General features: G+C 37.4%; 41 protein-coding genes. 6 read left to right on the top strand and 35 right to left on the bottom strand.

What is annotated here, in order from left to right:
• Positions 1-74: 74 nt before the first annotated feature.
• Positions 75-1,388, top strand: a complete 1,314-nt coding sequence (locus ACGLXV_RS19600) for a phytoene desaturase family protein (RefSeq protein WP_391559996.1) — start codon at positions 75-77, stop codon at positions 1,386-1,388.
• Positions 1,355-2,215, top strand: coding sequence for an RNA polymerase sigma-70 factor (locus ACGLXV_RS19595; RefSeq protein WP_391559995.1), 861 nt, complete (start codon positions 1,355-1,357; stop codon positions 2,213-2,215). The genes ACGLXV_RS19600 and ACGLXV_RS19595 overlap by 34 nt, the downstream gene beginning before the upstream one ends.
• Positions 2,216-2,271: 56 nt before the next feature.
• Here the strand turns inward: ACGLXV_RS19595 and xylF are convergent, their stop codons facing one another.
• From xylF to ACGLXV_RS19480, 23 genes are all read right to left on the bottom strand, one after another.
• Positions 2,272-3,363 (bottom strand): D-xylose ABC transporter substrate-binding protein, encoded by a 1,092-nt coding sequence (xylF, locus tag ACGLXV_RS19590; protein ID WP_391559994.1) that lies wholly within the window; start codon positions 3,361-3,363, stop codon positions 2,272-2,274.
• Positions 3,364-3,388: 25 nt separating this feature from the next.
• Positions 3,389-4,924 (bottom strand): response regulator, encoded by a 1,536-nt coding sequence (locus tag ACGLXV_RS19585; protein WP_391559993.1) that lies wholly within the window; start codon positions 4,922-4,924, stop codon positions 3,389-3,391.
• Positions 4,921-6,363, bottom strand: a complete 1,443-nt coding sequence (locus ACGLXV_RS19580; RefSeq protein ID WP_391559992.1) for a sensor histidine kinase — start codon at positions 6,361-6,363, stop codon at positions 4,921-4,923. Before ACGLXV_RS19580 ends, ACGLXV_RS19585 begins: the two co-directional genes overlap by 4 nt.
• Complete coding sequence (locus ACGLXV_RS19575; protein WP_391559991.1) at positions 6,360-7,337, bottom strand: sugar ABC transporter substrate-binding protein; 978 nt, start codon at positions 7,335-7,337, stop codon at positions 6,360-6,362. The genes ACGLXV_RS19580 and ACGLXV_RS19575 overlap by 4 nt, the downstream gene beginning before the upstream one ends.
• A gap of 179 nt (positions 7,338-7,516) precedes the next feature.
• Positions 7,517-8,689: a sugar ABC transporter permease gene (locus tag ACGLXV_RS19570; protein WP_119706855.1), complete on the bottom strand. Its 1,173-nt coding sequence runs from the start codon at positions 8,687-8,689 to the stop codon at positions 7,517-7,519.
• A gap of 12 nt (positions 8,690-8,701) precedes the next feature.
• Positions 8,702-10,222: a sugar ABC transporter ATP-binding protein gene (locus ACGLXV_RS19565; protein WP_119706854.1), complete on the bottom strand. Its 1,521-nt coding sequence runs from the start codon at positions 10,220-10,222 to the stop codon at positions 8,702-8,704.
• Positions 10,223-10,312: 90 nt separating this feature from the next.
• Positions 10,313-11,434 (bottom strand): sugar ABC transporter substrate-binding protein, encoded by a 1,122-nt coding sequence (locus tag ACGLXV_RS19560; RefSeq protein WP_391559990.1) that lies wholly within the window; start codon positions 11,432-11,434, stop codon positions 10,313-10,315.
• Positions 11,435-11,611: 177 nt separating this feature from the next.
• On the bottom strand, positions 11,612-12,061 hold the full coding sequence (locus ACGLXV_RS19555; RefSeq protein WP_391559989.1) for a flavodoxin: 450 nt from the start codon (positions 12,059-12,061) through the stop codon (positions 11,612-11,614).
• Between the two features lie 11 nt (positions 12,062-12,072).
• Entirely contained in the window at positions 12,073-12,960 is an 888-nt protein-coding gene (locus tag ACGLXV_RS19550; protein ID WP_391559988.1) for a hypothetical protein, read from the bottom strand.
• Positions 12,953-13,420 (bottom strand): flavodoxin, encoded by a 468-nt coding sequence (locus ACGLXV_RS19545; RefSeq protein WP_391559987.1) that lies wholly within the window; start codon positions 13,418-13,420, stop codon positions 12,953-12,955. The genes ACGLXV_RS19550 and ACGLXV_RS19545 overlap by 8 nt, the downstream gene beginning before the upstream one ends.
• Positions 13,421-13,563: 143 nt before the next feature.
• Complete coding sequence (locus tag ACGLXV_RS19540; protein ID WP_119706849.1) at positions 13,564-14,877, bottom strand: S8 family peptidase; 1,314 nt, start codon at positions 14,875-14,877, stop codon at positions 13,564-13,566.
• A gap of 831 nt (positions 14,878-15,708) precedes the next feature.
• Positions 15,709-16,239: a PTS sugar transporter subunit IIA gene (locus ACGLXV_RS19535; protein WP_391559986.1), complete on the bottom strand. Its 531-nt coding sequence runs from the start codon at positions 16,237-16,239 to the stop codon at positions 15,709-15,711.
• A 2-nt stretch (positions 16,240-16,241) separates the two neighbouring features.
• The gene (locus ACGLXV_RS19530) at positions 16,242-17,180 is read right to left on the bottom strand and encodes a DMT family transporter (RefSeq protein ID WP_391559985.1); all 939 of its coding nucleotides are present in this window, start codon (positions 17,178-17,180) and stop codon (positions 16,242-16,244) included.
• A gap of 23 nt (positions 17,181-17,203) precedes the next feature.
• On the bottom strand, positions 17,204-18,319 hold the full coding sequence (locus ACGLXV_RS19525; protein WP_391559984.1) for an oxidoreductase: 1,116 nt from the start codon (positions 18,317-18,319) through the stop codon (positions 17,204-17,206).
• The gene (locus ACGLXV_RS19520; protein ID WP_391559983.1) at positions 18,303-19,703 is read right to left on the bottom strand and encodes a PTS transporter subunit EIIC; all 1,401 of its coding nucleotides are present in this window, start codon (positions 19,701-19,703) and stop codon (positions 18,303-18,305) included. Before ACGLXV_RS19520 ends, ACGLXV_RS19525 begins: the two co-directional genes overlap by 17 nt.
• Before the next feature lie 245 nt (positions 19,704-19,948).
• Entirely contained in the window at positions 19,949-21,259 is a 1,311-nt protein-coding gene (locus ACGLXV_RS19515; protein WP_391559982.1) for a hypothetical protein, read from the bottom strand.
• Positions 21,260-21,287: 28 nt separating this feature from the next.
• Complete coding sequence (locus ACGLXV_RS19510; protein WP_391559981.1) at positions 21,288-22,691, bottom strand: M24 family metallopeptidase; 1,404 nt, start codon at positions 22,689-22,691, stop codon at positions 21,288-21,290.
• Positions 22,692-22,724: 33 nt separating this feature from the next.
• Complete coding sequence (locus ACGLXV_RS19505; RefSeq protein ID WP_391559980.1) at positions 22,725-23,645, bottom strand: LysR family transcriptional regulator; 921 nt, start codon at positions 23,643-23,645, stop codon at positions 22,725-22,727.
• 17 nt (positions 23,646-23,662) lie between these two features.
• Complete coding sequence (locus ACGLXV_RS19500) at positions 23,663-24,535, bottom strand: Cof-type HAD-IIB family hydrolase (protein ID WP_391559979.1); 873 nt, start codon at positions 24,533-24,535, stop codon at positions 23,663-23,665.
• 74 nt (positions 24,536-24,609) lie between these two features.
• Positions 24,610-26,082, bottom strand: coding sequence for a M81 family metallopeptidase (locus ACGLXV_RS19495; protein WP_391559978.1), 1,473 nt, complete (start codon positions 26,080-26,082; stop codon positions 24,610-24,612).
• A gap of 271 nt (positions 26,083-26,353) precedes the next feature.
• A complete protein-coding gene (locus ACGLXV_RS19490; protein ID WP_391559977.1) occupies positions 26,354-26,842 on the bottom strand; it encodes a methylated-DNA--[protein]-cysteine S-methyltransferase in 489 nt (162 codons plus the stop codon).
• Positions 26,835-27,740: a DNA-3-methyladenine glycosylase family protein gene (locus ACGLXV_RS19485; protein WP_391559976.1), complete on the bottom strand. Its 906-nt coding sequence runs from the start codon at positions 27,738-27,740 to the stop codon at positions 26,835-26,837. The genes ACGLXV_RS19490 and ACGLXV_RS19485 overlap by 8 nt, the downstream gene beginning before the upstream one ends.
• On the bottom strand, positions 27,737-28,309 hold the full coding sequence (locus tag ACGLXV_RS19480) for a bifunctional transcriptional activator/DNA repair enzyme AdaA (protein ID WP_391559975.1): 573 nt from the start codon (positions 28,307-28,309) through the stop codon (positions 27,737-27,739). The genes ACGLXV_RS19485 and ACGLXV_RS19480 overlap by 4 nt, the downstream gene beginning before the upstream one ends.
• 905 nt (positions 28,310-29,214) lie before the next feature.
• Here ACGLXV_RS19480 and ACGLXV_RS19475 point away from each other — a divergent pair.
• A complete protein-coding gene (locus ACGLXV_RS19475) occupies positions 29,215-30,132 on the top strand; it encodes an aldo/keto reductase (RefSeq protein WP_391559974.1) in 918 nt (305 codons plus the stop codon).
• Positions 30,133-30,177: 45 nt separating this feature from the next.
• Here the strand turns inward: ACGLXV_RS19475 and ACGLXV_RS19470 are convergent, their stop codons facing one another.
• Entirely contained in the window at positions 30,178-30,666 is a 489-nt protein-coding gene (locus tag ACGLXV_RS19470) for a YhcN/YlaJ family sporulation lipoprotein (RefSeq protein WP_119706842.1), read from the bottom strand.
• Positions 30,667-30,826: 160 nt separating this feature from the next.
• The gene (locus ACGLXV_RS19465; RefSeq protein ID WP_391559973.1) at positions 30,827-31,276 is read right to left on the bottom strand and encodes a MarR family winged helix-turn-helix transcriptional regulator; all 450 of its coding nucleotides are present in this window, start codon (positions 31,274-31,276) and stop codon (positions 30,827-30,829) included.
• A gap of 210 nt (positions 31,277-31,486) precedes the next feature.
• Here ACGLXV_RS19465 and ACGLXV_RS19460 point away from each other — a divergent pair, with 210 nt between their 5' ends.
• Positions 31,487-31,912 carry an organic hydroperoxide resistance protein gene (locus ACGLXV_RS19460; RefSeq protein WP_119706840.1) on the top strand — a complete coding sequence of 142 codons (426 nt, stop codon included), beginning with the start codon at positions 31,487-31,489 and terminating at the stop codon, positions 31,910-31,912.
• Between the two features lie 55 nt (positions 31,913-31,967).
• Here ACGLXV_RS19460 and zupT read toward each other — a convergent pair whose 3' ends face one another.
• The 6 genes from zupT to ACGLXV_RS19430 all read right to left on the bottom strand — a co-directional run bounded on the left by zupT (position 31,968) and on the right by ACGLXV_RS19430 (position 39,574).
• Entirely contained in the window at positions 31,968-32,768 is an 801-nt protein-coding gene (gene zupT, locus ACGLXV_RS19455) for a zinc transporter ZupT (RefSeq protein ID WP_119706831.1), read from the bottom strand.
• Positions 32,769-33,034: 266 nt separating this feature from the next.
• Positions 33,035-35,407, bottom strand: a complete 2,373-nt coding sequence (locus ACGLXV_RS19450; RefSeq protein WP_391559972.1) for a polyprenyl synthetase family protein — start codon at positions 35,405-35,407, stop codon at positions 33,035-33,037.
• A gap of 249 nt (positions 35,408-35,656) precedes the next feature.
• Entirely contained in the window at positions 35,657-36,034 is a 378-nt protein-coding gene (locus ACGLXV_RS19445; RefSeq protein WP_391559971.1) for a VOC family protein, read from the bottom strand.
• Positions 36,035-36,085: 51 nt separating this feature from the next.
• Positions 36,086-37,570 (bottom strand): Na+/H+ antiporter NhaC family protein, encoded by a 1,485-nt coding sequence (locus tag ACGLXV_RS19440; protein ID WP_391559970.1) that lies wholly within the window; start codon positions 37,568-37,570, stop codon positions 36,086-36,088.
• A gap of 77 nt (positions 37,571-37,647) precedes the next feature.
• Positions 37,648-38,505, bottom strand: a complete 858-nt coding sequence (locus ACGLXV_RS19435) for a PfkB family carbohydrate kinase (protein ID WP_391559969.1) — start codon at positions 38,503-38,505, stop codon at positions 37,648-37,650.
• Positions 38,506-38,560: 55 nt separating this feature from the next.
• Positions 38,561-39,574 carry an SIS domain-containing protein gene (locus tag ACGLXV_RS19430; protein ID WP_391559968.1) on the bottom strand — a complete coding sequence of 338 codons (1,014 nt, stop codon included), beginning with the start codon at positions 39,572-39,574 and terminating at the stop codon, positions 38,561-38,563.
• 357 nt (positions 39,575-39,931) lie between these two features.
• Here ACGLXV_RS19430 and ACGLXV_RS19425 point away from each other — a divergent pair, with 357 nt between their 5' ends.
• A complete protein-coding gene (locus tag ACGLXV_RS19425; protein WP_391559967.1) occupies positions 39,932-40,660 on the top strand; it encodes a GntR family transcriptional regulator in 729 nt (242 codons plus the stop codon).
• A gap of 124 nt (positions 40,661-40,784) precedes the next feature.
• A complete protein-coding gene (locus ACGLXV_RS19420) occupies positions 40,785-41,084 on the top strand; it encodes a hypothetical protein (protein ID WP_119706829.1) in 300 nt (99 codons plus the stop codon).
• 47 nt (positions 41,085-41,131) lie between these two features.
• Here ACGLXV_RS19420 and ACGLXV_RS19415 read toward each other — a convergent pair whose 3' ends face one another.
• From ACGLXV_RS19415 to ACGLXV_RS19400, 4 genes are all read right to left on the bottom strand, one after another.
• The gene (locus tag ACGLXV_RS19415) at positions 41,132-42,379 is read right to left on the bottom strand and encodes an MFS transporter (protein WP_391559966.1); all 1,248 of its coding nucleotides are present in this window, start codon (positions 42,377-42,379) and stop codon (positions 41,132-41,134) included.
• Between the two features lie 237 nt (positions 42,380-42,616).
• The gene (locus tag ACGLXV_RS19410; protein ID WP_119706827.1) at positions 42,617-43,045 is read right to left on the bottom strand and encodes a VOC family protein; all 429 of its coding nucleotides are present in this window, start codon (positions 43,043-43,045) and stop codon (positions 42,617-42,619) included.
• A gap of 154 nt (positions 43,046-43,199) precedes the next feature.
• Entirely contained in the window at positions 43,200-44,177 is a 978-nt protein-coding gene (locus ACGLXV_RS19405) for a bile acid:sodium symporter family protein (RefSeq protein ID WP_391559965.1), read from the bottom strand.
• A gap of 153 nt (positions 44,178-44,330) precedes the next feature.
• Positions 44,331-44,790 (bottom strand): aldose epimerase family protein (locus tag ACGLXV_RS19400; RefSeq protein ID WP_483880587.1); only part of this gene is annotated, 460 nt, incomplete at its 5' end.

Raw genomic sequence — 44,790 nt, 5'->3', positions numbered from 1 at the left:
TTTATTTATTTATGTCACAAAAATCTCTCCTCCTCGTCATGATTGATGAAAAGATAACTAGGAGGTTTTTTTATATGACTCAAATGTGGGATGTTGTTATTATTGGTGGAGGTTTAGCGGGCTATATAGCAGCCAACTATTTAGCGAAAAGTGATTTATCTATATTAATCCTTGAAAAGGGAAACAAGGTTGGCGGGAGAGCTCAAACAGAGAAAATAAAACAAGATTATTTTAATTTGGGACCTCATGCCCTTTATAAAAAAGGAAAAGCAGCAGTCATTCTCGAAGAGTTAGATATAAAACTGGATGGAGGTTCACCTAAGCTAGGAGGAATATTAACTCGAAACACTAAAGAATATACTGCCCCTTTTAATCCATTGGGACTTCTTACAACAAGTCTACTTAATTGGAAGGAACGGATAGAATGGATTTTTATTTTATCAAAAATTCAACAGGTCGATACACAGGCGTTAGCTGACCAAACCTTTCAAGAATGGGTGGAGAAAGGTGTTCAATCAAAAAACGTCCAATCACTTCTTTTTGTACTTGGTAGGCTTTCAACTTACTGTCATTGTCCTGAGAAAGTTAGCGCAAAAATAGTCGTTACTCACATTAAGACTTCCTTGGGCGGAGTACTCTATTTACATGACGGTTGGCAAACAATCATTGACCAACTCCACAATAAAGCAGTCATAAAAGGTGTACAGATTAAAACTCATTTTATTGTAAAGCAAGTTATACCAACTGAGCATCGTAGTTTAAAAATGATTCTTTCAAATAACGAGGAAATTTTCTGTAAATATGTAATAAGTACAACTGGACCACTTGAACTCACTAATCTATTAGGTGAAATCGAGAATGTAAAAGCGAATAATATTTTTTCCCAACTAACACCTGTCAAAGGTGCTAGTTTAGATATTTCTTTATCTCAACTCCCACACCCTAAGAAGTTATTTGCTTTAGATATGAATGATTCCCTTTATTATTCCGTACATTCAAATGTTGCCTCCCTCTCGGAAAATCGTAAAAACTCGATTGTTCATGTGTTTAAATACTATCACCCTGATGATTCCATTGATTCGATTAAGGTAAGAAATGAGCTTGAACAATTTTTAGAAACGATGCAGCCAGGATGGAGAGACGTTTGTGTTACAAGTCGTTTTCTTCCAAATATCACTGTAAATCAACGCCTTCCCCTAGTTGGGCATGAAAAATATTTCCAACGTTCTGAAACTGAAATCCCTGGATTATATATAGCAGGAGATTGGGCCTCTCCTCATTATATCTTGTCAGAGGGGGCTGCTTGCAGTGGGAAACAAGCAGCAGAGGAAATTATCCAAAAAGAGGTGATTTCGTGCAGATCAGCAATGAAGAGTATAAACAATTGAAACCGTTATTATTTTCTATAGGGTATCGTATGTTAGGTTCAGTAGCTGATGCAGAAGATATCGTCCAAGAAACCTTTTTAAAAGCATATCAAATAGACGATGAGAAGATCGATAACAAGAAAGCATATCTTTGTAAAATCATGACAAATCGCAGCCTTGATGTATTAAAGTCATCAAAGTACAAACGAGAAAAATATATCGGACCATGGAATCCAGAGCCATTGTTATTGCAATCAATGGATCTCAATCCAGCTGAAGTATTATTACAAAAAGAAGGGTTGAGCATAGCTTATTTACGGATGATGGAGCATTTATCACCAAACGAGCGAGCAATACTTTTATTAAGAGAGGTTTTTGATATCTCGTATAGCGAAATTGCTCACATGATTGATAAAAAAGAAGAAAACTGCCGAAAAGTTTTCAGTCGAGCAAAACAAAAGATTGCAAGTGTTGAGGGAGAAAGCTTAGATTACGAGAATAACCTGTCGATCATCAATCGTTTCATTGAAGCGTTTCAGATGCAAAACATGGATACATTATTAAAGCTGCTATCAAAGAATGTCACGCTTTACTCCGATGGTGGAGGAAAGGTCAAAGCTGCTATACGTCCCATCGTTTCCCAGCCTAACGTGCTTTCGCTATTATATGGCATTATAAAAATAGTTCCTGAGGACTTTTCATCCGAATTGAATAATGTCAACGGTCAACCCGCAATAGTAAATTATAGTAAAAACCAGATTCATAGTGTTATTAGCTTCTATATATGTAACGACTTAATTGAAGAAATATATATTATTATGAACCCCGACAAGCTACCAATGAAATAATTATTTAGACTGTTAAATAAAAGGCCCTACTTTTCGAAAGCAGGGCCTGTGTCATTTTATTCATTTGGTGTATAAACATCTTCCCTAGAATGAAAACCATCTTTTATAATCGTCTCATCCAGGTTATTCTTATTCACGGCAATAGGAGCTAATAATACTGATGGAACTTCAATTTTACCATTGTTTATCTTTCTATCAGCAACTATATTTTCCCCTTTTGCCAGCTTAACTGCTAGCTCAGCGGCCTTCTCTGCTAACATGTTCAACGGCTTGTATACAGTCAAGTGTTGTGTTCCACTCACAATGCGCTGGGCAGCTGCAAGCTCCGCATCTTGACCACTTACAGGTATTTTACCTGCAAGTCCATGGGCTTCGAGAGCTTCAATGGCACCACCTGCTGTTGCGTCATTAGCAGCAATGACTGCGTCAATTTGATTATTACTCGCTTTTAAAGCTTCTTCCATGTTTTTATAAGCATTTGTTGGAGTCCAATTCTCGGTCCATTGGTCATACACAATTGTAATGTCTCCTCTGTCTATGTATGGCTGCAGTACGTTAAATACCCCTTTTTTCAACAAATGAGCATTATAATCTGTACTAGCACCACCTATTAATACATATCTCCCTTTTGGCACCAATTTTGTAATTGCCTTTGCTTGAAGCTCACCTACTTGTTCATTATCAAAGGAAATGTACATGTCAATATCAGCATTTTTTACTAGCCTGTCATAAGAAATTACCTTGATTCCTGCTAGATGTGCTTTATTCACAATAGCTGCGGTTGCTTCTGCATTGTTGGGTACAACAACTAAAAGGTCAACTCCTTGGCTGATTAGTGTCTCTGCTTGTAAAATTTGCTTGGCATCATCTTCATTCGCAGCCATTATTTCTACTTCTGCGCCTAAATTCTCAACCGCTTCTTTAAAAAGTTCTCGATCTCTTAACCACCGTTCTTCCTCTAATGTATCCATCGAAAATCCAATTTTTATTTTTTCCTCCTCGGATGATTTATCAGGAGAATTGTTTTTTCCAACTGCAGTAGAGTCTGTCGTTGCTCTAGTTTCAGGTGCATTCTCGCAAGCAGATGTAAAAAAGATTAGCGTGAGTGTGAACATAATCAATCTAGCATTGGAAAATCCCCGATCCATTTGCTCTCTCTCCTATCCGACTAAACTAAATACCAAGAAGCGTCTTTCGGTATTTATTTGGTGAAACCGCAACCATTTTTTTAAACACCTTACTGAAGTAATTTGGGTCATGATAACCAACTTCAAAGGTAATTTCCTTTATACTCTTATCAGGATCACACATTAATTTCTTTGCTTTCTCAATCCTACACTCGGTTAAAAAATCAATATAGTTAATTCCAAGTTTTTCTTTAAACATCTTACTTATATAAATCGGGCTGAGTCCTACTTTCTTTGCAAGTGCATCTAATGATATATCCTCGTGGGAGTGATCAATAATGTATTGTTTGATTTGTTGAATGGTATCTGATTCTAATTTTTCATAATGATTTACATATGATTGCCGCATCCGATCTAGAATTTGTATCGTTTCTAATCTCAGTTGACGGTAGTCAGTAAATTGAGAAGAATATAGAGGGCTATCCGTTTCTACTCCCATTTCACTCAAGACACGAGATACGATCCAAAGTACCTCCAACATCCGTTGTTGCGTTTTTACCAACTCTGTCCCATCGTTCTCGTATACTTGTAATATATTCAAAACGTTCAGTCGAATATAATCCCAATTACCAAGGCGAATTTGATCAAAAAATTCTTTTTTCTGGTGTGGAGCAAGCTGCCCATTACTAGTATCCCCTAAAATTGACATATCCTTATAGAAACGGTACTTAATTGGTAGGGTTGTATCCATCGTTGCAACAAGTGCATCTTGATACGATTGCTTGATGTGATCTAGTGAGTAACACACCTCACCAACACCGATAAACCATCCCGTTCCTTGTTGTGCTTGAGAAAGGGAAAGTATCTCTCGTGCAAGTGATGTTGCTTGAGAACGGTAGGATTTCTCAGGCTGTCTGAAAACAATAATTGGAAGCTGGCTCCCGTAGAGCGCTCCTACCCATCCACTATTTGTTTGTCTAACTTTCTCTTTTACTTTGGAATATACATGCTCTGACCCTGTAGGAAAAATCACAAGCATAACAAACATTTCATTTGTCGATTGAATATCAAGCATCTCCACGAGCATATCTACATGGACTTCGTGGACGTGATCAAACAATAATTGTGTTACCACATCCGTTTCAACGAGAGTTAGTGTTTTTTGTAGTGCACTTTGCTGATACTGACTTAATGCAAGAGTTTTTCGTTCTTCTTCAATCTGTTTGAGAACCTTGCCTACCGTTACTACAATGTCACTTGCTTTACTAGGCTTTAGCAAATAATCCTTCACTCCAAGTTTAATGGCGTGACGCATATAATCAAAAGTATCGTACGCAGTCACCATGATAAATTTGATATGCGGATGATTCGCACTGATCTGTTCCACTGCCTCGAGTCCGTTCATTCCGGGCATCTTGATATCCATAAATATCACATCAGGTTGAAACTCCGAAGCCATTTGAACAGCCATTTTCCCATTTTTCGCTTGTTTGATTATATGTTCAGGGTAGGTTTTTTCTAAAATGGCTTGCATGCCTTCTCTTTCTATTTGTTCGTCATCTACGATTAGAAGTTTGATCATCCTTTATCCACCCCTTCCTTTTGAATATATAATACAACCTTCGTTCCATTTCCTTTATCACTAAAGATATCAATTACATGATCATAACCGTAAAATAAACGCAGTCGTTTTACGACATTGCTGAATCCAATTCCTGTAGAATGGCCTTCCATTTCCATCGTGTTTTCTTCAAGAATTTGCTGAATTTTCTTTTTGTCCATCCCTTTTCCATCGTCTTCAATTTCAATTGTAATCATGTCTTCTCCATCCTTCACTCGGAACCAGATGATACCGCCTTCTTCTCTCGGCTCAATGGCATGAATCACTGCATTTTCAATAATAGGTTGAAGAGTGAGGGCTGGAATACGTACAGATAGGCAATCTTCATCTACATCCAAGTACAATTTCAGGCGTTCAGTAAACCTTGCTTTTTGAATATCCATATATTGTTTTAATACAGCAACCTCCTCATACAAAGTTACTGATCGGTCAATTTGTTTTAAATTATATCGAAGCAATCCTGCAACGCTGACAAGAAGATCACTAGTTTCTTCAGAGCCCTCTAAATATGCCTTCTTAGAAAGTGTATTAAGAGTGTTAAATAAAAAGTGCGGATTAATCTGGCTCTGTAGACTTCGAAATTGACTTTCTTGTAATAAAATCTTATTCTCTTGAAGTTCCCGTTCAAGCTGTGCCTTATTCTTAATTTCCAAGATTAGGTTATTAATATTGTTACGCATTCGGTCAAAGGTTCTAGCAAGAAAGGCAATCTCATCATTTGTCTCCACCTTAATTTCAACATCAAATTTTCCATTTGATAGCTCGTTGGCTGCTTGAGTTAACTTAAGGACAGGTCTCGTAATCCCTAATGAAAACCAGTACGTAATAAGAATAAGTACAAAGGTAATTAACAACAACAACCACATACCAAGTTTTATAACCTCTCCGGATCGTTCAATGATGCTTCGATAAAACTTGTCATGGGTCTTTAATTCTGTATCAAGTAAGGTCAAAGTCATCTCAGATATATAATTGGAAATATTCATCGCCTCCGTAAATTCCTTAGTGGAGGCCTCCGTATCTTTTTCTGAATAATAGAGTAGGAATCTGTCTGTCGTTTCTTGAAGACTATCAATGAGATTAATATAATTGGACAAAGTGAAGTTGTTCTCTGGGTTCCTTAGTGTATCCACATCCAGTTTTGCTTCTATTAACCCTTCCTCGCTATGCTCAAGCAGATCTAGATTTTCAGGGGTAGGCTTGAGCATATAGTTATTGAGATCGGTGATTAATTGCTGGCTTGCGTTCGTTACCTCGTTCAGACTTAAATATCGTTGAAGAATTTCGTTATATTGATTTTGCGTTTTATGATTATAATATGTAAGCGTTACCCAAATTACGGACATAATCACAAGAACCACTGTTGTTAACGTAAGAATTTTTTTCTGAATACTGTTCATTGTACGTCTACCGCTTTCAAAAAATGAATATCTGTAAAATACCCGTCTATATCAAGAGGAACCGTATCACCATTTAACCACTCCATGATCAATTGAACGCTAATTTCTCCCATCATCTCGGGTGATTGCTTAACAATCCCGTCCAGTTTTTCTTCCTTTAGTAAAGTTAATGTTTCAGGACCATCGTCAAACGAATAAATGAAATAAGGCTCTACTTGAGAACGCTTTCCAATTTCCTGAACCATTCCCGCAGCAAAATTCGCATTAACAGCTATAAAAGCATCCACGTCTGGATTACGATTCATAACATCTTGAGTAGTGGTAAGAACTTGCTCTCTTGTTTCCGATGTTTGGGCAAGAACCGTTTTAATATTTGGATACACATTTAAAACATCTTGTATTCCACTTAGTCTCTGTGTCTGATAATATTCATGCTCACTATCGTACATTAACACCACGGTCCCTGATGTACCCATTTCTTTCATTAGCTCATTTGCTAGCATTCGGCCGGCTTGATACTGATCAGAACCAACAAAAGTTCTTCTAAAGCTCTCTGACATGGGAACATCATTTGCTACAGTTATGATAGGAATTCCATAAAACGATGCTTTTATTTTTGTTAAATCTTTAAACTCTGCGTTATCTAAACCTTGTACAATGATCCCATCTACTTTTGAAAAAAGAGCGATTTCAATTTTCTCTAAAAAGTCCTCCTGATTGTTTCCGTAGCTACCCCAAACCTCTAGACTTGCCCCTTCCTTCAAGGCTTGCTTTCGAGCGCCACTCTCTACCTGATCCCAGAAGGATGTTTCCATATCTTGAGTAATTAATACAAGACGATGCTGATCCACATTTTGATTCGTACTTTGAGATAGCTGCCAATCCGAGCGAAAAACTTTTTTTGCAGATATAAAAGTAAAATAGCAAAGGATAATGAAAATAAGGGATAGTAAAAATATACTAGTTTTTCGCACTTGACTGATCCTCTTTCTACTTATAGTAAACTACTCTCATCATATCATCTACCTGCAATTCTTCAAAATATTTAGTTGGAATTTTCAGCTTTTTTGCGGTTGATTTTAGAGGGGAAGGAGCGGGGACGCCAATATAAAAAGATAGAGGGATTACCCTATGTAATCCCTCTTCTACGTATCTATCGTTTTTTTCTAGTCATAACGTCAAAAATTACGGCTAAGGCTAATACACCACCTCGGATGATATATTGATAAGAAATACCAACTCCTAGTAGGTTCATCCCATTAGATAACGATGCCATAACAATCGCACCGATGATGGCTCCCGTTACTTTTCCGACTCCACCAGCGGCAGAAACTCCACCGACGTACGCAGCCGCAACAGCATCTAGTTCGAATAATGTCCCAGCAGTTGTGGTTGCTGATTGCAAGCGTGAAGTAAATAAAATTCCAGAAAGGGCAGCTAGCATTCCCATCGAACCAAATACCATATAAGTGATCTTCTTTACATTAATCCCACTAAGATGGGCTGCTTCTGGGTTACTACCTACTGCAAAAACATGTCTTCCAAGCACAGTCTTTGTGGTTAGGAAGTGATACACAATAACAACTAGCAGTATAATCATAACCGTCCATGAGATTCCATTATAACCTGCTAAAATCCATGTTAAGTAGGCGATAATTGCTGAAATGCAAACCAACTTTAAAATAAATATTCCGTTTGATATCACTTCAAAATCATACTTAATCTTGTTTCTGCGTGTAGAAATTTCGCCATAGATATAAAACAGAATTCCTACTAAGCCAACTATTAAGGAAAGTAAATGAAGACCGTTGATTTGAAGAAGTGAAGGAATAAAGCCATTACCAATCGCATTAAATCGATCATCCTGAATGATAATGGTTCCTGTCTTTTCTGTTACCTGCAGTAATGCTCCTCTAAAAACTAACCAACCTGCCAATGTAGCAACAAAGGAGGGAATTCCAATTTGGGCAACTAGAAAACCGTTTAGTAGACCAACCACAATCCCTAAAATGAGAATGATAGGTATGGTAATGTAAATAGACACTCCTGCTTGTGTAAGAAGGATCGCGGCAATAGCTCCAAGAAAACCAGCAACATAACCAACTGATAAATCGATATGTCGAATAACAATGACAAGCGTCATACCTACAGCTAATACAGCAATATAACCTGCTGAATCTAGTAAGTTACTTATATTACGTGAAGACATAAATAGTCCGTCCGTCATAATTGAGAAGGTAAGAATAATGACAATAAGGGCAATATACATGCCATAGTCACGGATATTTTCACTGATCAACGATTTCGCTTCTTTGTAAATACTCATTAAATTAACCTCCTATTGCGTAGCAAGCTGCATAATATTTTCTTGGTTTGCTTCATCTATTGACAACTCACCTTTTATTTCACCTTGAGCCATTACGTACACTCGATCGCTCATTCCTAATACTTCACCGAGTTCTGATGAAATCATAATAATACTCATGCCTTGTTTAATTAACTCGTTCATAACCGTATATATTTCAAATTTTGCACCCACATCTATCCCACGAGTAGGCTCATCAAGAATTAACAGTTTGGGTCCAACAAACAGCCATTTTCCTAAAGACACCTTTTGCTGGTTCCCTCCACTTAAGTTACCAACTAATTGCTCTAGGGAAGAGGCTTTTATCGTTAATGATTTTTTATAATGGTCTGCAATCTTAATCTCCTCATTGTCATTGATCATGCCATTTGAGGAAATTCCCTTTAGATTCGCGGCCGATATATTGTTTTTAATGTCTTGAATTAAAAACAATCCATCGCCCTTTCTGTCCTCGGTAACGTAAGCAATTCCTGTTTTTATCGCATCACTTGGATGCTTGAGTATTTTTGAGATTCCTGCTATGACTAAATCTCCTTCTACCTTATAGGACTTTGCATTACCAAAAATACTCAGCGCAAGTTCAGTACGTCCAGAACCCATAAGTCCTGCAATCCCTACTATTTCACCTTTCTTCACGTGTAGATTTACATTTTTCACTACTTTTCTACCTAATTGAGGATCATAGGCAGACCAATTATACAATTCAAGAATTTTCCCTCCGAATGCTTGCTTTTCTCTTTTTGGATAAATATCTTCTATCGCACGACCAACCATGTTCTTAATGATTGTGCTCTCATTGATTTCACCCTTTGCTGCATCCAACGTACAAATGGTTTGACCGTCACGAAGAACGGTTGCTTTATCTGCGATGGAAATAACTTCTTTTAGCTTGTGTGAAATCATAATACAAGTGATTCCTTGGTTCTTAAGTTCACGTAATAACTCAAGCAGGTTTTCACTATCATCTTCATTCAGGGCTGCGGTCGGTTCGTCGAGAATAAGCAGTTTAACATCCTTGCTTAGAGCTTTTGCGATTTCAACTAGTTGACGTTTCCCTACCCCTAAATCTTTAATGAGTGTATCCGGATTGACATCTAGCTTCACTTTGTTTAGCATTTTTTTCGCTTCAGCAATGGTTTTATTCCAGTCCACAATGCCACCGTTTTTCACTTCATTGCCAGCAAAAATATTTTCATATACAGTTAGGTCAGGAAATAAAGCCAGCTCCTGATAAATAATAACGATTCCTGTTTTTACGCTGTCACTAATCTTGTTAAACTGTTGTACATTTCCTTCGTACAGAATATCTCCTTCGTAGGATCCATAAGGATACACTCCGCTTAGCACCTTCATCAGTGTTGACTTTCCTGCACCGTTTTCACCTATTAGACAATGAATCTCACCTTTTTCCACTTTGAAATTCACATCGCTTAGTGCTTTTACTCCTGAAAAATTCTTGGAGATTTGTTTCATCTCCAAAATATACTCACTCATTTGTATACCCCCTTTACAAGACAACTGTTACAATTACGAAATAGTGATAGACCACTCTACCACTATTTCGCAACAAACTCTGTTTTTTTTTTAAAGTCCAGAAAATTCGCTGGCTTCGTAGTAACCTGAGTCAATTAATTCACTCTTCACGTTTTCCTCATCAACAACGATAACATCTGTTTGTTTCGCTTTTACTTCAACTTCTCCATTATCGTAGCTACCTGTCGTTTCAGGTGTCTTTCCATCAAGGATATCAACTGCCATTCCCATTGCATCCGTAACAAGGGTACGAACATCCTTAAATACAGTCATTGATTGTTTGCCATCGATTACATATTGAATAGATGCTTTTTCAGCGTCTTGTCCAGTTACTACAAAGCTAGTAACTTCTCCGTCAGAAGAGAATACGTCTGCAATAGAACGAGCTGTACCATCGTTCGGCGCAAGAATAGCTACATCACCCTTCATATCTGCACCAACAGCTGTTAGGTGTGTTTGAGCTTTGTTTTTCGCTTCATTTGGATCCCAGTTTGTTGTTACTTGGCCAAGAATTTTACTCATTTCATCACGAGTTAATTCCGCTTTATCCTTTAATTTCTCAGCTTCACTTGAGTTTGCAATGGTAAATGTTCCATCAGCAATCTTCGGTTGAAGAACGCTCCAAGCTCCTTCAAAGAACAAGAAAGCATTATTATCAGAAGAAGCACCAGCATATAAATACAATGGAACATTTGAACCTTCTGCGGAATCAATTAAGTATTGACCTTGTGCCGCACCTACAGCGAGACTATCAAATGTTACATAGTAATCTACTGCATCTGTATTTGTAATTAAACGGTCGTAAGCAATAACCGTAACTCCGTCCTTCTTCGCAGCTTCAACAGCAGCCGCTGCAGCCTCACCGTCTTGAGGGCTAATGATTAGTACTTCAATACCTTTATTTAATAATGTTTCTACATTTTCTTTTTCCTTAGCAGATGAACCTTGGCTAAATAAGATTTCTGTAGTATATTCTGAGCCTGATAGAGCATCTTTGAATCTTTGTTCGTCTTGAACCCATCTTGGTTCATCCTTAGTTGGTAATACGATTCCTACACTTACTTTGCTACTGCTGCTTCCACCACCGCTACTTTCACTGTTACACGCGGCTAGCACACCTGCCACTAACATAAAAGCTAGCATTAAAGAAATCGTTCTCAAAAACTTTCTCATCTTGTTTCCCCCTTAATATTTTTGTTCTCAATTGGTTACAAGTTAATTATAAAAAGTCGAAGATTAGTATGTAAGCGTTAACACTAGCATTGTTTTGGTATCGTCTGCACTTTTTTATTCTATAGTACAAAAAGAGTGGACCTGGTTGACCCAGACCCACTCTTTAATCACATTTATTTAACTACTCTTTTCAAAAACAGATAATGCTTGCATGACAAACTGATTGATCTCTTCTTCATCTGCTTTGCTTGGATTAAATTCTATTCTTAACGGTTCTCCTAAGCATACACCATTCTGATTCTCAATTAATTCCTTAAGCTTATCTAATGCACCACAGAATTCAGGATATGAAGTGTCTCCTGATCCAAATAGGGCAAATGGCTTCTCGTTTAAGTCTAACTGTTCCACTTCTTCAATAATATCTAGACATTCATCCGGATAATCTCCATCTCCCCAAGTATACATTCCTATAAAAATTAGGTCGTAAAGTAAGAAATCGCTAGCAGGTAGGCTAAGCATATCCTTCAGATCTACATCATGGTTATGCTTTTTTAGTTGTTCAACTATTAAATCTGCGATCGCTTCTGTATTTCCTGACATACTTGCATATATAACACCAATTTTCATGATCATCTCTCCTAGTGAACTAGTTTTGTCATTTCATAGCTTCGATCAATCCACTTGCTTTCGATAGGAGAACTAATAAACAATTCATCCTTACAGCCAGCTCCTCTGAAGCCATGCCCTTCTATTGTTTCAATAGGTAATAGAATATGTCTCTGTTTGTTAATTTCATATAATCTAGAATATCCGTATTCATCCTTACTTGTGGTTGTATATAAGTTCTTTCCTACGTTGAATACATCTAGAAATGCCTTTTCAGAGATGGTTTGTTCAAATGTTTTCCATCTAGATCCACGAAGTGACTTCATCTCTATAGATCCTTCTTTAGACCTCGCATTTCCTTTTGCAATAAACATGCAATCCTCACAATCTATATAAATGGAAGAAATCATGGAGTTTGATTCTTTTTTTACAAGGGTTAATTCACCACTTTCCAAAGAAAAACTCCATAAACCACCTGATTCTCTATTAATCTGAGTACCAATGTATAAGTGTTCTTTATACAAAAATAAGGAGCGGATGAATGGTTTAATAGACAATTCTTTAAAAGGATGGATAACAGACCAGTTGGAACCAAAGTTATATGAAATATAAAGCTTGCTTCCTACATGGGTAATAATAAGACCTGACTCATTCCCTGTGATGTCCCAAAGTCGTTGTGGTGTTGGGAAGAATGTATGTGTCCATTTATTGTTATAAGGGTTATAACGAACAATCAGCCCATTGTCTCCTATCCCAAAAATATATGGAGAAATACATACTAGCTTATAAATGCTGTGTGAAAGGGGGTACTGCAAGAGCCATTCACCTTTTTCAAAAGAGTATAGACCTGCATTTTTCACAGCCACAATAAACGGTAATCTAGAGGTGGATAAAACTGCAGTAGACCCTTTTTCAAACATATGTAAGCTTCTCCCCCTTATTGACCCATTGATATACTGACTTCGCAAACTGTCTGCATTCGTCTACTTCCGCATCTGCTTCAGGACTAAGCTCTACCTTTAATTTCCCCTCAAATACATCACAGCCCTGTTCATGCAGTGTCGTTGCCATGATATCCACTGCCATACAAAACTTAGGATAGAGCGTATCACCTGAGCCAAAGCAAGCAGCCTTTACTCCATTTAAATTTAGTTTTTTGAGATCATCGAAAAACTCTTCGACCTCATATGGCAGATCCCCATCTCCCCAGGTGTATGCACCAAAGAAGATACAATCGTAGTCTTTTAAAGAATGTACATCTACTGTTTCTAAATCAAGTAGATCTACCTCACATCCACATTCAAGAAGAGTTTCCTCCAAAATATTCGCCATATCCTCTGTATTACCGGACATACTTACATAGCCAATAAATATTTTCACTGTTCTCCTCCCCTAATTGAAAATGATTATCATTATTAACAACTTAAATATAATCGATAATGATTCTCAATGTCAATTATATTTTTATAAATATTCATTCAATAAAAATAAAAGCTCCCTGTATAAGGAAGCTCTTCTTACTATTACTGAGGAATGGATTCTTCAGCGTTTATATAACCTGAACCATAAATATTCTTTTCTCGATCTCGCCAAACATCTGTGTTAGTCATTAATAATTTTTTGACTTCATCAGGGGTTAGTCTAGGGTTTGCTTCTTTCATTAACGCTACAACCCCAGCACAAATTGGAGTGGCCATCGAGGTTCCCGATAAAGTAAAATAATCATTCTCTACTCGACTGCTTTTTTGCAATTTATCTAAATAGGAATTCGGCGATCTTAATGAAACAATATTTACTCCAGGTGCTAATATATCTGGTTTTACTCCACCATAAATGGTTGGTCCCCGACTAGAGAAGCTTGCCACATCATCGTCACTTCTCTCTACCGTATTTCGATCATCAAGTGCTCCTACCGTTATTACTTTATCACTTAATCCAGGACTAGCGATCGTACTTTTTTCTGGTCCCTCATTCCCTGCAGCTACACAAACAACAATTCCAGCTGCCCACGCTTCCTCTACTATTTTAACCATTGGATCGTCATCTTCAGTTCGGTAGTTTTGCGCGGTACTTCCTAACGACATACTAATAATGTCGATTTTATTATTTGGGTTATTTTCATTATACTGAATACACCAGTCCACCCCTTGCATCACTGTTTCAAGTGAACCTGACCCCATTTTATCAAGTACCTTTACTCCTACCAAATTTGCCCTTGGAGCAGGCCCCGCATAATTTACAGAAGCAGAAGCAGCATCTCCTGCACAGTGCGTACCATGACCATTATCGTCATAAGCTTCTGTTCGATTATTGATAAAGTCAACAAAATCTGTAATTCTACCTGAAAGATCTGGATGCGGATATATTCCTGTATCTATGATGGCGATTTTCACACCGTTACCTGTTAGTATTGTCCCGTTTCTTACAATATTAGAAGCTTTTGCAGAGGATACTGCTACATTAAGAAAAGCCTTTACCTCACTATTGAGGTACACTCTTTTAATATGATTACAACTAGTCAGCATTTCTTCTAACCCACTAGGAGTTATGTCAGCACTACAGCAGGACACTCTAGGAAAATGACTCTTAATTTTATTTCTCATATGACGATTCATTATTCCATCTACTTCTTTACAACCAGTGTCGTAACATCCCTCTTGAAATTCAATAATAACCGAGTACTTTTTACTTCTTTTTAACATCCCTTCGAACATATTATGCAAAAAGCAAGGCGTCCATTTAAAGGGTTTATACATGTTCAATATTTGTTCCCTTAACGGTCGCTCCAGCTTATCCGCATGAGATCTTACCATTTGAACCATTGAATACCCGAACAATCAAATTCCCTCCTATCTTAATCATTCTTTTACAGATATATGAAGATGAGAGAGAGTTTGCGTCGGCGCTTGTCCAAGTTAGAAAAAATAAGGCGCATATCGGGAGCCATTCCAATTGTTACCGATAGAGTATAAAAAGAAGATCAGCGGGCTCTGAATACTAACCCCCCCACTCCGTAATTCCTGGCTATGCTTGGGCTGTCCGAAATGACTTCTCAAATCGGACTCCTTAATTCCTTACAATGGTGTTGCTGTCCGAATCAACTCCTCATTCGGACTCTGTAATTCCTTACAGTGCTTGGGCTGTCCGAATCAACCCCTCATTCGGACTCCGTAATTCCTTACAATGCTTGAGCTGTCCGAATCAACCCCTCATTCGGACTCCGTAATTCCTTACAATGCTTGGCCTGTCCGAATCAACCCCTCATTCGGACTCCTTAATTCCTTACAATGCTTGGACTGTCCGAATCGACCCCTCATTCGGACTCCGTAATTCCTTACAATGCTTGGACTGTCCGAATCAACCCCTCATTCGGACTCCTTAATTCCTTACAATGCTTGGACTGTCCGAATCGACCCCTCATTCGGACTCCGTAATTCCTTACAATGCTGTTGCTGTCCGAATCAACTCCTCATTCGGACTCCGTAATTCCTTACAATGCTGTTGCTGTCCGAATCAACCTCTCATTCGGACTCTGTAATTCCTTACAATGCTTGGGCTGTCCGAATCGACCCCTCATTCGAACTCAGAATAGAGGAAAAAGAACATCAACGGTCATAAGCATTAAAAAATCCTATTAATTTATGATATTAATAGGATCAATACTCATATTATTCGGTTATTTCAATATTAATCTTTTGACCTAGTTGGACATTTTCACTGTTTTGCAAGGAAACGGTTTGCCCCACTTTTAAATTGGTAAACACAATCGGAGTTACAACAGACAATGCCTTACTCCTGACCAACTCCAAATCTACTTTTAAAATTTTCTGTCCTGCTGTAACTTTTTCACCTTGTTTCACCAGTGACTTGAATCCATCCCCTTGCAAATGGACTGTATCAATACCGAAATGAATCAATACTTCTCTTCCATTAGCATCTATGATTCCTATTGCATGCTTTGTAGGCAATAAGGTAGCAACCTCTCCACTGATCGGTGATACAACCTCTCCACTAGTGGGATCGATAGCAAATCCATCACCAAGCATCTTTTTTGAAAATACTTCGTCCGGAACGGCTGTTAATGGTAACAATTTCCCATGTAACGGAGCTACAAACAAGTTTGTTTCTTGAAACTCAATAACAGAACTAGCTTCCGTTTTTATTCCAAACATTCTTTTTAAAATAGCAACCGCCCCCATTTTTATAATGTACTAGACTTAACTTTCGGTTTTGCTCCGATATTTTTATAGTTCTTTTTGCCTTTAGTAGACAGCAATACAAGGTATATTCCCACTGATACAAAAAGGATTCCAATAAATAGTTGAATCGTAATTGTTTCTCCTAAAAATAATGCGGCTATAATACTCGCAAGCAAAGGTTTTATCAAAAAAGACATGGCTCCTAGACTCGTGTCCAATGATTCTAGTGCTTTAAAATAGAGGTAAAATGCAATCCCTGTATTCACGATACAAATATAAACCATTTGTAACCATATAGGTTCTAAGTCAAACGAAAATGGTTCTATTCCCTTCCAATAGACTACTGGTAAAATCGCTAGAGCCCCAAATAAATCCGTAAAAGATGTCATCGCAGAACTACCTAATTTTTGTGATGTCTTTTTCCCGAAAACCGTATAAAAACTAAAGGCAATCATGCCAACTACTTGTAGAGCAATTCCAGCAATGATTTGTGGATGTGATAGGTTTCCCGTACCACCTAGGGCGACAAGGACACCTATAATCCCAATCGTCAGACCAATCATCTTTTTAACAGATAGATTTTCTTTTAATATGAAGGAAGAAATTAGTGCCACAAAAATGGGATTGGCACTAATTATTACTGCTGACAGGTTAGCATTTGTGTACTGATAACCGATTTGAATCATGTTCATACTAATCGCTACATTCAAAATTCCCAAAGCAATCATAGAGAGGTAATCTTTGCCCGATATATTTTGGTTTCTCTTTTTTAAATCCACAATCGCAAATGGAAGTAAAAAGAGTCCGCCCGTTAAAAACCTTATGAATGTTAACTGCGTTGCGTCAATATAACCAATTACTGTCTTACTAACTACCTCGAAGGAACTAAAGCTGATGATCGCAATTGATAACCATAGGATTGATAGTTTATCATTCTTCATTTATGCTCCAATCTCAAAAGTCATTAAACGATTCTTTGTCGACTTTCCACTTTATTTTCGTTGGCTTTTTCCTTCTGCCGCTCTAATCTTCGTTTCAGAATTTTTCTACCTGGGCATTTCGGTGGAGTGTTATGCCACATGCACTGCCTACAAACAAGACATTTACCCGTATCCTGATTTGCCTTTGCATCATTTGCCCAGTTTGGATTAACCAGCATACTTCTTCCAATATTCACTGCATCAACACCTGTTACCTTTAGGATCTCTTCGGCCATTTCCGGAGTCTTAATTCCGTTTACAGTGAAAACAGGTACATTGACATGTTTCTTAATTTCAGCTGCGGCATAAATTACATCCTTATAAGGATAATCTTCGGGTACGTAGCTATCAAATTCCCCTGTACAGCCATAAGAAATATTAAGATAATCAATTCCATGCTTCTCTAACTCTTTTGCATGGGCGATTCCATCTTCCAGAGTTGGTTCAAAAGCACCTAATCGGATTCCGATAATAAATGTTTCTGGAACAATCTCTCTAATTCGATTGATAATCTCGATTACAAATAATGATCGATTTTGTCCATACTCATCTGTTCTTTTGTTCACACGAGAATTAAAGAACTGGCAGATTAAGTATCGATGGGCTCCATGCAGTTCAATTCCATCGTATCCAGCCTTCCATATCCTTACGGCCGCATTCACAAAATCATCCTGAATTCTTTTAATATGTTCCAATGTTAATGGTGTTCCTGTTCGGAACCGGTCGTTTTTTGTACAGCTATATTCACTTGGACAAAATGTCTCTTCTTCTATTGCAGTTACACCCGCATGACAAATCTGTGCTAGAATTGTTGTTCCCTCTGCATGTACAGCATCTGCAATTTTCTTTAAGCCCGGAATATGTTCATCACTCCATACACCCAACTGGTCATCAGCTACTTTCCCGTAAGTGGATGGACTTGCAGCCTCTTGAATAATTAGTCCCGTACCTCCTTTAGCGAAGCTAACATAATGCTCAATATTTTTCTCTGACACCATCCCGATTTCATCACTGTAACTTCCAATGACCATCGATGGGAGACAGATTCGGTTCTTAATGACTGTGTGGTTAATTTGTAATGGTTCAAACAGCAAGCTCATTTAATCCTTCCTTCTTCACTGTATTTTCTTTCGTTCCTAGTACCCAAGCTGCTCCAAATGAAACGATGAATGATACTGCAACCACCGCAAGAGCTCCATAGAAGTTATTCATTGTTCCGTCTGCTGGTATGAAAGTGACAATGGAAGCTAAACTTGGAGAAACAATTGCGTAACCAGCTACTTTAAGGAACCCGCAAAGCAGACCTCCAACTCCCCCTCCAATCACAGCTGCCACTAAAGGACGCTTCATCGGGAATAGGATTCCATACACCCCTGGTTCCGTAATTCCTAACAGTCCAGTGACTCCAGTAGAGATACCAATACTTCGAAGTGATGGAGCACTAGCTTTTAAGCCAACGGATAAACATGCCGCACCAACCGCAATATTTGCTGATAACATCCCCGCAACAATTAATGGATCAAAGTTCTTTGCTGCAAAAATAGCGAATAAGACTGGATATAATGCATTGTTCATTCCGAAGAAAACAAGGAATGGAGTAGCTGCACCGATGACAAGTACGGCTAAAGGTGGAGCCATATTATAAAGTCCATATACTCCGTTTGAAAAATAAGTACCAATAATGTCACCAATAGGTCCTAATACAATTAAAGTAACTGGGATTGTAATAATCATAGTAAGTAGAGGTAAAAATACGGTTTTAATCACTGCCGGTATTCTCTTATCAAAGAATTTATATACAACGGACATAAACGCAACCGCTAGAAGAACGGGAAAAACGGTTGTATTGTAAGTCGTTTGGTGAATACTGATTCCTAAAAAGGAAAGGCCTTCTGCTCCGTTGATGGTGGAGAAGAGTAAGATGGTTCCAAGAAACGCACCCAGGTAAGCATTCACATTTAATTTACGTGCTGCACTATATCCAATAAATACTGGAAGGAAATAAAAGGCTGCTTGGTTTACGGCTGAAAAGACAATGTATGTTCCTGAATCACTTTTCACTCCGAAGAAATTCGTCAAAATTGTTAATACTGCACCTGTTAGACCCCCTGCAATCAGGACGGGGATAATGGGTGAAAAGGTGCCTGCAATAAAATCTAATAATTTTACAAAGAAGCTTACCTTTCTACCTTCATCCATCTTCTGAACTTGATCCGTAGATTCTTTGAAATCACCTAATGTCATTAGTGAGTGGTAAACCGCGGAGACTTCGTTTCCAATGACAATTTGACACTCATTTCCTCTAATAACAACGCCTAATACACCAGGAATGGCCTTGATTTTTCCTTCGTCAATAATAGACGAATCATTCATTGTAAGACGTAAGCGTGTATAACAATGACTCGCCATCCTGACGTTCTTTTCTCCACCTACCGTTTCAAGAACTGCTTCAGCCAACTTCATCTTTGCATCATTTTTCGACATTCTTTCATCTCCCTACTCTTTTAATAGTTGCAATCATTTGGATCGCTCATCTTTCGCGTTAGATTTAGCCACTCGTAGGATTCGTTACGCGAAAAGGCTGAAGCTTTAATACTAGATTGTAAAAAAACAAGGATGCATTCGTTGAATAACATTCCCTGTTTTTTTAATTTTCTTACTATTTAAATTGTAATCTTGACAAAAGGTAAGAACAAATACGTATAAAAAATGTGAGATATAAGCACAGCTTATTTCAGAAAACTTTTTTCTGGTTCAACTATATGTTTAGAGTAACTAGATATAATTTTTTCAATAAATTCATCTGCGCCACCATAAGGAAATCTAGAGTTAAAAGATTCATGATTGCTGCCATACTCCGTTTTATTGACAGCGTAATAATAAAAGCCATTTGTATAGGCCATGACAAAAGTAGGCTTATCATCGGCATTTCGAAGCTTCTTAGCTAGCTGTGTATCAATTTCTCCTGGAATCGTCACAAGACGGAAGGAACCAAAATCATAGATAAAGCTAGACAGATCATAATGGATACGATCTAATCCTAATTTTTCATTTACGTCCACTAGAAAACAAGCCGAGATTAAAATAGCCTCTTGACTATTCGGGTCAAGGTTTTGGAGTTTTTCCTCTAACTCTACCTTTTTCGTAAGAAGGTAATCATTTTCTGCCGGAACATAATCAATGGTATATGGAACCTCTGTAATGACAACATCTGAAAAAGCGAGTTTTTGTGGCTTATTCTCCTCCACGATTTGCTTGGCAATCCCTTCTCCGATGCGAACGGTCTCCTCCCAGTCTCCTGCTCGCTTGGTTAAACGGGTACTAGTATCTCCTCCTTCCCCATTGGCAATGGCCACAGGAACACCATCGATTTCTTGCAAGTAACGACGGATCACTCCGAAAAAATCATTCGAAACAAGCAGATTTTTATTATCTAGCACCGTTGGATGGCATGCCATATTTAATAGCTTTGCTACTCCAAACCCTTCTTCATTTTTGAAGAGAAGTGACTCAATTTTATCAAAATATTCTACATCCAAACCTTGTCTACTACAGTAAAAACCCTCAATTTGATGGCTATCCCACGTGACTTCTGCTTCCTTTTTATGAGAAAGGCAATACGCAGTATTTTCAATCATCTTTTCTATCAATAACTCTAGATACTCTTGATTTGGCTCAAGATCTTCATTCATTCCTGTAGACACTAACGGACTGGCATGTGTATGTGAACAGCCAATGATAAACTGATTTTCGTCCATGTCAAAATGTTTTGATAATGCAGACTTTGCACGATCTCCAAAGGATTGTTCAATCATAATGATGTCAGGAATGTGAATCACCACTCCCTTTCCGTTTTCAGCCTCAATGTATAACGTATCTAATAGAAGGTTGTCTCTAGCTCCGTAAGCCGTTCGCATCGGATCGAGTACTTCACCGTTTTCGTTCTTTTGAAATAAACTAAATCTTACTTCATGATAACCTTCCATTTTGCACGGAAACTCCGGATTAATGATAGCTTTTGCCATGCTTACTTTTAACATATAGAACTCCTCCTATTAATTTTTTCTATTAATCTCTTTCTACTTTAAAGGCATAAGTCTTGTTCAACAGATAGGGGCGCATATATCCATTGATATTGGATAATGGCAAAATTTCTGGTTTCAATTGAATTCCAAGTGTGTGAATCATATAATCTCGTCTTGCTTGGATTCGTTCCCATACATCAGGATAGGTTGTGGCTAGCTCTTTTCTAAGCTCCTCATTAGCTATAGCTACCCCATCCTCGGCATTGGCTCCACCATAGCCTGAAACACTTGGAATAATATCCATCTGAAATAACATTCCGCTTGAAACAGCAATATCCGATCCTGGGTAAATAGGGGAAGACATCCATTCTTCTCCAGCCGTTAAATGTCCTGGATTAAGTTTCCACCCATATTTTGATTTTGGTAGTACAGATTCTATTAAGTCGTACATTTCCTGTCCGGTTATGCCAATTGCCATATTTTCATACCAAGTAACACTCGCTGCATAGTAGGGTCTTGCGACAACATCTAAATAATCTTCTACCTCTATTGGTAGCTCCTCTTTAGTAGAAACAACATAAGCTGAACGGCTAGTTAGACCCCCTCGATATCCGAGAGTTGAGGCAAATTTATCTCCTATGCTTACCTTTTTTGCCCTCGGAGCAACAACTGCGTTTGTAAATCGGTCCCCTGTAGCGCAGATGGTCTGTACATTGTTCGGCTGTCCATAAACGGCCAACTCGCTAGCAAGTTCCATTTCTGTTAGTCCTGGCTTAAGTTTATCCAGCACTTGGAGAACACAAGACGAAGCCACAGATGCCCCAAATTCATAGTGAGCAATTTCGTTTGCATTCATATTAACTCGAACACCTTTTCCAGGATGAATAAACAGGGATGTCGCATTCCACACTCGTCCAGACTCACCCACAACCTTTTCCACCGCATGAACAATAAAGTAGGGAACATCAAAGATTTGTTCGTTATCTTCTAAGGAACTAGTGAACAATTTCCATCCAGCAATTCCCGCACTCATTCCTTCTGATACTCCTGCCGACTTGATTAACTCAGCTAGTGTTTTTGTGTTTCCCATCGGTTGGTTCGGAAGAGAAAAATAGGGTGTATGTACCACTTCGACTGCAATCCTGCTATACCGCCCCATTCGTACGGATTCATTTCCTAATAACATATAGGCCTTTCCACAACTGTGTAAAACGAGAACAGCTTCTTCAAATCTCGGTTCAAATCCAGCAAGATAGCCAAAATTTGTCCCATGCTCCCGATCGGCGTACACAAACAGGACATCCATCTTATCCTCTTTCATACGTTTGAGGACTTTTTCTTTATGATGTTGTATCGTCTCATCGGTTAAATCCACTGGTACCTTTGCTGGCTCCGTGGTTGGAGCTGGTACCTCGCTATAAGTGATGGTTTCCATTAAAGTTGTCATATATATGCTCCTATCTAATTTTTATCCAAACGTTTAACTGACCTCTTGCATCCTCTCATGCACTTCTTTAAATAAATCAATGAAAATTGACATAGGTGTAGATAAATGGGCCGTTTTGTTATAGGTAAGCCCGAAACTTCGATTTACTTGCGGGATATCCAGCGGCAACTCGATTAACGATCCTTCCTCTAGTTCATCTAACACGAAATTTTTTATCACATATCCGATTCCCATTCCCATTTTAGAAAAATCAATTAGCAAATCCATATTAGAGACTTCAAGGGTATGTCCGATAGTAAAACCATTTTGAAAAAAATACTGATCAACGCTTTGTCTAAGTGGATGTGTTTTATGGAGTAACATTAAATTGCCAAAAGCAAAATAATCAAAAATATTTTTGGCCTCACGAAGCTTTAAGTTATTAATGTAAGAGGGAGTTGCAACAAAGATGTATTTGTATTGCATGAAAGGATAGTATTCAAACATGTTCTTTTTCATAGGTTCTGTGGTTATGCCAATATCAAGACCATACTCTTCTAGCATATTAAATGTTTGATAGGAGGACTGGTTAATGAGAGAAATCTCAATATAAGGATGTTCTTCAATAAACTTTTTCAGAAATGGTCTCATCACAAAATGACACATCGTTGTGCTTAAGCCTATACTGATCCTGCCAATTTTCCGATTTTCTGTCTGTTTAATCTCGAACTCGCCTTTCTCCAAAATGTCAAAGGCTGATTTTACATGCTTATAAAATAGCTCTCCTTTTTCTGTAAGCTGAACGCCTCTACTTTTTCGCATAAATAATGTGACGCCTAAGCTACTCTCAAGATTATTGATGGCGTTACTAACAGCTGGTTGGCTAATATAGAGATTTTTTGCAGCATGAGTTATATTCCCTAGTCTTGCCACTTCACTAAATATGCGATAGAGCTGTATATTTTGTTCACTCAACTGCTCTCACTCCCCGATCATGGTTTCAGTACATAATTTTCAATTGCACATGCTACACCATCTTCATCGTTTGATGTGGTAATAAATTTAGCAAGCTCCTTAATACTTTCACTAGCATTCCCCATTGCAACCGTATATCCGAAGTCCACGGTAAGCATTGACCGGTCATTTTCACTATCACCAATCACCATGACCTCGTTCATTTCAATTCCTTTTGCTTTTGCATAGCGAGCGACAGCTGCTCCTTTTTGAGCACCTGACACAGTAATTTCAGCATTAAAGGCATAGGAGAATTCTACTGAAATCCCATTTATTTTTGATAGTTCTTCTCTGAGCTCTGTTATGAGTGGAATATCCATTTTGGCCGTACATATTTTATAGATCCTAGTACCTTTGGAAAATACTTCTTCAAGTTTCACTTCCTGTTTCGTCGTTTCCATTAATACATTAGCAAAATATAAACATTCCTCTTTATCATGGAGGATCTTTCCATGAATTTGCGTTTCCATCCATTCATCAAAGAGATACTCACTTGCCTTTTCGGGAGTAAAGTTTGTCATTCTCCCTTCCGATGTAAAAAGCTCCATATAAATATCTCTTTTTTCGAAGCTTTCTTTAATGCTATTGGCTAGCTCGTGAGTGAAGTAAATCTCTTCATGGATACTGCCATCAGCTTTGTATGTCGATGCACCACTTGCACAAATAAAATCACAGGAAATTCCCGCATCTATTAAAGGCTGCCGGGACATACTGTAATCCCTTCCTGTACATACAACAAACTCAATTCCTTTTTCCTGTATCGTCTTAATCACCGAAGTTGTATAGGTAGAAATATTCCCTTTCTTGTCTAAAAGCGTTCCATCTAAATCAACCGCCACTAATTTAACCATATTGATACCTCTTCTAAAAAGTTTTATATAATAATAGAAAGCCCGCACTCGCGAACTTTCTATGGGTACTTGAATTAGACCTGTACTTTATTTAAAGCATCGAAGTATTCTTTATCATGTGGATACATCGGACGAATGAGATTTTTAAACTCTAGCTTTTCAACATTCTGGAAGGTAATTCCAGGGGTTAATGCCATAATGTCTCTTCCAGCTAGCTCTAGCTCCTCCGTATACAGATAGCCTTGTTTTACCACGATAATGTCGTAATCCTTGTAGTCTAAGCCAGCTGTTTCAAACTGTTGAATTTCTCGAAAAGCCGTGAGATGGTTGGCTACGACAACAAAGATTTCTGTCCCATCGATTTTCACTGTTACGGTATCTCCAATTTTATGAGGATAGGCGTAGAAGGTATTTAAATCTCCCATTGCAGTTATCACCCCAGTAATATCAACTGGCTGAGATTCCTCATCAATGGCCATTCCAAGTGAAAAGCTGACTTGATCACCTATTTTCTGTGTCATTAACTTTTCACATGCTTTTGGGTCGTTAATCGTTGCAAATAAAACCTTTTTATTGTTTAATTCTCGAGCAAGGAACATTTTTAATAGACGAGTATTATAGGCAAACGATCCACCGGTTGCATTATCACCAGCATCTGTCATAAACACTGGCCATTTGTCGGTGGTAATAGCTTCCTCAACCGCTTCGTCTGGTTCAAGTGCATACCCAGTGAAATGAAATACATCTCTTTTCTCCATTACAAAATCTGCTATTTCCTTTGCTTTTTGTGCTGCCAGCTCCTGATACTCGTCACTTTCAGGAACGACAATCACACCAGCCCCACATAGTGCACTATCCGCATGACTGTACCCTATATGATAGGAAGCACTCATAATTCCTTCAAGTGTTTCGGTTTTATCTAAGAGCTCATTAATCCAGCACATCGGTTCATCCGCTGACACACTTCTTTGTCCTCCTACTAAAATCGGAACACGAACATATTCTGGTTTTAGGGGTCTTGGATTTTTTAGTAGTTTAACAAATAACTCGGCGACATCATGATGACACTCTTCTCTATCCCAGTGTGGTGATTGACGATAGCAGCGAATAATATTTGCAAGTTGAGTATACCGTTCCGTTACATTTCCATGAGGATCCATCGTAATTGCGATTGGCATATCAAACCCAACAATTTCACGTATTCTTTCAAGAATATACAGCTCACCCGCATCCTCTTCTAAGTCCACTACATGACTGGCACCGTGAAGAAAGAGTAAGATGCCATCAAGTTCATCTTTTCTTTCTCTGACCGTATCGATAATCTTATTCGCTATAAACATAAATGCATCTTTTTCTATGTATCCATTCGCTCCACCATTTGCATAAATAGTAGGTATGGCTTCAATTCCATTTGCTTCAAAAACATCCTCACAAAACATATATTTGAGAACAACGTCATCATACCCGATATCGAACTGATCAAGCGTCTCATAAAACGGGTTCCATGAATTCGATTCAGCAGTAAATGATCCAATTAATACTTTCATACAATTCCTCCTAGAATTTATTTTTGAATTTTTTGAATCCTTAATATAAATCAATCTTACTTACCCTTTTGCCATAAAACAAATACGCATAAATTATGTGAGTTATAACTACAAGTTATTGCAATGCTAGTCCTCGAGATTTATAGACATTCTATTACTATAAATATTGGCTTACAAAGTACTTGTAAGATTCTTTGCCAAGGTATATCTATTTGAATGTCAGATTTTTTTATAAAAAAAGCTCTATCACCTTTGTGATAAGAGCTTCCGACTAATTTTTCCCCAAAAATACTTCATGTTCATGCTGAAGCAACCATTCCTTCCGCCACAATCCACCCGCATAACCTGTAAGCTGCCCACTAGACCCAATGATTCTATGGCATGGGATGACAATACTGAGCTTGTTTCTACCATTTGCATGACCAACTGCTCTAATTGCTTTTTCATTGTCAATCCTAATAGCTAGCTCCTTATAAGTTCCTGTTTCACCAAACGGAATACTGACTAATGCCTTCCACACAGTTTGCTGAAAATTTGTTCCATCTAATTTATAAGGAAAGGTGAATACTTGACGTTTTCCCTTAAAATATTCATCGATTTGATTCAAACATTCTTTCAATACTTTCGGTGTTTCCTCTTGAATCGTATTTTGAATCTCTTCCCGGTCTACGAACATGATGGAATAAATCTCATTCATTGATCCGATAATTTCTACTACTCCTATTGGTGACAGATAATCGATTATATATCTATTAATCATAAAGAGACCTCCATAAATAGAAAGTCGCATACGATTGCCAACCTTCCCAATTTGTCGCGATTGCCCTAATATCATGAATCGTTGGTTTATTCTCTAGTCCTAATTGGAGCTTTAATGCATTATGAAGTCCTACGTCTGCAATCGGAAACGAAGAGTATTGGTGAAAGCATTTCATCATCACATAATTCGCAGTCCATGCCCCTACTCCCCGGATCTTCATTAACTGGGTGTGAAGTTCATGATACTCCTGTTTTTTCAATCTTTCTTTTGTCATTTCACCGCTTACCATCATCTTTGCAATTCCTATGATATATTCCGCTTTCCTAGTCGTAAATTGAAGATTTCTTAAATCCTCTACCTTTACATTTGCGATTACCTCATATGTAGGATATATCCAATACGTATCTCCTTCAAAAGTTAGACTCTTTCCGTAACTCTCAACCAAACGTTTTTTAAGTAAGTAGGCGAACGATAAATTGATTTGTTGGCCCATAATCGCCCAAGTAAGGGCCTCGAATAAGTCAGGAATCCCTATCATTCGCAACCCATAATATTTCTCTACCATTCTCTTTAAAAGTTGGTCCTCATTTGCCATTTGATAAAATTCTTCTAAATCTGAATGGAGATCAAACCACTCCTCAATGTGAGTGACTACCTGTATTCGTTTGCTAATATTTGGTGCACCTAACGGAAATTCAACTTTTATAATGCCTTCAGCTTCAGAAATCTTAACTAAAATCATTTCATCCTCAATGAGCAACAATTTATATAAATAACCATCATTAAGTCGATGAAGAACCTCTTCTTGAGATCGTCCTAAAAACACCAGGCACTCTGCAAAACTAAATACTTGTGGTGGTAATATTTCAAGATGTGACTCGTAATTGATCCACTTCATCTAACCTGTTCCTCCTTACTTGCTGTACGATATTCACTAGGGGAACAAGCCTTCACATTTCGAAATACTTTGTAAAAATTTGATGAGCTCTGGAATCCTGTCTCATAACAAATTTCTAAATTTGATCGGTCCGTATATTTTAAAAGATGTGCTGCTTTATCAACTCGTATTTTTTCCAGATAGGACCTAGGAGTTTCCGATGTTTCCTTCTTGAATAACCTATTAATATAGAAAGAACTTACTCCCACGTGATTAGCTACATCATCAAGTAGTAATGGTTCCTTATAATGTGAAACTAAGAAGGAGATTACCTTCGTTATTAGTTCATCGTTTGGAGAAAGAGGTGCATCCGGCTTACATCTTTTACATGCACGAAAGCCGGCCTGTTCTACTTTTTTCATGTCATCGTAAAATTCTACATTGCATTTTTTGGGCTTTCTCGATCGACAGGAGGGTCTGCAGTATATTTTTGTTGTTTTTACTGCTGTATAAAACAGTCCATCGTAAGTATGATCACATGCAATAATTTTCTCCCACATCTCTTCAAAAGAAAGATTGATTTCTCGCATAAAAATTATCCCTCCTAGGCAATCATTTTTGTTCATAACGATATCTCAAGTTTACCAACACGATGTTCCTCCTTCCTCCTCATTCTTGCACTTATGGTGACGTACAAGTAAAAATTGATAAAGATCTTGTTTGCTTTAAAATCATTTTCCCAAAAAAAGTGGTTTAATAATGGATTCTCTTTCATGAAAAGAGAATCTTTTTTGATATGAAGGTTGATTGGCCAATTAATGCACGTTTGATGGTATGATTTGGACACAGGTGCCTTTCTAGTTCATATTTCTGTCCGAATAAGGGGTTGATTTGGACTCGGACAACCTTCATAATCGAGTCCCTGTCCTTTTGAGGGCTGCATTCGGACTCGAACTCTCTTCCTAATCGAGTCCCTGTCCCTATCAGGGCTGCATTCGGACTCAAACTCTCCTCATAATCGAGTCCCTGTCCCTATGAGGGCTGCATTCGGACTCAAACTCTCTTCCTAATCGAGTCCCTGTCCTTATCAGGGCTGCATTCGGACTCAAACTCTCTTCCTAATCGAGTCCCTGTCCTTATGAGGGCTTCTTTCGGACTCGAACTCTCTTCATAATCGAGTCCCTGTCCTTATCAGGGCTTCATTCGGACTCGAACTCTCTTCCTAATCGAGTCCCTGTCCTTATCAGGGCTGCTTTCGGACTCAACCTCCTTTCCTAATCCAGTCCCTGTCCTTATCAGTACTTCTTTCGGACTCAACATCCATCCCAAACATAGTTAATAGTTGAATAAGACCAAAGGGTATGGCAAAATATGCTTGTACACATTCGTGAAAGCGTGCACATTTTGCTTATGATCGGTTAATGAGTTGATAATAGGAGTATAAGGAACTATTCACTCAACAATTATCCTATCGTACACTTGGGAGGGAATATACTTGAGAACGATTAGACTAGGAAACAGCACATTAGAGGTACCAGTTGTTGCAGTTGGCTGTATGAGAATAAGCGCACTTGAAAAATCCGAGGTTGAGCGCTTTATAAAAACAGCATTAGAAGAAGGAGCTAACTTCTTTGATCATGCGGACATATATGGTGGTGGTGCTTGTGAAGAAATATTTGCAGATGCTATCAACATGAATGATGATATTCGTGAAAAAATGATCCTTCAATCCAAATGCGGTATAAGAAAAGGGATGTTTGATTTCTCTAAAGAATACATATTAGAGTCAGTGGACGGCATTTTAAAACGCCTGAAAACCGATTATCTGGATACACTTCTTCTACACCGTCCGGATACTTTGGTGGAGCCTGAAGAAGTAGCCGAAGCCTTTGATATCCTTGAAACATCAGGCAAGGTCCGTCATTTCGGTGTGTCTAACCAAAATCCGATGCAAATTCAACTTCTGAAAAAGTACGTAAAGCAACCTATTGTAGCTAACCAACTACAATTTAGTATCACAAACGCCACGATGATTTCTAGTGGAATTAACGTGAATATGGAAAATGAGTCAGCCATCAACCGTGATGGCAGCGTTCTTGATTTCTGTCGACTAAATGACATTACGATTCAACCTTGGTCTCCCTTCCAATACGGTTTCTTTGAAGGAACCTTCTTAGGAAATGAAAAATTCCCTGAGTTGAATCAACAAATTAATCAACTTGCAGAAAAATATAATGTAAGCAATACAACGATTGCGATTGCATGGATTTTACGTCATCCTGCAAAGATGCAACCTGTTGTGGGTACAACGAATCTAGATAGATTACAGGATTGCATCCAAGCTAGCGAAGTCCACCTTACTCGTGAAGAATGGTATAGCATTTATCGTGCGGCAGGAAATATCCTTCCATAAAACTCTAGACAAACACACTCGCACTACAAGGACGAGTGTGTTTTTTTATTCACTTTCGATCCCAAAAAAGTTCATAACGGTATTAGAAAAATCTCGATATAAACTTACTTTGTCCCTGCCGGACCTTATATCATGTGCATAGGAGGTCATCGTTGTATAAAAGTCTGGATTTACAGATACATACACTTTATGAATTTTATTATCTGCTTTTCGTACCTGATCAGCTATTTTTTGATTTAAAACTTCTGACAGACTATTATATTGGTTTGGTTTAATCGCAACATAGGCATTGTTGTTGGAGTAAATAACATTAGCCCGTTCTACTTCTTCTAATTTCTGGACATATTGTTCTGCTAGTTGTGACACCCTTATCGTATGATCTACCTTTTCTGTTTCATCGTTTAAGATTCTAGCCTTAGCTTGGCTTATTTGCGCTTGCTGATCCTCAGTTTCATTCGCATGATTATTAAATCCACAGCCAGATAGAAAAAATGACAATACCGTTACTACTAAAAACAACATATATCTGTTCAAAGCACTCACTCCTGATCATTCTTTCAACCTATATGTTGGCTAAAAATGATAGATATATTCAGGATGAGAGGCTGTGACATTCAAAAAGTCCAACCGTAACGGAAGGACCTTCTTTTTGAACAATTAATTATTTTTCTCCTAACCTCAACGGTTAGATCTTTCATTTCATACTAGCTGTATTCACCTTTTGAAGTAGTTTTTTTATCACATTATTAATTGTAATAACTTCTTCCTCTGTCATTCCTGTTGATTCTAAAAGTGACCGTGGGATACAAACAGCCTTCTCTTTAAGAAGATTTCCTTCCTCAGTAATTGTAATCATCACAACCCTCTCATCTTCCGCCGATCTTTTGCGTACGACGAGACCCGCTGCTTCCATTCTTTTTAGCATAGGAGTTAAGGTTCCAGAATCAAGTCCTAGAAGCTCTCCTAATTCTTTCACTGTACTTTGCTTCCTTTCCCATAACACGAGCAATACCAGATACTGTGGATAGGTTAAATTTAGTTCGTCCAAAAATGGACGATATAAACGAAAAATCGCTCTTGAACAAGCATATAAAGAGAAACATAAATGGTCTTCTAGTTTCACAAGTTCATCGTCATACTTCATAATTCATCCCTCAACTTCTAAAAAACTGATTATAAAATTAATTTTATAAAATCATATCGTACCCATTCCTTATCGTCAAATCCACATTTAAATTTTGCGCAATATAATTGTTGACAATTAATAATTCATCTATTATTATGAACACATAAGTTAATTGGTTTTGCACAATTTAAATTAGAAAAAAATTACATTCGAAAAGGATGATTACTTATGTCAAACGTTTTATTCACTTCTAGTGTTACTGCAGTTGGAGGTAGAGAAGGGAAAGTTCAATCTCCTGAAGGTGCCATTAATCTTGATATCGCAATGCCAGGCACACCAAGAGCTAAATCATTACCAAGTGCTACAAATCCTGAACAATTATTTGCTGCAGGATACGCTGCCTGCTTTGACGGAGCTCTTCAATTTATGGCAAGATCAGAACGTGTTAAATTTGAATCACAAGTAACAGCAAACGTTAGCCTTATAAAGGATGAAACAGACCAAGGCTTTAAGCTTGGTGTAACACTACAAGTAAAAGGTACTGGAATTGAAAGAGCTGTTTTAGAAGACTTAGTTCAAAAAGCTCATCATTTTTGCCCGTATTCAAAAGCAACAAGAGGAAATATCGAAGTGACTTTAGAGATTGTTGAATAATAGGTACAAAAAAAGGCTTTCGACTCAACTGTCGAAAGCCTTTTTACGTATCCATTTAAATGAATAATAACAAACTGAGTGCCATTACAGCCATTCCAGCGATTAACCCATAGATTGATAGATGAGTTTCATCATATCTTTTCGCGGCAGGTAATAATTCATCGAGTGAAATAAATACCATAATTCCTGCCACAGCGGCAAAGATGATGCCAAACATTACATCGTTTAAGAATGGCATCAAAAACAAATAGGCAACTAACGCACCAACTGGTTCTGATAGTCCGGATAAAAATGACAGTTTAAATGCCTTTTTCTTATCACCAGTGGCAAAATATACGGGCACTGAAACGGCAATCCCCTCAGGAATATTGTGAATAGCGATGGCTACCGCTATGGCAATCCCTAAACCAGGGTCCTGCAAAGCCGAAGTAAATGTCGCGATCCCCTCTGGAAAGTTATGAATCGCAATCGCCAATGCTGTAAAAGTTCCCATTTTTAATAGGGCCTGATTGTTCGGCTTATCGTTCATATCCTCAACTTTTTTCAACTCATGTGGATTTCCTTGTTTGGGGATAAATTTATCAATTAATGTAATTAACAACATCCCTCCGAAAAAACCCGCCACTGTCATCCAGTTACCTAACACATTCCCCATAGAACCTACAAGTGCATCCTTTGCTTTTATGAAAATCTCAATCATAGAAACATAGATCATCACACCTGCCGAGAAACCAAGAGTAACAGAAAGAAACTTTGTATTTGTTGTAGAGGTAAAAAACGCTAATACACTACCAATCCCCGTGGCAAGACCTGCCATTAAAGTTAACCCAAAAGCCAACAACAGATTCTCCGTCATTGTAATATCCTCCTTAATTATGGTTAAAGCTATTTGGACCAAAGACAATAAGTTTCCTTAATCAAACTTTTTCATAAAAAAAATATAGGTATTTCACTAATCTTTATAAAGGATATGTGCGTGTATAAAAAATGTGCCATAAACTTTAAAAATTTCATCAGTAAACATTTGTTTCCCTGATACAACTTTTATTATATATTTTTACAAGCTGTAGGGCAATCAATATTTTCATAGGTAAAAAAAAATGACCCCTTTATAAGGAATCATTAATGATCACGGTTCACGATATAATTCAATAAATGCTTTAAAAAAGGTATATTTCGTGGAATCTCCTGCAACGCTTCCGTTGCGAGACAGAAGTGCTCCCACATTTCCCTTTTAGCACCATCTTTCCCTAGGATAGAGACAAATGTGGAATTATTGTTACCCGTATCTTGACCTGTAGGCTTTCCGAGCAGGTTCACATCTCCTTCTACATCAAGGAGATCATCCTTTATTTGAAAGGCAATGCCGGCATGATGAGCGTATTTTTTCAAAGCTTGAATTTCAGTTTCGCTTGCCTCCGCAAGAATGGCTGGCATAATGAGGGATGCTTCAAACGCTAATCCCGTTTTATACATACTCATATGATTCAGTTGGTCTATGCTTAATTTCTTCCCTTTCGATCCAAGGTCCATCGCCTGTCCCTGACACATAATCCCTGTCATTTGTGCTGAGTAATGTATAAGCTTTAACACCGTTTGGGGTTCATAGGAACCTAGAGATGCTTGCTCTTCAATCGCTCTCTGTGTTAAAAATAAACCCGTTATTTCAGCTACAGCGATATCATATACATGGTGAAGGGTTGGCCGCCCTCTTCGAGTATCTGAATTGTCTTGAGAGGGAAGATCATCGAAAATGAGAGAAGCAGTATGCAAATATTCCAATGATTTTAATAAAGGAAGGATGGATTCCTTATTTAAATCGAATCCCTGTACCCCCATCACCCAAGCCATTATCGACCGCAGCCGTTTCCCATCGCCTTCAAGGCTGTAATTAGCTGCTTCAATAATGGATTGATTCGACACAGCTACATCTTTGTTATGAGCTATAGGTAAGATGCTGTTGATTTCATTACGGAATTCGTCAATGGTATTTAAAAATTCCTCTTGCTCTTTCCTCTCGTTTCTTAGTGTCGTAATGATGTGATCTCGAAGTAATTTATCAAAGAAATCCACATCATCCGCTTTTCTAACCATCTTCTGTATGAGACGATTAAACATTGAATGATCTGTTGCAAACATCTCCATAACTTCATTGTACTTCTTAATTCCCATTTTTTCTTTAAAACGTTTTAAGCCATTGATGGCACGATCCAAAATTACCTCGCATGTTTTCTTATCAGACTGAAAGACCTTATGTATAAGGTAGTAGATAACGGTCCAGTACATTTCAAAAGGATTGATTAAATCATTTCGCACACCATTATACTTCATATAATAGGTATAAGGAGTGACCGCACCATCCTTCATATCATCAAACATATCTGCAAAATCATCCGCTAACTGATTATATATACCATAATAGAACGTTCGATCCGAAAATCCTTCATCTTGATGAGCATCAAGGACTGACCGAGCAATTAATCGTGACGATGATGATTTTAAAATGACTGGTACATATAAATCTTCATTTGTATAAGCGGAATGAGATAAATCCCTCTGCCTATCTACTTCTTGAGATTGGAAAAAAACATACGATTGCTCGAAAAACAATGTCAGAGATTCAGGTCGTTGATGAGCTTTAATATATTCAAAAGCAGCCCCCAATTCTTGATGGATAAAACGAATTAAAGGTTCGTTCTTCCCTGCCCACACTCCTAGTTTAGGCACAGTCCCTGTTGTTAGTGTCGTACGAATCAAATTCGTATACCACTTGGTCTCTTCATCCGACAACAACTTCGCATCGAGAAGGTCGTCGATAAACGGATACGTTAAACCATAGCAATACCCTAGTCTGATCGCTTCATCCAACTTTTTAGACCTCTCTTCAAAAGATAGCTTGTCATCCATCTCTTCAAGAACATGCATGAGGACACCAGCAATAATTTTGATCAGCTTCCTTTGGGCATGTTCCGCGTCCATTCCCTCTGGAATATTCTCTGAAACAGTCTTCAACTTGCCAATTAACCAGATCATGGTTAACTCAATACCTTCCTCTTGAGCCTTCCGGTACAAACCAGCCATTCCTAATAGATCATTTTGATTTTCTCCATTTACAAGAATACTTTTCTTCCAACTATGAACTGTGCGGCTAATACTAGCCTGTGTCTCAGGTGAGTTCAATGATTTTCCGAGATCGCGCATATAAAGGTAAGAAATACTCCGGTCCAAGTAGTTATCCAATTTACCTGTATGGTCTAGCCATTGAAGGTAACTTTGATACCCTTTTGAACTTGCACGTTTCTCTCGATTAGAGAACAAGGATAGGATGGAATGATGACGAATATGATTGTGTTTCCACGAATGAATATCTTCCATTAAGGCTTTCGCATACGATTTTTTTACTACCTCATTATAGAGTGTTTGAAAATATTGTTCTGCCTTTTCTTCAGCCTGCTGGTAACAGGCCTCTGCATTTATTATTAATTCATCAGTCATTCTACACATTCCCTCTACTAATGATCTTCTATATGTATTTAATATCGTAAAATTGATATGATTATTCCGATTTTTGTGGTGTAATTTTAAATTGTAAATTATTGATTAGAAGGTAGTTTATTTAAAGCACGGAACAAAAGAGAATCATATTGCCAAATCACAAAAAAAAGACTGCAATACACATATATTTTATCATAGTATATGTATACGGCAGCGTTCACCTGTATTAATTGAAATTGTATTTTTCTATTAATCCTCTACGGAAAGTTTATTTCCGTCAATATCTTCAAAAAAGAAATACTTCTGAACTCCCTCAAACAACATAATATCTGATACTGGTACTTTTTGTTTTACAAGTATGTTATGTGTTGCTTCAACATCGGATGTTTTGAATATGAAGTAGTTACCCTCTATATGCCGATTTGAAGGGAATTTTACGGGAACATGACTATTTGCATGAAAAAGTATTAATACTGGATCCCCATCATTCACCTTAAACTCTACTGTAATATCACTCCTTTTAAATTCCTCTAATCCTAGTACATTCTTATACCACTCGGCAGATTTTCCTAAGTCTAATACAGGTACAAATACACCTGGTATGCCAGTAAACAGTGCCCTTTTCATCTAACCACCCCATCCATTTTCATAGAAAATCATCAGCTTTATTTTCATGTTTTAGAAAAACAAACCACCTACTAAGTATGCAATTGCAGAAAGTATCCAAGCTAGTATGCAATATGGGAGCTTGGTTTTAAAATGGTCATATACTTTTACCTTTGTAGAGTAAGCTGTGAGAAGTCCTATATCTGATGTAATACAAGTTGTTGCCCCCCACAACCCTGCAGATATTAATGCTGCAATAGTTAACGGCGTATTTGCCCCTACTGCTTGCGATATTTCTAGCAAAATAGGTATAGCCATAATGTATAGGCTCCAATTAAGTGTCACTAGAAACTCTGTAACTGAAAAGATAGTAAAAATCATTATTGGTAAGAGTTTAGGAATTACCAGAGCAGAAACTAGTCCAATAACATATTCAGTGAAACCAATTTCTGTAATTGAATTAGCAAGAACAAATGCTGTTGCCATAATTGCCACTAGCTCTAACATATTCTTCATACCATCGAGGGTTGCATTAATGTATTTTTCAGGGGTAAAAATCCCTTGTACAATAAATAGAACTCCTGTCGCTAAAATTGTTAAAAATGCACCTAACTGGGTATTGGATCCAAAATAGATGGTAGAAGCAATAAATATAAGAATTGGAAGAAAAAAATTAATTAAATGCGGTGACTTTTTAGGTGGAGAATCTTCGTCTAAATTGGATTCCTGGTTTGTTTTCATAGGTGTAGGTAAGGTTTCACCAGTTGCTGTCATTGGTTGCATTACTTCATTAGCAACTGCTATTTCATTTGTTGCTTGATATACTTTTCTCATGGCCCCTAAATTAGGTATCAAGCCGATAACATTTAGAAAAGTTATTATGAGAAATGCAATTGGAAAAAATAACAGGGGAACGATTTTCATAAAACTTGCAATTCCTTCACCTGTTGACGCATAGCCATTTACAACTAGTAAACCGGAAATAAAGATTGCTCCTGTCCCTATTGGATAAAGATGAGTTAATGAAATTGCAGGAGCTAAAGTAATCATTGCTGTTTTTTCACGAGGGATTTTGTATTTATCATTAACAGGAGTAATACAGGTTCCTACAGTAGATGCACTTAAATAAAGATCGAATGATAAAAACACACCAGTTACATAGTTTATGATTAATGCCATTTTACTGTCTTTCGCTTTGCTGCTTGCCCATAATCCGAATTGCTTTGATAATCCACTTTGTTCTAAAATAGCAGCGATAGAGCCTATTAATAACAGCACGAGCATAAGCCATAGATTGTCTGGATTAGTCACTTGTTCAATGATTTTTTCATTATATGTAACTATAGTATCTCCTCTATACTTTAGAAAAACTGCTAAGAGGCCCCCCCATATAAAACCTTCAAGTACTTTTTGTGTAATCATAATAAAACCAAACATAACGACAGGAGGAATGAGTGACCATACTCCAAAATTTTCTGCAGATGAAGGTGCACCAAAACCAATCACAATAAATACAACCAAAAGTATAAGGTAGGTATACTTATCTACTTTTTTCATTTTATCCTCCTACTTATCTCTGAATTTTCAGTTTTCTTCACTTAAACAATACTCATTTGTTCACCTTCATTTTCTCTCTAAGCATACACTTTTCCATAACCAAAACCTCCTTCTACGAGGCAGTTTTGAGCAGCATATCTAGCAGCTAATTGTAATCCTTCTTGGATTGTATTCGGGCTAGGTTTATTTTGCTTTGACCAACCATTTTGAAGAAGATGTATTAGAAATGCAGTAATATACGCATCACCGCATCCCATAGTATCGATTGGGTCAATCAATTCGGCTCTACCTTTATAGTACATACTCCCATCATAAAAAGTGGATCCTTTTATTCCTTGAGTAATCATTATATAACTTACTCCATAACTAGATACTTTTTCTACTAGACTATCAATTTCTTTCTCTGGCATATGCGAACCTGAGAATTGTGCAAAGTCAATATTTTCACAAACACTTTTCAAATAATTTTCCTCTCTATAAATTTCCTCTTCAGCAAAATCGAAGCTCAATAATGTTTTTAAACTCCTTAATTTTTTTAACTCCATTACACTCAAAGGAGAATAACAACTAGAATGGATCAAATTGAATTGATTTAGGTATTCTAAATCCTTTAAATTCAAATTGATTGGATACTCTTTCGAAATTCCACCGTTATTCCAGCTTAAAAGTACACGGTCTCCATTTACTAAATCAACCTCTGTGATACCATTTTCACCCTCATATTGAGTAGAATGTGAAAGGTCAATTCCTAAATCAGATAAGATGTCTTTTACAAAGTTACCTTCTTGACCGCTGCCGAATACCCCCATATAGGCAGAGGATATACCGATATTTCTAGCATGAGCAGCAAAGTTCACACAATTTCCTCCAGGAAACATTTTTTTACTGTAAATATATTTATCAACCACATTATCTCCTAACCCAATTACTCTCATATTTCTGCCTCCTTTTGTTTTAAAATTAAAGTGCTGCAATTGCAGCACTCTATTCTTAATACTCTACCACTCTGTAGTATCTTCTGATTTCTAGAGAATGATTGCGTTTTTGCTCTAAGTGAATACTTAATCTCTCTACAGCTGTTGCAATAATAATAGGTGAAAGGTATTCTCTAAATTCATTACTAATACCTTCAAGTGGATAATCCTTTGTATCAAAGATTGTTACGTTTTTTGTATATCTATTGACGAAATTCTCTACCCTATCCATTAATGGACGTGTTTTGTCTTCTCCCTTAAATAAGATCACACTCGTATCTTCTTCAACTAACTCGATGGTTCCATGGAAAAACTCAGCTGCATGAATAGATTTTGATTTTATCCATTGCATTTCCTCTAACACACACATTGCGTATAAATAAGCTTCTCCCCATAGGTTTCCCGAACCAACTACCATGTGATATGTTTCATCCCTATACTTTTGAGCAAACTGATCAGCTTTGTTCTCCGTTGCCTCTTTAACGGAAATTAGAGCATAAGGTAAATTTTTCAGTTCTTCCACAAACTGATTGTATTGTGGAAATTCACCACGTAGATTCATTAAACAAGTAATTAACTGATACAGTTGGATATGCATAGATTCGCATAATGTATCATTTGCTGCTGCATTCTCTAAAACATGTGTACTATATGTAGCAAGAGGTGTAGAAGCATCTCCTACTAAGCCTATGGTTGTCGCTCCTTTTTCTCGAGCAAACCTTGCTGCATTAACAGTTTCTTCTGTCGTACCGGATAAGGAAGCCAAAATCACTAATGATTTTTCATTAAACCGCTCATGCTGCATAAGAATAAATTCCGCAGCAATCTCAGTATAAACTGGAATTTTTGATTTGGTTTTTAAGAGATATTCTAAAGGATACATAAGAGCAATTGTTCCACCTGAACCGATTAAAAAGATATTTTCAAAATCTTCTATAGTAACTTCTTTAGCAACCTCCTCTATTTTGCTCCTTAAATTGACAGCACCAATTGTAACCGACAGAAAATTTTCTTCATTAAAATTCAACAATTAAATCACCCTCCTGATTTTTTAATCAAATATCAATAAATGGTATATACCATTTACCAACTCCAAGCAAACGGTACGTTCCATTTGTTTGGAGTTGGTAAATGAATTTTCTTCTCCTAGATGTGAAATGGACCGTACCATTTTGTAAGTAATAAGCTAAAATTAAAATATGTTTGTTAGAAACAAATATAGCAGAAATATCTGAGCCTTAAAGTAATTTGCTAGATATTCTTACACACTTTCTTTATTACAAAATATTCCCTCGTAACAAAAGTCTTTTTTAGCTTTATTAATTGCTTCAAGCTATAAATTGCTGATATCATAATAACACCTTAGCTTCAAATGGAGTGAAATCAAATGATAGACCGTAAAGCCGAAACTCCCGTTTATATTCAATTGAAGAATTTTTTTATGAAGGAAATACAAAGTGGACGTTTAAATTTTGGGACAAAGATCCCTTCCGAACGGGATCTTACCAAACAATATAATGTTAGCAGAGCTACTGCAAGACAAGCTCTATCTCTCTTAGAAAGAGAAGGATTTGTTGAAAGGATCGTTGGGTCTGGAACCTTTGTAACAAATACTAGAATTCAACTGGATTTTATTACTTTTAATAGTTTTACAAATGTGTTATTAGATCAAGGGATTGTCCCAGCGACAAAAATGTTGAAAGTTTGTAGAGAAGAAGCAAATCCACTAATTGCTTCGAAATTAAATATCTCTTCAAATGAAGAGATTATTGTTATTAAAAGGTTACGGTTTGCTGATGGTATTCCGATTTCCATACAAACAACTCATATCCCTTATATCTTTTGTCCCAAAATCGAACAATTTCTAAAGGATAACGTTTCTATATATAAAATACTCAGAGAAGAATTTAATATCGACTTAGTCAAAACAAAACAGCATATGCGCGTTGCATATAGCAATGAAGAAGAGAGCAAGTTATTAAAAATTCAAAGTGAAAGTCCTTGCCTCCTACTTGAAGAAGTTACTGCAGACAGATCAGGGCGAAATATTGACTTTTCTATTTTAAAAACCCGATCAGACGTTGTAAACTATTACTCTGAACTGTCTTTAGATTAACCTTTTACCAAACAGTTAATTAGCCTATGTACTTTTTACTTCCCATACTTAAATTGCTAATATATCTAGAAACTGAGAACTACGTTAAAATATTTATAGCTTTCAAGTGAAAGGAAAGAAGAAAATGATTAGTAAGGCAGATTGTTTAGAACGGTTACGCTCTTTAATAGGGAAGGAGCTTACTAGCGTAAATTTACACGAAGCCATTTTTTGTGAAGCCAAGCATCAAAAAATACTTCGGCGTTTTCATGTTGGTACGCACACCTATGTAGAGTTTAAATTGGATAAAAACAATGACACACCTGAATTTGTTGATATTACCATACCAGGAAACCCAAACACATTCCGGTTAGGTCTCGAGGAAAAAGATGGACAACTTGTTATCGTATCTGAGCCGAGGATTAACTTTTCATATTTAAGTTGATGGGAAAAGCCCTAAGAATTGTCTTAGGGCTCTTCTAATAATTTGATTTATTGTTCTTTTACAACATGACTGACCGTTTCTTTTTTCATTATAGGCAATAGAGTTAGAATCCCCACCAAAAGTAGAAGTGCCGACATTTCATACATATAGACAATAGAAAGATGAGTTTTCAGCCACCCAGAGGCGGACATAGTGATGACCATGGCCCCCATAAATAGAGGATTTAATATACCGTTGACTCGACCGATAAATGCTTCTTCTGTATTTTGTAAAATCATCGTATTTATTCCAATATGGATACATGGCATAAATAACCCCGCAAAAAATTGAGCAGCCAAGGTAAGCCATAACTCTGTTGATAATCCTAAGCCAAGAAAACCGATGGCACTTGCTGCCATCCCCATTGCTAATAGCATTTGTGGTTGTACCTTCCTAGAAAGTGCTACAGTGATGCCCCCTCCAATAATCATACCAGCTCCAAATGCAGTCATGAGCCACTGCAGATCTTCCTTTGGTAATCCTAATCTTTCAGTAATAATAAAGACTCCCAGTGGCTGAGTTAATCCTATTGCAAGGCCTGCAGCTGCAAAACATCCGCCCAACAAGGTTAGTGGCTTACTTTTAAATACGTAACCAAATCCTTCTTTCATCTCATGCATTAATGATGTGTTCGGCCTTTCCTCTTCTGGTGTTGGATCTGCTGGAAGCATCAAAAGAATAGCTGCCGAGCATAAAAAGGCCACTCCCATAACCCCAACTGCCGCAAGAATACCAAATTGCTGATACACATATGTTCCAAGGATTGGACCAAGAATCATAAATAGTGCAAACACCGTTTGATACATCGACATCCCCATCTGAACCAACTCAGTAGGAACATGCAACTTAAACAACTTCATACCCGCAGGCTGTGAAAATTGTGACAGGATTGATGATACAAGTGTAGCAAAGAAAATCATTTTCCAGCTTCCGAAAAATAGAGTCAGTAAGACCGCAAACACAGATACAGCACTTAACACATCACACCAAACCATCGTTCTCTTTGGACGCCAACGATCTGCGAATGTACCACCAATAAATGAAAAAAGAAAAATCGGTGCAAATTCAGCCACTGAGATCAAGGATACTGCTATTGGATTTTCATTTGTCATTTCAATGACATATAAGAGGATCGAGTAATTTCTAACCCATATTCCCACTTGAAGGAACAAGACCGAGAGTAGAATCGTTCGAATCACTCGGTTTTGAAATAAATCCCCTATACCTAACTTTTGATTTGTGGTTATTTCCGACATAAAAAGTCTCCCATCCACTTCTAGATAGGAGACTTTTTTGGTAACTAAAATGAGAAAGAAAACACCTAATGGTATCTTCAAGTTCAGTTTGGTTAACAAAAGGCCATACTAATCCTATCTAGAAACAAGTTTATTATTAAGTCAAAACCAGTTTTCTAAATATGATTAGTTATTCATCGTCCCTGTTCACCCTTTCACCATTTCTTATTACTAATAATGTAAGTAATCATCATTTTATTAATCATTTTTAATCTCTGTTGAAACCTGCCAAGTCATATTGAATTTATCTGTAACTTGCCCATAAGCTGGACTCCAGAATGTTTCTTGTAGTGGCATTAATACCTCTCCGCCATCTTGTAATTTCTCAAAAACTGCTTTTGTTTTTTCAACACTATTAATTATTATTGCGATTGTTACTTGAGATCCAATCGGATAAGGCTGTCCTGGGAATGTATCGGAAAGCATGAGATCAGAATTTCCTATCTTTAAATGCGCATTTAACACTCGGTCTTTTGCTTCAGGAGGAGTAGGGTATTCCGGATTGTCTGGCATATCCCCAAACGTCTGAAGAGAAACAACCTTTGCATCTATTGCCTCTTCATAAAACTTTACCGCTTCTTGCCCATTTCCATTCAACACTAAATACGGATGAATTCCTAAAATCATAGGACACCTCTTTTGTTTTATTTTATTTAACAGAACACACGTTCTACATTAGAATACCAGAATATATCTAATAGTGCAATATTTTCTATCACTAGAATTTCCATTTTTATCAAATAAAAAACCCGTACACTTTTTAAAGCGTACGGGTTTCATTCTATTTTTGTATTTCTACTGAGTCTCCAGTGGCATTTTGATCATTACTCGCTTTTTCAGCTTTCTTCCCCCAATAATTTGCAAGGAGTGAGCCTGATACATTGTGCCATACGCTGAAGATGGCTCCTGGTACTGCTGCAAGTGGAGAGAAGTGTGCAGCAGCCAATGCCGCAGCAAGTCCAGAGTTTTGCATTCCGACTTCAATGGAAATCGCTTTTTGATCACTGTAATCCATTTTTAACACTTTAGCTGCTAGGAAACCTAATAGATACCCTAGTGCATTGTGTAAGATAACTACTGCTAAAATCAATAAACCACTTTCAAGAATCTTCTCTTTGCTTCCGCTAACAACCGCTGCCACAATGGCTACGATTCCGATAACAGAAACTAACGGAAGAGCTTTTACACTTTTTTCAACCTGAGTGCGGAACAAAGTTTTCACAATCAGTCCTAAAATAATCGGTACAAGAACGATTTTAACAACAGATATGAACATAGCGCTAAGTGACACCGGTAACCATTTGCTTGCCAATAAAAGTGTGATGGCCGGAGTTAAAATCGGTGCTAATAAAGTTGAAACAGATGTAATCGATACAGATAAGGCCGTGTTTCCTCTTGCTAAATAAGTCATAACGTTAGAAGATGTTCCCCCAGGACAAGCTCCCACAAGAATAACACCTACAGCAACTTCAGGAGATAAACCGAGTCCATATGCCAGTGCAAATGCTAGTAAAGGCATAATTAAATACTGTGCCAATACACCGATAAATACTGATTTCGGATGTCTGAAAACCTCTTTAAAGTCATTTACCGATAACGTCATACCCATTCCAAACATGATAACTCCCAATAATAAAGGGATATGAGGACCAATCCAAGTAAAACCTGTTGGAAATAATAATGCCAACCCTGCAAATAGTAGTACCCAATAAGCAAAGGTATTTCCTGCAAATATTCCTGCTTTTTCTAATGCTTTCATAGATGTATACCCCCTGTGAAAAATATAGTTTTCATTATACTCCAAACATTTATAATTTTGTAATATTTTTTGACAAATTTTTTTAGTAAAATTTTATAACAAAAAAATGAGAGCCTTTACATGCTTAATGGCTCTCACTTTTTTTATAAAAAATTATTTTATTCTAAACGACCATTTTGTTTCCGAACGGTACACCTGGCCCTTATCTACTACCGTACTCGGAAAGTGTGAATGATGAATGGCATCAGGAACTCCTTGTGTCTCCAAACACAAACCCAAGTATTTCTGTGACTTTCTACCACGTATCTCATAATCGTTACCTAGCTGCGTCCCAGTATAGAGCACAACGGCCGGTTGATTCGTTTCAACAACTAGTAGACGACCACTTTCCTCATCGTATAATTCGATTGGTTCTGATTGGTTACTTGTTAACATGAAGGGATGATCATAGCCATTGCCAACAAGTACGTTTTGAGGATGCTCCGAAACGACTCCTTCTTGAATCCTCCTACCCTCACGAAAATCAAAAACCGTATGATCTACATGTATCATTTCACCTGTTGGAATCAAACCTTCATTTAATTCAAGAAAATGATCACTCTTCATCTTCAAT

This window comes from Robertmurraya sp. (assembly GCF_036676585.1).
Classification (GTDB): Bacteria; Bacillota; Bacilli; order Bacillales; family Cytobacillaceae; genus Robertmurraya_A.
The sequence above is the reverse complement of the archived record's forward strand: the minus strand, read 5'-3'. Positions and strand labels throughout refer to the sequence as shown.

Bases quoted from the DNA above. Each gene is read 5' to 3' on its own strand.
- ACGLXV_RS19550 (WP_391559988.1), bottom strand. From the start codon at position 12,960: ATGTTTGAAAAAGGGTCTACTGCAGTTTTATCCACCTCTAGATTACCG.
- ACGLXV_RS19560 (WP_391559990.1), bottom strand. From the start codon at position 11,434: ATGAGAAAGTTTTTGAGAACGATTTCTTTAATGCTAGCTTTTATGTTA.
- ACGLXV_RS19420 (WP_119706829.1), top strand. From the start codon at position 40,785: ATGATTAGTAAGGCAGATTGTTTAGAACGGTTACGCTCTTTAATAGGG.
- ACGLXV_RS19530 (WP_391559985.1), bottom strand. From the start codon at position 17,180: ATGAAGAATGATAAACTATCAATCCTATGGTTATCAATTGCGATCATC.
- ACGLXV_RS19565 (WP_119706854.1), bottom strand. From the start codon at position 10,222: ATGAGTGAGTATATTTTGGAGATGAAACAAATCTCCAAGAATTTTTCA.
- ACGLXV_RS19515 (WP_391559982.1), bottom strand. From the start codon at position 21,259: ATGTTAAAAGTAAGCATGGCAAAAGCTATCATTAATCCGGAGTTTCCG.
- ACGLXV_RS19415 (WP_391559966.1), bottom strand. From the start codon at position 42,379: ATGTCGGAAATAACCACAAATCAAAAGTTAGGTATAGGGGATTTATTT.
- ACGLXV_RS19600 (WP_391559996.1), top strand. From the start codon at position 75: ATGACTCAAATGTGGGATGTTGTTATTATTGGTGGAGGTTTAGCGGGC.
- ACGLXV_RS19425 (WP_391559967.1), top strand. From the start codon at position 39,932: ATGATAGACCGTAAAGCCGAAACTCCCGTTTATATTCAATTGAAGAAT.
- ACGLXV_RS19525 (WP_391559984.1), bottom strand. From the start codon at position 18,319: ATGAGCTTGCTGTTTGAACCATTACAAATTAACCACACAGTCATTAAG.
- ACGLXV_RS19480 (WP_391559975.1), bottom strand. From the start codon at position 28,309: ATGCGAGAAATCAATCTTTCTTTTGAAGAGATGTGGGAGAAAATTATT.
- ACGLXV_RS19465 (WP_391559973.1), bottom strand. From the start codon at position 31,276: ATGAAGTATGACGATGAACTTGTGAAACTAGAAGACCATTTATGTTTC.
- ACGLXV_RS19460 (WP_119706840.1), top strand. From the start codon at position 31,487: ATGTCAAACGTTTTATTCACTTCTAGTGTTACTGCAGTTGGAGGTAGA.
- ACGLXV_RS19585 (WP_391559993.1), bottom strand. From the start codon at position 4,924: ATGATCAAACTTCTAATCGTAGATGACGAACAAATAGAAAGAGAAGGC.
- ACGLXV_RS19520 (WP_391559983.1), bottom strand. From the start codon at position 19,703: ATGTCGAAAAATGATGCAAAGATGAAGTTGGCTGAAGCAGTTCTTGAA.
- ACGLXV_RS19570 (WP_119706855.1), bottom strand. From the start codon at position 8,689: ATGAGTATTTACAAAGAAGCGAAATCGTTGATCAGTGAAAATATCCGT.
- ACGLXV_RS19485 (WP_391559976.1), bottom strand. From the start codon at position 27,740: ATGAAGTGGATCAATTACGAGTCACATCTTGAAATATTACCACCACAA.
- ACGLXV_RS19580 (WP_391559992.1), bottom strand. From the start codon at position 6,363: ATGAACAGTATTCAGAAAAAAATTCTTACGTTAACAACAGTGGTTCTT.
- ACGLXV_RS19435 (WP_391559969.1), bottom strand. From the start codon at position 38,505: ATGAGAGTAATTGGGTTAGGAGATAATGTGGTTGATAAATATATTTAC.
- ACGLXV_RS19510 (WP_391559981.1), bottom strand. From the start codon at position 22,691: ATGACAACTTTAATGGAAACCATCACTTATAGCGAGGTACCAGCTCCA.
- ACGLXV_RS19500 (WP_391559979.1), bottom strand. From the start codon at position 24,535: ATGGTTAAATTAGTGGCGGTTGATTTAGATGGAACGCTTTTAGACAAG.
- ACGLXV_RS19440 (WP_391559970.1), bottom strand. From the start codon at position 37,570: ATGAAAAAAGTAGATAAGTATACCTACCTTATACTTTTGGTTGTATTT.
- ACGLXV_RS19450 (WP_391559972.1), bottom strand. From the start codon at position 35,407: ATGACTGATGAATTAATAATAAATGCAGAGGCCTGTTACCAGCAGGCT.
- ACGLXV_RS19445 (WP_391559971.1), bottom strand. From the start codon at position 36,034: ATGAAAAGGGCACTGTTTACTGGCATACCAGGTGTATTTGTACCTGTA.
- zupT (WP_119706831.1), bottom strand. From the start codon at position 32,768: ATGACGGAGAATCTGTTGTTGGCTTTTGGGTTAACTTTAATGGCAGGT.
- ACGLXV_RS19495 (WP_391559978.1), bottom strand. From the start codon at position 26,082: ATGAAAGTATTAATTGGATCATTTACTGCTGAATCGAATTCATGGAAC.
- ACGLXV_RS19405 (WP_391559965.1), bottom strand. From the start codon at position 44,177: ATGAAAGCATTAGAAAAAGCAGGAATATTTGCAGGAAATACCTTTGCT.
- ACGLXV_RS19410 (WP_119706827.1), bottom strand. From the start codon at position 43,045: ATGATTTTAGGAATTCATCCGTATTTAGTGTTGAATGGAAATGGGCAA.
- ACGLXV_RS19490 (WP_391559977.1), bottom strand. From the start codon at position 26,842: ATGATTAATAGATATATAATCGATTATCTGTCACCAATAGGAGTAGTA.
- xylF (WP_391559994.1), bottom strand. From the start codon at position 3,363: ATGGATCGGGGATTTTCCAATGCTAGATTGATTATGTTCACACTCACG.
- ACGLXV_RS19555 (WP_391559989.1), bottom strand. From the start codon at position 12,061: ATGAAAATTGGTGTTATATATGCAAGTATGTCAGGAAATACAGAAGCG.
- ACGLXV_RS19535 (WP_391559986.1), bottom strand. From the start codon at position 16,239: ATGGGGGCGGTTGCTATTTTAAAAAGAATGTTTGGAATAAAAACGGAA.